The sequence below is a fragment of the Ruminococcus sp. AF17-1AC genome, assembly GCF_003461385.1.
In the GTDB taxonomy this organism is placed as follows: domain Bacteria; phylum Bacillota; class Clostridia; order Oscillospirales; family Ruminococcaceae; genus Hominimerdicola; species Hominimerdicola aceti.
Genome location: NZ_QTWZ01000003.1, coordinates 115,344 through 173,014, shown reverse-complemented (window position 1 = coordinate 173,014; position 57,671 = coordinate 115,344). Strand labels below are relative to the sequence as shown.

Here is a 57,671-nt window from a genome sequence, read left to right as displayed (position 1 = left end):
TATCCCTGTTGCCACTGTCGCAGTTGACGGCGCTAAGAACGCTGCTATACTTGCTATTCAGATGCTGGCTCTTTCTGACGAGGGTCTGGCTGAGAAGCTTGAAAAGGCTAAGCAGGATATGATAGACGGCGTTGTGGCTAAGGACAAGGCTTTACAGGACAAGCTTGCTGCGCTTTGATTTTTGATACAGACATATAGCTCGGCTGTATGTTATATTTGATATATCGGGGAAGTTCTGCTGTCGGCGGGCGAACGATGTTCCCCCTACATATTAAAACGGCAGTGGATATGTTTCGGTGTATCATATAAATAATGTAAATAATTTTATGGAGGAATAAATCTATGGAAAACATTGTAAAGACAGAACAGCTCTATGAGGGCAAGGCTAAGAAAGTATTCGCTACTAACGACCCTGATCTTGTTATCGTTGATTACAAGGACGACGCTACTGCTTTCAACGGCGAGAAGAAAGGCACTATCGTTGGCAAGGGTGCTATCAATAACAAAATGACAAACTATATGTTCAAGCTTCTTGAAAAAGAGGGTATCCCTACTCATCTTGTTGAGGAGATCTCTGACAGAGAGACTATTGTTAAGAAGGTCGAGATCGTTCCGCTGGAAGTTATCGTAAGAAACGTTGCAGCAGGAAGCTTCTCAAAGAAGCTCGGTATCGAAGAGGGCACAAAGCTCAAGCAGCCTACACTTGAGTTCAGCTACAAGTGCGACGAGCTTGGCGACCCATTCATCAACAAGTATTATGCTCTTGGTCTTGGTCTTGCTACTGAGGAAGAGATCGAGGATATCACAAAGTATGCTTTCAAGGTAAATGAGTTCATGCTTGGCTTCTTCAAGAACATCGGCATTGACCTTATCGACTTCAAGATCGAGTTCGGCAGATTCCACGGAAAGATACTTCTTGCTGACGAGATCTCACCTGATACTTGCCGTTTCTGGGATTCTAAGACACACGAGAAGCTCGACAAGGACAGATTCAGAAGAGACATGGGCGGCGTTGAAGAGGCTTACCATGAGATGATAAAGAGAGTAATGGGAGAATAATATCTATGGGCGGTTTTTTCGGAGCTGTTTCAGCTAATGACTGTATTCAGGACGTTTTCTTCGGGACCGACTATCATTCACACTTAGGCACAAGGCGGGGCGGAATGACTTCATTCTCCCCTGAGCTTGGCTTTCAGAGAAATATTCACAGCATTGAAAACTCACCATTTCGTACTAAATTTGAAAAAGACGTTGACAAAATGAGAGGAAACATCTGTATCGGCTGCATAAGCGACACAGATCCTCAGCCGATAATGGTACGCTCGAAGTTAGGACTTTACGCAGTGTGCTCTATCGGTGTAATACAAAATGCCGCTAAACTGGCTGACGAACTGCTTGAAAAGGGCTGCGCAAACTTTGAGACAATGAGCAGCGGCGCTATCAATTCCGCAGGGCTTATCGGTGCGCTGATTGCACAGAAGGACAGCTTTGTTGACGGCATAAGATACGCACAGGACAAGATAGAAGGCACGATGTCACTTGCAATAATGACAGACAAGTCGATGATCGTTGCCAGAGATAAGGACGGACGGCTTCCTATTATAATAGGACAGCGTTCTGACGGATATTGCTTTTCTTTTGAATCATTTGCATATCAGAAGCTTGGATACTCCACCTGTCACGAGTTAAAGGCGGGAGAGATAACTGAGATAACCAAGGACGGCTACAATATTCTCAGCGAGGGTACAGACAAGAAAAAGATCTGCACTTTCCTTTGGACTTATTACGGCTACCCTACCGCTTGCTATGAGGGCGTGAACGTTGAACTTATGCGAACACGCAACGGCGAGATAATGGCGGAGAACGATATGAAAAACGGCAGGCTTCCTGACGTTGATTTCGTTTGCGGAATACCTGATTCGGGCGTTCCTCACGCTATAGGATATGCAAACAAAAGCGGCATACCTTTTGCAAGACCGTTCATCAAGTACACTCCTACATGGCCAAGAAGCTTTATGCCAACAAGCCAGTCTATGAGAAACAGAGTTGCAAAGATGAAGCTTATACCTGTTCACGAACTTATCGAGGGCAAGAAGCTTCTGTTCGTTGACGACAGTATCGTAAGAGGAACTCAAATGAGGGAAACTGTTGAGTTTCTTTATGAGAACGGTGCAAAGGAAGTCCACATGAGATCAGCCTGTCCTCCTATCATGTATGGCTGCAAGTATCTTAACTTTTCACGCAGCACCTCGGAGCTTGAGCTTATCGCCAGACAGATCATTGATGAGAACGAGGGTATCGAGGGAGTTAAATACATTGAAGAATACAGCGATTCAAGCACGGAGAGAGGAAAATTTCTCAGGGACGAGATATGCAGGAGACTTAAGCTTACCTCTGTTGAATTCCAGTCGCTTGAAGGCACTGTAAAGGCTGTGGGACTGCCAAGCTGTGAGCTTTGCACCTACTGCTGGAACGGAAGGGAATGATTTAATTGGTAACAGGTATCCATGAAGAATGCGGCGTTTTCGGCATTTATACTAACAAGACAAGCGATGTTGCGGCTCAGACTTATGTATCTCTTTACGCATTACAGCACAGAGGTCAGGAAAGCTGCGGTATCGTTGTAAACGACGACGGCGTGTTCAGCTATCACAAGGACGTGGGTCTTGTCAATCAGGTTTTTGACAAGGAAACTCTCGAACGGCTCGGCAAGGGCAACATTGCTATAGGTCATGTGAGATATTCGACTACAGGCAACTGCAATGCTTCAAACGCTCAGCCGCTTGTTGTTCGTCACATAAAGGGTCCTATGGCTATCGCTCACAACGGAAATCTTACTAACGCAAGAGAACTTAGAGAGCAATATGAAAACAAGGGCATGATATTCCACAGCACAAATGATACTGAGGTCATATCATACGCTATAACCGAGGAACGTCTTAGAGCACCGTCTATACAGGCAGCTCTTGAAAAGGCTATGTACAGGATAAAGGGTGCGTATTCGCTGCTCGTTATGTCGCCGACAAAGCTTATTGCGGCGAGAGATCCTGACGGCTTCAGACCCCTTTGCCTCGGAAAGATAGACGACGGCTATGTGGTAGCGTCGGAGACCTGTGCTTTTGACAGCATCGGCGCTGAATACATAAGAGATCTTAAACCAGGTGAAATGATAGTTATTGACAAAAACGGTGTGAACTCTATCACGACTCACTGTGGTAAAAAGGGTACTATATGCGTATTTGAATATGTATATTTTGCCAGACCTGACTCTGTTATCGAGGGGTCGAGCGTTCACATGGCAAGGCTCAGGGCAGGAAAATATCTTTGGAGAGAACACCCTGTTGACGCTGATATCGTCATAGGCGTGCCTGACTCGGGACTTGACGCTGCGCTGGGATTTTCTCAGGAAAGCGGTATACCATACGGCATTGGATTTATCAAGAACAGATACATAGGCAGGACTTTCATTCAGCCTAGCCAGACAGAGAGGACGAACTCCGTCAAGATAAAGCTCAACGCTATTTCAAGCACTGTTAAGGGCAAGAGAGTCGTTATGATAGACGACAGTATCGTCAGAGGAACGACGTCGGGACGTATCGTCAAGCTGCTGAGGGACGCAGGTGCAAAGGAAGTTCACGTTCGTATCTCCTCCCCTGCATTCATTGCACCATGCTATTTCGGAACGGATATAGACAGCAAGGAAAATCTTATCGCCTGCAAGATGACCAATGAAGAAATATGCGAATATATCGGTGCAGACAGCTTGGGCTATCTCAGTGTTGAAAGCGTTAAAAAGCTTGCGGGAAATTCAAAGTGTGATTTCTGCGTAGGCTGCTTTACAGAGAAATACCCTATCGAAGTTCCTAAGGATATGCCTAAGGACAAATTTGAATCGAAGATATCGGAAAAGAAGTAAATAACTGAAAGGATATTTTATCATGAATACAAACAGTTTTTCAAACAGCTACAAGGAAGCAGGCGTTGACGTAACGGCAGGCTACAAGGCAGTGGAGCTTATGAAGCAGCACGTTGCAAGGACCATGACAAGCGGTGTTCTCAGCGGCATCGGCGGCTTCGGCGGTCTGTTTGAGCTTGACATGACAGGTATCACAAAGCCTGTTCTCGTTTCAGGCACAGACGGCGTTGGCACAAAGCTCAAGATAGCTTTTCTTATGGACAAGCATGACACGGTTGGTATCGACTGCGTGGCAATGTGCGTAAACGACATTATCTGCTGCGGTGCAAAGCCACAGTTCTTCCTTGACTACATCGCTGTTGGCAAGAACTATCCTGAGAAGATAGCTCAGATAGTTTCTGGTGTTGCAGAGGGCTGTGTACAGTCAGGCTGTGCGCTTATCGGTGGTGAAACGGCTGAGATGCCCGGTTTCTACCCTGTTGACGAATATGACCTTGCAGGCTTCTCTGTTGGCGTTGTTGACAAGGACAAGATACTTGACCCAAGCACTCAGAATGCCGGAGATGTTATGATAGCTATAAAGTCAAGCGGTGTTCACTCAAACGGCTTCTCACTGGTAAGAAAGGTATTCAGCGTTGACGAAAAGACTCTTTCTGTTCACTATGACGAGCTTGGCAAGACACTTGGCGAGACACTTCTCACACCTACAAAGATATATGTAAAGGCTGTTATGAGCCTGCTTGATTCTGTTAAGGTAAAGGCTATATCTCACATCACAGGCGGCGGATTCTATGAGAACATACCACGTTCACTTCCAAGCGGTCTTTCTGTTAAGATAGCAAGAAGTGACGTTCAGGTGCTTCCTATTTTCGACGTTATCGCAAAGACAGGAAACATTCCTGAGAGAGATATGTTCAACACATTCAACATGGGCGTTGGTATGACTGTTGTTGTTGACAAGGCTGACGCTGACAAGGCTATCGAAGCTATCAAGGCAGCAGGCGAAGAAGCTTACGTTCTGGGCGAGCTTGTTGACTCTGACATGGGCGTTATCATCTGCTAAGGGTAAAGAGATATGAAGAAGATATGCGTTCTTGTTTCGGGTGGCGGAACAAACCTACAGGCGCTTATTGACGCTGAAAAAAGCGGCATTATAAAAAACGGCAGGATAACCTGCGTTATATCCTCGAAGGAGGGTGCTTACGCTCTGGAGAGGGCGAAAAATGCAGGTATCGGCACTGTCGTTATTCCGAGGAAGGAATATGCTGACAGCAAGAGTTACAGCGAAGCTATTCTGGCGGAGCTTAACAGACAAGGTGCTGACCTTGTGGTGCTGGCAGGATTTATGATAATTCTTGACGAATGCGTTACAAAGGCTTATCCTTACAGGATAATAAACGTTCACCCTGCACTGATACCGTCATTCTGCGGCGAGGGCTTTTACGGACTTAAAGTTCATGAAAAGGCTCTTGAATACGGTGTAAAGGTATCGGGTGCGACTATACATTTTGTAAACGAAAAGGCTGACGCCGGAGCTATTATTTTGCAGGGCACTGTGGACGTAGCCAATGACGAGACGCCTGAAAGCTTACAGAAGAAGATAATGGAAAACGTTGAATGGAAGCTTTTGCCGAAGGCGGTTTCGCTGTTCTGCGAGGACAGGATAAGCATTAAGGACGGCAAGGCTTACGTTGACCTTAAAGACTGAGAAAAATTATGGAGGACAAGATATGAAGACCCTTAATATTTATGACGAGCTTAAAAGCAACTCATATCCGGGCAGAGGAATAGTTATAGGCAAGTCTGCTGACGGAAAGAGTGCGGTAACGGCTTATTTTATCATGGGCAGAAGTGTTAATTCAAGAAACAGAGTTTTCACTGAAACTGAGGACGGAATAAAGACAGAAGCTGCTGACCCTAGCAAGCTTTCTGACCCACACCTTATTATATACTCCCCTGTTCGTGTGCTTGGAAACAAGACTATCGTTACAAACGGCGATCAGACGGACACTATTTACGAGCTTATGGACAAGCAGCAGACTTTTGAGCAGTCACTGAGGACGAGAGAGTATGAGGACGACGCTCCAAACTACACTCCTCGTATTTCAGGTATCATGCACGTTGAGAACGGCGCATATAATTATGCTATGAGCATACTCAAGTCCGCTGACGGCAACCCTGACTGCTGCGAGAGATTTACTTACACATACACCAACCCTCTTGACGGCGTGGGTCATTTTATCCACACTTACATGGGTGACGGCAATCCTCTGCCAAGCTTTGAGGGCGAGCCTAAGAAGGTGGAGATACCTAACGATATCGAGGAGTTCACCGGCAAGCTTTGGGAAGCACTCAACAAGGACAACAAGGTATCGCTGTTTGTAAGATACATTGATATCGCAAGCGGAAAGGCTGTTTCTAAGATTGTTAATAAGTACAGCAAGTAAGCAAAGGATCATAGACAGGGAGTTTGAAAAATGGAGTTAGTTGCTCTAAGATGTCCCAAATGCAACGGTGAGCTTGAGGTCCACGAGGGACAAAAGCGGACGTTTTGCAAATACTGCGGCTCACAGATACTTCTTGATGACGGCAACAGGATAATCAACGTTATCGACGAGGCAAGGCTCAGAGAAATAAAGCTCAACAAAGAGGTCTCAGACTTTGACAGAAAGCTCCAAAACGAAGAGGACAGGGACAGATACAAGTCTGCATCACAAAGACAGGGTTGGATAATTCTTTCCATTGTTTTGCACGTTGTTTTTACACTGCTGTTCAGCGGTGCTGTTATGTATCAGTCGGTATTCGCCATAATTGCGGCAATATGCATTTGGATAGGCTTTCCGATACTTTTGGCGGTGGTCAAGCCGAGAAACGCAGGAGGGCTGAGCAGAATAAAGACTGCGGTACTGTTTTACATAACGTTCACGGTGATTTTCTTCGCTGTGGGTAAAATTTACTTGAAGTATTTGAAATAGTCGGGGGGGAAGTAATTTGGAGCTTATCGCACTTAAATGCAAACACTGCGGCGGCGAGATAACCATTGAGGAGGATAAAAAGATCGTCTACTGCCCTTACTGCGGCACTCAGAACTACATTGATGACGGCACGAGAACTGTCAAGATAGTTGACGAGGCAAAGCTTGAAGAGGTAAGGCTGAGGCAGGAGGAGTTCCTTAAAAGAAAAGCCTCGGAGGAGGCACTCAACAGCGTAAGGGACAGAAAGCTAAAGCAGCGGAGGATATGGCGTATATTTATGTCGGTCGCCCACGCTGAACTTGTGATACCTGTTTTTATGCTTATGAAAAATCAAGACGAAACGCCAAGCATAAACCTTATTCTCTTTACACTGGGATATATGCTCATTGTACCGATAATACTGGGCGTTACAAGACCTACTATTCCGTCAAAAAAGTGGGACGTAAAAGAGAAAGGCAAAGGCAGGCTGATACTGCTTTTCTATATGTCATTTATTGCGGTGCTTATTGTGGCGGTAATGGCAGGAGTGGCATTATTTGCAATGGACTGACGTAAAGGGACTATTCATAAAAAATAACGGAGGTAAAAATTATGGCAAATGAAATGCTTTTGAAATACGGCTGCAACCCTAATCAAAAGCCGTCAAGAGTGTTCATGGAGGAGGGCAAGGATCTTCCTATCGAGGTGCTCAACGGCAAGCCGGGTTACATCAATCTGCTTGACGCATTCAACGGCTGGCAGTTGGTAAGAGAGCTTAAAAAGGCAACAGGTATGTGTGCGGCAACTTCTTTCAAGCACGTTTCACCTGCGGGCGCTGCTATCGGCAAGCCTTTGAGCGAGGTCGAAAAGAAAATATATTTTGTTGACGATCTGGGCGAGCTTACTCCACTTGCAAGCGCTTATGCGAGAGCAAGAGGTGCTGACAGAATGTCATCATACGGCGATTTTATCGCACTTTCTGACGAGTGTGACGCTTGCACTGCAAAGATGATCCAGAGAGAGGTTTCTGACGGTATCATTGCACCCGGCTACACTGACGAGGCTCTTGAGATACTCAAGTCAAAGAGAAAGGGTACATACAACATCATCAAGATAGATGAGAACTATGTTCCTGCACCTATTGAGAGAAAGCAGGTTTTCGGCGTAACTTTTGAACAGGGTCGAAACGAGCTGAAAATAGACAACGATATGCTCACAAATATCGTGACAGACAATAAGGAGATACCTGAGGACAAGAAAACTGATCTTGTTATCTCACTTATCACACTTAAATACACACAGTCTAACAGCGTTTGCTATGTAAAGGACGGTCAGGCTATCGGTATCGGTGCAGGTCAGCAGTCAAGAATACACTGCACAAGACTTGCAGGAAACAAGGCTGACATATGGTGGCTCAGACAGCACCCAAAGGTTCTGGGACTTCAGTTTGTGGACAACATCAGACGTCCTGACAGAGATAACGCTATCGACGTTTACATTTCTGACGAGCATGATGATGTACTGGCTGAGGGCGTATGGCAGAACACATTCAAGGTAAAGCCTGAGGTGCTCACTGAGGCTGAGAAGAAGGAGTGGCTTGCAAAGAACACAGACGTTTGCCTTGGTTCTGACGCTTTCTTCCCATTCGGCGACAACATCGAGAGAGCTAAAAAGAGCGGCGTGGCTTACATTGCCGAGCCGGGCGGATCTATCAGGGACGATCATGTTATCATGACTTGCAACAAGTACAACATGGCAATGGCATTCACCGGAATAAGATTATTCCATCACTAATTTTTGTGCATTAATGCAAAACAATAAAGGTCAAGAAGAAAAGGAGAAATTTATTATGAAAAAGTTACTTGCATCACTCATGGCACTGTCAATGGTATTTGCAGTTACAGGCTGCTCAGAGTCAAGCGATTCAAGCAGTGAGTCAAAGGTTGAGGCTAAAACAACTACTACAACTACAGCCGCACCTGCTGTCGAGTCTAAGGCTGACACAACAACTACAACTGCTGCACCTGAGGAGTCAGCTGCTGACACAACAACTTCTGCTGACGACACAACAAGCACTGGCGACGAGGCTAAAGGCACATATGAGAATGACGTTTACACAAGCGATCTGTATACTTTCAAGATCGACTCAAAGAAGTGGGCAATGCAGGAGTCTGCTGGTGTTGACGTAATGTTCACATACGCTGACGCAGGCGATGATGCTGAGCTTGAGTCTGCTTCTATCAACGTTATCTCAATGTCAAACGATCTGCTCAATGGTCTTACAGCAAGTGATTATGCTGACCAGATCAAGCAAACATATAATTCCATGGACGGCTACACTGTTACAAACGACAAGGAAGATAAGTTTGCAGGCAAGGACGCTTACATTGTTGACGTAACAGGCGAGATCGGCTCACAGAAGGTACTGCTCAATCAGATAATCACTTCTGACAACGGCAACCTTGTTGTTATCACATATGGTGCAAGCGAGAACGCTTACAGCAAGCTTTCTGACGAGTTCAAGACAGTTCTTGACAGCTTTGAGCTTAAGTAATAATATACGAAGTAAATAAATGACGATACCGCACAGCATAGGTGTGCGGTATTGTTATAATTGGAAAAACACACTGAGGAGGTCTGAAAATGGACATATTAGTTGTTGGCGGAGGCGGACGTGAACACGCTATCGTTATGAAGCTTGCGGAGTCCCCTAAGGTAGGAAAGCTTTACTGCACACCCGGAAACGGTGGCATTTCACGCTATGCAGAATGTTTTGATGTTGCGGCAACGGATATCGAGGGCGTTGTGGCTCTGGCAAAGAAGCTTAAAGTAGACATGGTGGCTGTTGCACCTGACGATCCGCTTGTACTTGGAATGGTAGACGCTTTGCAGGCTGAGGGCTTCAAGACCTTTGGTCCTAAGAAAAATGCGGCTATAATCGAGGGTTCAAAGGTCTTTTCTAAGGATCTTATGAAGAAATACAATATTCCTACAGCCAAATACGAGGTGTTCACAAACAGTGAGGACGCTATAAAATATGTCAAGGAACAGAACACATACCCTGCTGTCATAAAGGCTGACGGACTTGCACTTGGCAAGGGCGTTATTCTGGCGGAGAGTGAGAAAGAGGCTGTGGAGGCTATACACTCAATGATAGATGACAAGCAGTTCGGTGAGAGCAGCTCCACTATCGTTGTGGAGGAATATCTCACAGGTCCTGAGGTTTCTGTGCTTTCATTCACTGACGGCAAGACTGTTGTTCCTATGATCTCTTCAATGGATCACAAGAGAGCGTTGAACGGCGACAAGGGTCTGAACACAGGCGGAATGGGTACTGTTGCACCTAACCCTTACTACACTGAGGACATTGCCAAAGAGTGCATGGAGAAGATCTTCCTGCCGACTATCAATGCAATGAACGCTGAGGGCAGGACTTTTGAGGGCTGTTTGTATTTCGGACTTATGCTCACCCCTAATGGTCCAAAGGTAATTGAATACAACTGCCGTTTTGGCGACCCTGAAACGCAGGTCGTTCTTCCTATGCTGGAGGGTGATCTTTGCGAGATATTCGAGGCTATTTATGAACACAGGCTGGCTGATGTCAAGATCGGCTGGAAGTCAGGTTACTGCACTTGTGTTGTTATGGCGAGCGGAGGATATCCTGTTAAGTACAAAAAGGGTATCGAGATGTTCGGTATGGACGACAAGGGTCAGGTAGACGGAGCGTTTATTTATCACGCAGGCACTAAGTATGAGGACGGCAAATTCTACACAAACGGCGGTCGTGTTCTGGGTGTTACCTGCAATGCTTACACGCTTCAGGGCGCACTTGACAAGTCTTACGAGGCTGTTTCCAAGATAAAGTTCGAGGGAGAGCATTTCAGAAAAGACATTGGTCAGAAAGCACTGAAAGCACTTCCTAAAGATTCTCTTGATCTTGAATACAAGCAGGACATGGAGGACTACATCGAAGAAAACGGCGTTTATCTAAGACAGTAGGATATATAAAACGGGCGGAGAGATTCCGTCCGTTTTTTTGTACAGATAATACGTTTATAAATACAAAGACCCCCTCGGACATTTCTGTCCAAGGGGGTCTTTGCTATGTGTGGGAAGTAAAAATTACTCGTCTGCTTTTTCAATAGCCGCAGTTTCGTAAATATACTTAACTGAGCTTTCAACGCCATCGGCTGCGCCTGAGAATGTTGTTGAATCCTCGGCTGCTGTCTTGAGAGCGTCAAGTCTGTCGATAAGTCCCTTGAGGTCGTTGTTGTAGATGTCAAGGAGCTTGCCGATGCCCTCGTCTTTATACTTAGCCATGCCGTCTTTAAGGGTCTTTGCACCGCTTTCAAGCTTCTTAACACCTGATGAAAGCTGTGAGCTGCCGTCTTTGAGCTGACCGATACCGCTGAACAGCTCTGCACTGCCGCTTGAAAGTGTTGTTGTACCCTGTGCAAGCTCTACAAGTGATGTATAGAGTGTTGCGGTACCGTCTTTTAGCTGCTTGCTGCCGTTGTCAAGCTGACCAAGACCACTGTCAAGAGTTTTTGCACCGTTTGAAAGCTTTGATACGCCTGAGTTCAGGCTGTCAACACCCTTATCAAGCTTGCTTGCGCCTGCCTGTGCTGAGCTTACTCCTGCGGAGAGGTTCTTTGTGCCTGCGGAGAGTGTAGCTGCACCATTGTTAAGCTCCTTGCTGGACTTAGCAAGTGTGCCGATACCTGTTTTAAGTGCAGAAGCGCCCTCGTTTACTGTTTTAAGTCCTGTATTCAAATTATCAACGCCTGCGACAAGACCTTTCTTCTTATCGTTAAGACCATTGTATATCTGAGTTACACCGTCAACAAGCTGTTTGCCCTCGGTAGCCATTGTGCCGACACCTGTTGAAACATCGCCAAGGCCGCTCTGTGCGCCCTGCTGATACTGGATAGAGCCATTTACGGCTGCTATCATATTGCTTATGCTCGTATACTCTGCTGAGCCTTCTTCGTAATTGCCTAGAAGCTGCTCCAATCCTGCGAGTACCTGCTGGTCGTATGCGATAGACTGTGTAAGTGCGTTATCTACCTTTGTTATGCCATTTGAAAGAAGTTCAACGCTTGCAGGGAGTGTCTGCACCTTTTCATAGAGTGTGGAAACGCCTGCATTAAGTGTTGCAACGCCTTTTTTCAGTGCAGTTGAACCGTCATAGGTCTGCTTTGTGCCTGCGGCAAGATTTTTAGAGCCTGCCTGGAGGTCGCCTACGCCTGTAACAAGCTTATTTGTGCCTGCGGCAAGGCTTGCAGCACCGTTATTTACCTGCTGTGCGCCTGAGGATACCTGTGAAAGTCCGCTTGAAAGTGATGATGAGCCGTTCTTCAAGGTTGACATACCGCTGTTTACCTGATCGAAACCACCGAGGAGGGCTGTTGAACCACTATGAGCTGTGGAGATACCTCTCATAAGCTCACCTGTTGAAGAATCAAGGGTCTTTGCTCCGTCACGAAGCTTTGTTGCACCGCTGTTAAGTGTCTTTGCACCATCGTCAAGTGACTTAGAGCCTGAATAAAGCTTGTCGATACCTGTGATAAGTGTTCCTGAGGAATCGGACAGCTTCTTGATGCCTGCGTAAAGCTCTGCTGTGCCGTCTACAAGCTCGTCTGTAGCATCAGAAAGCTCATCAAGCTTATCCTGAAGATCGTCAGCATCACCGATATCGCTAAGGTCAAGCTTTGAGAAGATGTCAGATGTTGCGACTGTGAGAGAGGTCGTTGACTCGAAGTCCTTTACGTCTGCTGTGAACTCAACGTACTCCGGTATCTCAATATCTTCGTTATCCTGAAGATCAAGGCTCTTTGTAAGGCCAGGCATTGCAACGCCTATAAGTATCTGTCTGCTTCCGTCTGAAATGAGCTTGCCATTTGTTACTTCAACGTTTGAATAAACGTTAGTATCAAGGATAGCTGTTGTTGCCATAAGGTATGGAACATAGATATCTGTTTTCTTGCCGTTTATCTTGACAGTTTTCTTATCGTTGTTCGTATAGTCATATCTTACTGTAAGCTTACCGCTCTTGCCTGCGAGGTCCTCAGGCTTTATCTCCTTGCCGTCAAGGGTATATGTTACCTTTACATCAACTGGGAGTGCCTTATCGGTATAGCCCTTATAGTAGATATCTCCGCCCTCGGTATCCCATGTGAGCTTATCACCATTGGCTGTGAAGCCCTCGTCTGTTTTAACATTCTCGATATTTGTCAGGTCGGAAACGTCCTCCAGCTTCTTTACGCCCTGTGGGTTTTTCAGCCAGTTGGAAACGACTGTTTTTGTCTTGTTGCCGGAAGCGTCAGTGATAACATAAACTGTTTCTTCCTTAGCCTGCTTTTCTGTATCGCTGTCAGACTTATCAGCTTTCTTTGTATCTTTTGTATCTTTTTTATCTGATTCGCTCTTTGTTGTTGAGGCAGTGCTGTCGGCAGCGGAAGAGCTGTCTGACTGAGCTGCTGCATAAAGACCTGTGCAGCCTGCGGAAAGAAGTACGGCAAGTATGCCTGCAAGAACTCTTGAATACTTTTTCATAACTATATCTCCTTTACGAATTAGTTTATTTCAGGAAGCTTATAAAGCTTATTTTCTTTTTTCTTCATGCCCATTGTTGTATTGATTATTACCTTATCGAACAGCATAAGCATTGAAGGAAGTATACAGATAACAGTTATCATACTGATTATTGCACCTCTTGACATGAGCGTACAAAGCTGTGAGATCATATCTACGCTTGAATATACGCCAACACCGAATGTTGAAGCGAAGAAGCCAAGTGCGCTGACCATGATAGACTTCATTGAAGTGGTGAGTGCGATAGTGACAGCTTCATGCTTATCTTTGCCTGCGTTACGCTCGGTCTTATATCTTGTTGTCATAAGGATAGCGTAGTCAACTGTTGCACCAAGCTGGATAGTACCGATTACTACCGACGCTATGAACGGTATGGTGGTATTCGTAAAGCACGGAACACCCATGTTTACTGTGATAGCAAATTCGATAACGGCTACCAGAATGATAGGCAGTGAAACTGAACGCAGTGCAATAAGAATGATGATAAAGATAGCGGCGATAGAAACTATATTTACTACCTTGAAGTCATGATCTGTTATGTCGATAAGGTCTTTTGTTGCCGCCGCCTCACCGATAAGCATTCCGTCCTTATCGTAGGATTTAAGTATCTTGCTAAGCTCATCTATCTGGGCATTCTCTTCATCAGAAGCTACCTTATATTCAGAGCCGACCAGCATGAGCTGCCATTTGTCGCTCTTGAGTATTTTTGTTACTGACTCAGGAACTATCTCACGAGGGATAGACGGACCGATAAGAGTATCCAGTGACATTGAGAAGCTTACACCATCAACCTTGCCCATTTCGTCGAGCATAGAGTTTACTTCCTTTGGCTTCATATCAGCGTCAACCAGGAGCATATGGGTCGTTGCCATGTTGTATTCCTCATCTAGCTTTGTGTTTGCGATAACACTGTTGAGATCCTTTGGAAGAGTATCTGTCAGGTTATAGTAGACATTGGTGTTTATCTGACCATACACGGCAGGGATAAGTACAACTATAAAGAGTACGATAAATGCTGCATGGTGCTTGATAATGAACTTTGAAGGCTTTTCAAGGCTTGGAACAAGGTCTTTGTGCATTGTTTTTTCAAGTGCCTTGTCGAATACAAGTATCATCGAAGGCAGAACAGTTATGCAGCAGATAACGCCGATAACAACGCCCTTTGCCATTACGATACCCATGTCCATGCCAAGCTCGTAGCTCATGAAGCAAAGTGCAAGGAAGCCTGCAACTGTTGTTATAGAGCTTGAAACAACCGAGGTGATAGTTTTGCCGATGGCGACTGCCATAGCCTCTTTGTTGTCACCGGGGTGCTTTTCTTTCTCCTCTTTGTAGCTGTGCCACAGGAAGATCGAGTAGTCTATCGTTACCGCAAGCTGTAGTACAGCCGCCAGAGCCTCGGTGATGAACGATATTTCGCCTTGTATGAAGTTCGTTCCCATGTTATAGATTATCGCCATGCCCACGCTGAGCATAAAGAACAGTGGGATAAGGAACGAATCCATTGTAAGTGCAAGTATGATACTTGTAAGGATAACTGCGATAACGACGTACATCGGAGCTTCCTGCATTGTCAGATCCTTGATATCCTCAACTACTGAGGACATACCGCTTACGAAACACTGCTCGCCTGCGATGCTTCTTATCTCCTTGACAGCTTCAAGTGAGCCGTCAGCGGAGGTCGCTTCGTCAAAAAAGACAGCCATCATTGTGGAGTTATCTGTATTGAAGAAATCGTAAATATCATCAGGAAGAACTTCCTTTGGAAGTGAAACGTCTGCCAAGGTGTCATACCAGAGAACATCGCAAACGTGGTCTACCTTTTCGATCTTCTCCTTGACCTTTTCAACGTCCTTATCGTCCATGCCGTCAAGCATTACCAGCGAAAAGCCACCCTTGCCGAACTCGTCAAGCATTATATCCTGACCTTTCATGGTTTCAATGTCTGACGGGAGGTATGAAAGAATATCATAGTTTATTCTTGTGCTGACAAATCCGAATATTGACGGTATCAGCAGCAGAACGCTGACTATGAGTATCGGTACTCGGAGCTTTACAACTCCTCTGCCAAATTTCTGCATCAAATGTCATTCCCTTCACATAGTTTTTGACCTTTCGGTCTTTTAACAATTCATAGTATACATCAAAAATGACCAACAGTCAATAGCAAAATGACCATTAGTCATTCTTTTTGTAGAGTTGCACAAAATGACCAACGGTCATAACTGACTATTGGTCATTTTGCTCAGTTGACTTTGAGACGGTTTTGTATTATAATAGATTTAGGGTCAACCACAGTAAACCTGTGTATATGTGGCATACAAATTGTATATTATAATAAGGAAGGACGTGTTAAAATGGGCAAGCTTGATACCAATAAAAAGGTAAAGGAGGACTCTCTGCTTAACACGGCTTTTAGTCTTTTTACCACCAAGGGAGTGAGCAAGACCTCTATTTCAGACATTGTGAACAACGCTGGTGTGGCGAAAGGGACGTTTTATCTTTATTTCAAGGACAAATATGACATAAGAAACAAGCTTGTTTCTCACAAGTCGTCACAGCTTTTCAGAAACGCTATCGAGGCATTAAATGCGAGCGGCAAGAAGCTCACCTTTAACGAACGAATTATTTTTATTGTTGACAACATCATCAACCAGCTAAACGAGAACAAGTCGCTTTTGACTTTTATTGCAAAGAATCTTAGCTGGGGCGTTTTCAAGCACGCTCTTACGTCGCCTATAAAGGACGATGACATCGACTTCCGCAACATTTATGACGCTATGCTTGCTGACGCTCCATATAATATTGTTCAGCCTGAGGTCATGATATTCATGATAGTTGAGCTTGTAAGCTCAACCTGCTACTCGTCCATACTTTACAACGAGCCTGTGGACATTGGCGAGCTTAAGCCTTATCTTTACATATGTATAAACAACATTATCGACACTCATGCAGGCACTGTAAAAGCATAATAAAAGACACGTTTACAAGATCGTAAGCGTGTCTTTTTTGTGTACAAAAAAACGGACGGAAGATATCCGTCCGTTTGGTGCTTTTATTACTTTGCCTTAACAGCATCTCTTGCCTTTGCAACGATATTGTCTGCGCAGAGGCCATATTCTTTAAGAAGATCAACTGCCGGGCCTGAATGACCGAACTCGTCATTAACGCCGATCTTAACAAGCTTTGCAGGGTGTCTTGCTGCAAGAACGTCAGCAACGGCTGAGCCAAGTCCGCCGATAACGCTATGCTCTTCTACTGTGAGAAGAAGTCCTGTGTTCTTTGCGGCTTCAACGATGATATCCTCGTCGATTGGCTTGATAGTGTGGATATTGATAACTGTTGCTTCGATACCCTCGGCTGCCAGTGTTTTTGCAGCCTCGATAGCTTCATAAACCATAAGGCCTGTTGCAACGATAGCTATATCCTTGCCGTCACGGAGCTTAACGCCCTTGCCAAGCTCAAACTTATATGTTTCAGGGTCGTTGAAAACAGGTGTGGCAAGTCTGCCGAAACGGAGATAAACCGGACCTTCATGGAGGATAGCGGCTTCAACGGCAGCCTTTGCTTCAACGTCGTCGGCAGGGTTTATTACCACCATGCCAGGGATAGTTCTCATAAGAGCGATATCCTCGTTGCACTGATGTGTTGCACCGTCTTCGCCTACAGAGATACCTGCGTGTGTTGCACCTATCTTCACGTTGAGGTGAGGATAACCGATAGAGTTTCTTACCTGCTCAAATGCTCTGCCTGCGGCGAACATTGCAAATGTAGAAGCAAATGGTATCTTGCCTGTTGCAGCCATACCTGCTGCAACGCCCATCATATTTGATTCAGCGATACCGCAGTCAAAAAATCTGTCAGGGAATTTCTTCTTGAATATACCTGTTTTTGTTGCAGCAGCAAGGTCTGCGTCAAAAACATAGAGGTTCTCGTACTTATCGCCAAGCTCTGCAAGAGCCTCGCCGTAGCTTTCTCTTGTAGCTTTCTTCTTCAATTCTGCCATTGCTTAACCCTCCAGACTTTTAAGCTGTTCGTTTATTTCTGCCACAGCCTGCTCATACTGCTCCTTGTTAGGTGCTGAACCATGCCATGAAACGTTGTTTTCCATAAATGAAACGCCCTTGCCCTTGATACTCTTCATTACGATAACGCAAGGCTGACCGCATACTGTTTCTGCCTCGTTGAATGCTTTTTCAAGTGAGTCAAAATCGTGGGCGTCGGCTGTGATAACGTGCCAGCCAAATGCTGCAAACTTGTCAACGATAGGATATGGCGACATTACGTCCTCTATCTTTCCGTCGATCTGAAGACCGTTATTATCCACAACAGCAACGAGGTTATCAAGCTTATAATGAGCGGCAAACATTGCAGCCTCCCATACCTGACCCTCTTCGATCTCACCATCGCCAAGGATAGTATACACCTTATAGGTATCGCTTGTGAGCTTTCCTGACAGCGCCATACCGCAGGCTACAGAAATGCCCTGTCCAAGGGATCCAGAGGACATATCTACGCCAGGGATAGAGATACAAGGGTGACCCTGAAGCATTGCACCGATATGTCTGAGGGACTTCAGCTCCTCCTTTGGAAAAAAGCCTTTTTCTGCAAGAGTTGCATAGAGTGCAGGTGCTGTGTGACCCTTTGAAAGCACGAGTCTATCTCTCTCAGGCTCTTCCGGCTTATCAGGATATACGTTCATCTTGGCAAAATAAAGATAAGTGAGCAGATCTGCTATAGAAAGCGATCCGCCCGGATGACCCGACTTTGCGTTGAATACTCCCTCGAGTATTCCAAGACGAACCTTGCAGGCTGTGATCTCAAGCTGTTTCTTTAATGTTTCGTCCATACTTTTGACCTCCAAAAAAATATTATTTCTTCAGTTTTTCAAAAATTTCATCTATGACTGCGGCAATAAAATCCTCCTCGCAGGACTGCTCAAAGACCTTATCCGCAACCTTTTTGACCTCCTCTGCCGCATTTGACGGGCAATATGCCACGTCAGCCGCTTGAAGAAGTTCAATATCATTATTATAGTCGCCTGCTGCCACGAAAGTAAAATCCTCCATGCCACAAGCTTTTCTTAGCTCCTCAAGAGCCGTACCTTTTGATATATTCTGTGGAAGTATCTCGTAATACTCGATACTTGAACGCACAAAATCTACACCTTTGTAGCCTTTTTTTGCCACATAGTTTATAAGCTCGTCCATACGCTCAGGCTCAACTGCAAAAAGCACCTTATACCAGTTCTTGTCAGGTATCTCGTCAACGGCACACTGAACGGGAATGAGCTTACAGATCTCGTTATGGCGCTTTTCCATAGGGGTCATGCTTGGCACATAGACCTCGTTGACAGTAAGCACTTCACAGCCAACATAAGGATTATCGGCAAGTATCTCCTTGACGATATCCGCCGCAAAGCTTGGCAGAAAGACGTTATATATCTGCTCTTTTGTGTGGATATCGTAGACCATTCCGCCGTTTGACATTATGATAGGACAATTCACATTCACCATGTCAAAATACTGTCTAGCCGCCTGAATGGCTCTGCCTGTAGCGATAGAGAATCTGCCACCAGCCTCTTCAAAACGCTTGACAGCGGCGAGAGTTTTCGGGGTAGGTATCTTGCTTGCGGGAAGAAAAGTTCCGTCCATATCCGTTATAAGCAGGACTTTTGATATATCTTCAAACATAAAATCACTTCCGTGGGTCAATTCCCTGCTCTGAGTTTTTTCAGCACCGCCTGAAAATAATCGGGCAATTCGCTGTCAAACTCCATATATTCCTTGGTCGCAGGGTGTATAAAACCAATTTTCTTTGCGTGGAGGCACTGCCCCTCGATTCCCTTTACAGCTTTGCCGTAAACATCGTCGCCGTAGACAGGGTGACCGATATAGGCGGAATGTACTCTTATCTGGTGGGTTCGGCCTGTTTCAAGGCGGAATTTCACCAGCGAATACTGACCTAACTCCTCCAGCACCTCATAATTGGTAACTGCGTGCTTGGAGTTTTGCTCTGTCACGCACATTTTCTTTCTGTCATATTTGCTTCTGCCGATAGGTGCGTCAACCGTACCGGTAGGAGTCTTTAGGCGGCCGCCTGTGAGTACAGCTTCATACTCTCTTGTAAAGCTATGCTCTTTTATCTGAGCCGCAAGAAAGTTATGTGCGCTGTCGGTCTTGGCAACGATCAGCAGACCGCTTGTATTTTTGTCTATCCTATGGACTATCCCGGGGCGAATGACGCCGTTTATTGAAGAGAGCCTGCCCTGACAATGATAAAGCAATGCGTTCACCAAAGTGCCATCGGGATTGCCTGCGGCAGGATGCACCACCATGCCTTTAGGTTTATTCACCACAAGCAGCTCGCTGTCCTCATAGACTATTTCCACGGGGATATCCTGTGGCTTGACGTCAAGCTCCACAGGGTCGGGAATAATTATCTCAACGCTGTCACCGTTATGCAGCTTATAATTTTTCGATACTTTTTTTCCGCCAACTGTGACGCCACCGTCCTCGATAAGCTTCTGCACAGCGGAACGTGTAAGACCTGTATCCTGCGCTGACAAAAATCTGTCGATACGCTCGCCTGTTTGCTCGGCAGTGGCAATGAAATCAAGCTTTGTCATTTTCGTCTTTGACCTTTATATCGTCACGGATCGGCTTTTTCTTTTCGTCCAAAAAGCAGAAGCAGATAACGAACAAAATTCCGCCGATAACGATACAGATATCCGCAAAGTTGAAGATAGGGAAATTGATAGGCTCGAACTTGATGTAGTCCACCACTTCTTTTACCCTTATTCTGTCAATAAGGTTGCCGATACCGCCTGCAAGCACCATAGCCAACGACACAAGCTCCAGCTTTGAGCCTTTGCGTATCTTATACATATAGATCACCGCCACGATCAGTACGACAACAGGCAGACCGATAAGAAACCAAGTCTTCCCTGACATCATGCTCCATGCTGCTCCTGAGTTCCTTATATGTGTCAGGCTGAACACCTTAAAGCTGCCAAACTTTATGACCTCCACAGGCTGACCATTCAACGGCAGGTTATTTGTCACAGCAAGCTTTATGAGCTGGTCGGCGGCAACGAGAACTGCCATGATAACAAGCGAAATTACAAACATCTATTCCCTACTCCATTTATGAACAGTAAGGCTCTGCGGAAAACAGAGCCTTTGAATTAATTATTTTTACCAAATTTAAGCTCAGCAGGAGCTGTCTTTGGTATAACAGGGTCGAAAGAACCAGTGTTAAGTATCTTCTCAACGTGCTCGCTATCAGTAACAGGTGCAGATTCAGCCTCAACAGTTTCCTCCGGCTCGGCTGTTTCCTCTGCCTGCTCCTCTGCAGCTTCCTGTGTTTCCTCGACTGTTTCTTCTTCCTCATACTCCTCTGCTGTATCCTCGGCAGGCTCGGACGCAGGAATTTCCATAATAAGTCTTATCTGCTTATTATAAAGCTGAGTAAGGTCAGCCTTGAACTGAGTTACCTCAGCCTTGAGGTTCTCAAACTTAGCAAGCTCCTCGTCATAAGCGGCTCTTACTTCATTTATCTTCTTTTCTGTTATCTCGGTATTAGTTCTGATAAGCTCAGCGCACTTTTCCTTATGCTCCTTAACTATTCTCTCACACTCAGAGGCACTCTGCTCTGCGAGTCTTACTTGCTCTGTTTTGGCAGACTCGATCATATCGTGAGCCTGAGTTTTGGCCTCAGTAAGTATCTTATTCGACTCTTTCTGAGCCACGACAAGAGCCTGCTGGATAGCTTCCTCGTCCTCTCTGTACTCGTTTATCTTCTCAACGAGCTTGATTATCTTTGCTTCGGTATCCTGATTTGCCTTTACGACTTCGGCATAATCCTCGGCTACCTGCTCAAGAAATTCTTTTACGTCTTCTTTTGAATAGCCGTTTTTCTCGGTATCAAAAGTTTTTCCTTTAATATTATTTGGATTTAACATACTAGGACCTCCGTGATCTTTACACAAATTTATTTAAAGTTATATGTATTCTGTCTTTTTTAGTTGTGCCGTCAACTGAAAGGAGCTTGAATTTTCCGCATCCTCTCACTGAAAATGTACAGCCCTCTTCAAGAAGTATTTTCGGTGAATTTTTCGGCATATGGTCTATTTCGATGCCCACGTTTTTTATAAGCTGTGCTGACTTTTCTCGTGATATCCTTGCGGCAAGACTTAAGATACAATCTGCACGCATGGAAGCCACAGTACCGCTTATTTCCTGAATTTTCTGCTCAATATGTATACTGCCGTCATAGCCTTCCTGGAGCTTTACTCCTGCTCTGCCGACTTTCGTCAGAGCACTTGTCACCTCGCCTGCAACAGATGAACGCAGGAACACCGCTGACTTTCCATCTCCCACAAGAATGTCGCCAACGCTGTCTCTTGTTATTCTTAATCCCATAAGCGAGCCTAGGATATCTCTGTGAGTTATTTTATCCTCTTTGCGATACAGCAGGGTAATTGCGGTGATAGGAAAATCCTCACTTTCCGCCTCGCCATACTCAGGATAGACGCACAGCATACGCCTTGCGGCGTTTTCATATCCGCCCCAAAGCCTATAATTCTCATATTTCACAGACGCCATGAGTTTTTCACACAGCAGACACTGCCTCTCATCGAGAAACGCAGAAAACTTTGTTATATACTTTTCATCAGCCGCCATTATCCAATCGGACACTCTGTCTAACAGACGGATATCGTCCTCAGACAGGTCGGGCAAAAACTGATATTTAGCACGAGCCATTTTTAGAAGCTGTAGCCGTTATTTTCAAGCTCGCTCATAAGGTCAACTCCTGAGAAGCCAACGTTTCTAGGCATGATTGCGAAAGTTTTCTGAGCCATCATCTTGATGTCTGCACCATTTGCATACGCAACGCCTGAGATAAAGTCAAGTATTCTCTTTGCGTCCTCGCTCTTGACAGTTTCCAGGTTGAGAAGAACTGTCTTTCCCTCATTTATATCGCCGCCGATAGACTTGACCTCTGAAAAATCGTTTGGTCTTGCAAGAACTATCTGCAAAGTCGTAGTTTGCTCCATTCTTACCGGACGTGCGTTATTGCCATATGCACCTGTGTTCTTTGGTGCTTCGTTGTATTCTGTTTTATTCTCATACATCGGCTGCTGATACATTGCGTCCTCCTGCTCAAGTTCATCTTCGCCTACAAAGAGATTTTTTAATTTCTGCATTGCACCCATTTTCAATCCTCCAAATATTTTCTAGCTCCGAAAAGCTTTGTTCCGATCCTCACCAAATTCGAGCCATGCTTTATGGCAAGCTCATAGTCCCCAGACATTCCCATTGAGAGAATATCCATAGACACGTTCGGTATATCCTTTTCCTTTACACTAAGAAAGATACCGTGCATTTTTTCAAAAACGTCCTCCCCTGAGCCAACAGGAGGGATAGCCATAAGACCCTTAACAGAAACGTTAGGCAGCTGCGCGGTCTGTCTTACAAGCTCCTCCGCCATTTCAGCGGAAACACCGCTTTTAGTAGCCTCGTCGCCTATATTTATTTCCACAAGGACGTTCATAGTTTTATTATTCTTCACTGCAAGCCTGCTTATCTCATGAGCAAGCTTCAGGTTATCGACAGACTGTATCAGAGTAACGTCATTGATTATATATTTCACCTTATTGGTCTGCAAATGTCCGATAAACTGCACTTCTGCACTTTTATCGTAAGCTTCCTTCTTGGAAAGAAACTCCTGCACCCTGTTTTCGCCCAGCAGCTTAAAGCCCTGAGCCACGGCGAAATTCACCTTTTCAGGCGGCACTGTCTTTGTGACAGCCATTATCCTGACTTCTTCGTCAGGCTTACGCCATTTTGCTTTGGCGTTCTCTACATTATAACATATTTCCTTACAGTTTTCAAGAACCTCCGGAAAATAATTATCCTGAGGTGACAGCGTTGCTGTCTGATCTACTTTGCTGCACATCTTCATCTGATACCACCTCTAACAAAATTTGATCGTAAAGCAGCAGATAATCCTCGTTTGAGGTATTTTCAGAGAGCACATAATCATCGCCCTCGTAAATAACATTGATCTTCTTAAAGGTAACGTCCTTGCCGAGTATCACATAAACGCCCTTCTGATCGCCCTGAAAACGTATCGCACTTCTTGGAACTTTAAGGCCCTGATACTCGTCGAAGATAAGCTCCGCAGACTGCACTCTTGACTCAACAAGGGCTTCGTCAAGTCTGTCGCATGAAAGCACAACGACCACCTTGTTCTCATCGTCCTCACAAGGCTTAACAGACTCCACCTTAACGTCATAGATGTTTTTTGTGGTACTGAGCGTCATTCTGAGCCATGCGCCCTCTGTTATCCTTTTATCGTTTTCCATGATCCCTGCTATCCTGCATGAATAGTCGGAAAACATTTTGCCAATGGCGTTCGGTGCGTCCTTACTAGGCTGGTCGATGACCTTTTGGATATCCTTGTCAGTGAGCTGGGAAGCGTTCTCCATAGTAAGCTCGCTCTCATAGCCGTCTGCATAGGAAACAAAATAGCCTGTTTCGTCAGCAGTGATCGTTTTTCCTGAGCCTGAGGTCTGTTTCTCCAGCTCCTTGACTTTTGCCTGAAGCTGGCTTATCCTTTCGTCATAGCTCTGCTCGGTCTTTGTGACGATATTATAAATATTCATCACAAGGGACATATCCTCTCTTGTTTTTGCAAACTCAGAGAAATTATCCTGAGAAGAATATGAGAGAAGCTCCTTATATTCCTTATCTATCTTGCTTTTGAGCGTTTCAGGCTGAACATAATTCGTTGTACCCGGATTTTGTGCTCTTTCAAGGGCGGCTATCTCGCTTTCAAGTATCTTTATCTTGTTTTTCGCTGTAACAGCGTCCTCAGAAGAATAAACTGACGCTATGGTATTGCCAACAGATATTTTACTGCCGTCGGAATAGGTATAATCCAAAACTCCGCCGCCGTCATAGGTGACAACCTTTTCATCTCTGATTACAACGCCCTTAAAAGCAATATCCTCATTGATAGTAACAAGCACAGCTTCCTCGGTGTCATGACGCTCTGTAAGTGCACTGTATATCTGACTGCCGATAGTTGTGATTATCAGCACAGAAAGCAGACCGGTAAGTATTTTAACGGTCAGAGAATTCATTTTTTACTGCCCGCCCTCTTAAATATCTGAATTGCCTGCGGCGTCAAGAACGTTGATATATCTTGACGGAACGATAGTTGAGATAGCATGCTTATAAACTATGTTCTGCTTGCCCTCGCAATCGAGAACTACAACATAGCTGTCAAAGCCCTTTACAACGCCTTTGAACTGGTAGCCGTTCATAAGGATAAAAGTAGACGCTATCTTGTCTTTTCTGATCTGGTTGAGTATAACGTCCTGAAGATTAAGATTCTTATTCATAAATAACACTCCTAAAAATTTTTACAGCATTGTATTGCTTTTTTTACTATAAAATCTTTCAAATTATATTATATCACATAATTTCCGATTTGGCTATAATAATTTTGATATTTTCTATATTTTTTTGAAAACTATCAAATTTATCTGTTTCAACCCACTTAATTCCGTCAACTCGTCTAAACCAAGTAAGCTGTCTTTTGGCATAATGACGGCTTTCCTGTTTGATTTTGTCGAGACATTCACAAAGCTCAGCTTTGCCTTCAAAATACGGCACGAGCTCCTTATAGCCTATCGCCTGATAAGCCGTAGCAGGGGTAAAGCTGTCATAAAAAACTCTGCACTCCTCTATAAGCCCGTTTTCCACCATTACATCAACACGGCGGTTTATACGGTCATAGAGATACTGTCTGTCGGAAGCTGTAAGACCGATAATGCAGGCGTTATATGGCGACTTCTCACGGCGGCTGTTCACCTTATGCTGTGAAAGCGGTATACCTGTAGTTTCAAAGACTTCAAGTCCTCGTATGACCCTTGGCAGGTTGTTTTCATGGACTTTTTCCGCAGTTTCGGGATCGACCTCTCTGAGCCTTTTCCACAAAACGTGACCGCCCAGCGTCTTGGCTTCCTCCTCAAGACGTTTTCTGACTGAGCCGTCCGTTTCGGTATCGTCAAAGATTACGTTGTTCACAAGTGAGCTTATATAAAGACCTGTTCCCCCGCAGAGAATAGGAACTTTGCCACGGCTGTGTATCTCTCTGATACGCTCACCTGCGAGCTTCACATAATCTGCCACGGAAAAAGCCTGCTCAGGCTCGAGAAAATCTACAAGATAATGTGGCACGCCCTGCATTTCCTCTTTGGTAGGCTTTGCAGTGGCGATGCTCAGACCCTTATATATCTGCATAGAGTCTGCGGAAACTATCTCACCGTCATATATCTTTGCAAGCTCCACTGCGCAGGCGGTCTTTCCGCTGGCGGTAGGCCCTGCAATGACAAGGAGAGGTATTTTATTTTCCATAGCTTTCGCCTCCTGCATTTTTTATAGAACTCGTCTGAACTGCTTTTCGATATCTCTTTTGGTGAGGGTTATCATAACAGGTCTGCCATGAGGGCAATATCTGATATTTTCCTGACCATAAACGGCGTTTACGAGCGCCTGCAATTCTATTCCGCTGTTGGTATCGTTCGCCTTTATTGCCGCTTTGCAGGCGATAGAATGGTAGAGGTCGTCAAAAAGCTCTATTTGCGGATTGAGTTTATTCTCGATAAAATTCTTTGCAAGTTCGCTGATTATATCCGCAGGGTTATCGTCACCAAGAATGATAGGCACGCCCTTTACTGCAACAGTTGGCGCAACGTCAGGCTCTATCTCAAAGCCAAGCTGTGACACCTTATCGAGGTTTGCGGTGAGAGCGTCATACTCGTCATAGGAAAGCAACACCATGATAGGCTCTAGAAACATTTGCGTTTCAAGCTGTTCGGCATCGCTTTTTATCCTCTCGAAAATATATCTCTCATGGGCGGCATGCTTATCCATAAGTATCATTTCGTCGCCCACCTGTGCCACAACATAGGTCTTGAAAAGCTCGCCCACCACAACCGGCTTCGGCTTTTCAGGCTCTTTCTCCTCCACGATAACGGAAACAGGCTTTTTCTTTGTGAAGCTTTGAGCGTCGATAAACTTGAAAGCTTCTCCGCTCTGCTCCTCCGGCTCTTCGGGGAGAGGCATCTCGCTTATCGCCTTGTTTATCTCCTCCACTGTCACCTTATGGGGCTTCGGCTCAGGGCCTGAAAGCTCTGTAACGGCTGTTTCTTTCTTTGCAGGCTGTTCAAGGCTTGCAAGGAACATATCGTCACTGCCGCTGAGCTTTTCTTTTTCTTCCTCAGTTATGCTCCTGCACTCCACAGTTTTAAGCGTTGGTGCAGGCTTTTGATAGCTGTACGAATTTTCGTACTGTTTCTCTGCCTGCGGCTTTAGGGCAGGTATATCAGCCTTTGAGGCAGCAGGCTTTTGACTATTATCCTCCATGGCGAATTTAAGCTGGACGCTGTTATCTTTTTTAGGTATATCAAAAAGCTCTCTGTCGGTGAAATTACGCTTGTTGTCAAGGTGCATCTCATTAGGTCTGTCATTCTTCATAAGGGAATTTTTCACTGCAAAGAACACAGCCTCGTGCATAAGCTTTTCGTCTGAAAAACGCACTTCTATTTTAGTAGGGTGGACGTTCACATCTATGGTATTCGGTGGGATATCAATATAAAGCACGCAAGCCGGGAATTTTCCCGTCATAAGAAGATTTCTGTAGGCTTCTTCAAGTGCCGCCGCACAAGCCCTTGATTTCACATATCTTTTGTTCACAAAGAAATTCTGAAAACGTCTGTTAGGCTTTGCAGACAGAGGCTTCACAGTGAAGCCTGTTATGTGCATACCCTGCCATGTATAGTCAACTTCAAGCATGGAGTTTGCAAAATCTCTGCCATAAACTGAATAAACCGCGGAATATATCTTGCCGTCCCCTGCTGTCAATATCTCAACTTTATTATCCCTGATGAACTTGAATGATATCTCAGGGTGTGAAAGGGTAAGCTTTGTAACAAGGTCTGCGGCAAAATTGCCCTCTGAAACGTCCTTTTTCAGAAACTTCAGTCTTGCAGGAACATTATAGAAAATATCCCTCACAACGAAAGTTGTGCCGTCAGGACAGCCGCACTCTTCGCAGGTCTTTTCCACTGCGCCCTCGATAACATAATGCGTTCCATAATCCTCCTCAGGACGTTTCGTAAGCACGTCTACCTTGGATACGGCACAAATAGAAGCAAGTGCTTCACCTCTGAAGCCGAGGGTCATAATACTGTCAAGGTCATTTTTTGCTGATATCTTACTTGTTGCATGACGAAGAAAGGCTATAGGCAGATCATCTTTTGAGATACCCTTGCCGTTATCCGTCACTCTTATATAGGTGCGGCCACCGTTTTTTATCTCAACTGTTATGACGTTCGCACCTGCGTCTATTGCGTTTTCAAGAAGCTCTTTTATTATTGAAGCAGGTCTGTCTATTACCTCGCCTGCCGCAATAAGCTCGGAAACTTCCTTGCTCAGAACTTTTATTTCTGACATTTTTCTATCCTTTTCTATGGCTCTTTCCAAAAGCCGCCTGTATGAAAATTCTCCTTGCCTGTTGGCTTTGCTGTCAAGTGGAACATGACACAGCCGTCAGGACAGACGATAGTTTTTGTATATTTGCTGTCGCCGCCTATCTTAGTGAGATCTCCTCCGCTGCGGACAGCTTCCATAATGGGATAAAGCATCATCATTGTTTTACTGCAAATGCCATAGCCGTTCTTATTCACAGGACAGCCATAGGCGCAGAAATATTTATCCCCTATCTCCTCGCCGTTTCGGCAATATCTTTCCGTATGGTCGCCACGGAGAAATCCCGTGACCTCTATTTCAAACTCGTACTCCTCGTCATACCACTTTTTCATGACGCTCACCTAAACATATTTCAGCAAGTCTTTCACAAAATCTCTAAGCTCGTTGTCGGTCATTTCGTCTATGTTAGTCTTTCTCAGCCTGTCGGTAACGATGCTGTCGCTTATTTTGTCAAAGGATATCTGGTCGCTTTCTATCTGCTGAGCGGCAATTCTTGCCTTTTTGTTTTCCGCTTCAAGCTGTTCGAGAAGCTCTTTGGCTCTGTTTATTATCTTGTTTGGCAGACCCGCAAGCTTTGCCACCTCTATGCCGTAGCTTTCGTCAACTCCGCCCGGAACTATCTTTCTAAGGAACTTGATACTATCCCCCTGACGCTTTACTGCAACAGAGAAATTTCTCACGCCGTCAAGCTCTTTTTCAAGGCTGATAAGCTCGTGATAGTGGGTAGCAAACAGGGTCTTACAGCCCATTGATCTGTTGGTGGAGATGTACTCTGACACTGCCCTTGCAATGGAGATTCCGTCAAATGTGGAAGTACCTCTGCCCACCTCGTCGAGGATAACAAGGCTGTTCTTGGTGGCGTGCTTTACGATATCTGCAACCTCGCTCATTTCCACCATGAAGGTAGACTGACCTGCGGTAAGGTCATCAGAAGCGCCTATTCTTGTGAAAATCTGGTCGACCACAGATATTTTTGCATAGTCCGCAGGCACAAAACAGCCTATCTGAGCCATAAGGGTGATAAGAGCAACCTGACGCATATATGTGGATTTACCTGACATATTTGGACCTGTGATGACAGCCATTCTGTTGCTTGTAAGATCAAGATATGTGTCATTAGGCACGAAAACCTCATCTTTCTGCATAAGCTCAACAACGGGGTGTCTGCCGTTTTTGATATCTATAATGCCGTCAATGGCTATCTCAGGCTTTGTATAGTTATTGTTCACCGCCGCAGTTGCAAACGAGCAAAGCACGTCTATCTGCGCCACTGCTGTGGCAGTTTCCTGCACAAGTCTGAGCTGTGTGGCTGCAAAATCTCTTATCTCCGCAAATATTTCCTGCTCAAGAGTTGCTATCTTATCGCTTGCACCGAGGATAGTGTTCTCTGCGACTTTAAGCTCGTCCGTGATAAAACGCTCGCAGTTGGCAAGGGTCTGTTTTCTTATATAGTTGTCAGGCACAAGGTCATAGTAAGACTTTGTTACCTCGATATAATATCCGAAAACTCGGTTATAGCCTATTTTCAGATTTTTGATACCCGTTTTTTCTCTTTCACGCTCTGCGATATCATCAATTATACCCTTGCCTCCTGAGATTATATTTCTCAGTCCGTCAAGCTGTTCGTTGAAGCCGTCTTTGATAACGTTGCCGTCCTTGACATTAACAGGCGGTTCGTCAACAATGGCGTTCTCAACAAGGTTTGAGATAGCTTCAAGGGTGGATATTTTATTGTTGCAGTTTGCAAGAAGCTTTGAATCAAAACCTTTGAGAAGCTCCTTTATCTCAGGGAGTTTAAGTGCTGTCAGCGATAGTGATTTAAGATCTCTAGGGGTAGCGGTCTTATACATGACCCTTGTCATAAGTCTTTCAAGGTCATAGACTCCTCCCAGTATCTCTTTTAGCTCGCCAAGTTCAACAGGCTTCATTGTGAGCTGTTCAACAGCGTCAAGTCTGTCGATTATCTTTGCAGGATTGACAAGGGGCTGTTCAAGGAAGGACTTGAGCATACGCTTGCCCATTGAAGTTTTGGTATGGTCAAGCACCCACAGGAGAGAGCCTTTTTTCTCTTTATTTCTGAGAGTTTCTGTAAGCTCCAGATTTCTTCTTGCAGTGAAGCCGATAGTCATGATAGGGTCGGCGTCATGCTTTATTATCTCGGAAAATCTGCCCACCAATGCTTTCTGTGTATCGTGTATGTATGCAAAAAGTCCGCACACCGCAAATGCTGCAACTGTGTCAGGCTTAACGCCAATAGATTCAAGGCTGTTTGTGGAAAACTGTTTCAGCACCTCTTCTGTATGTATCTCAGGGGAAAAATCGTTCTCCTCCAAAAGCTGAACGCTGGTCTTGAGCTTTTCTCTTATGAAGCTTGAAAGCTCTTTATTTGACAGAAAAGCGTCATTTATAAGTATCTCCGCAGGGGAAAATCTCGACAGCTCATTTATAGCCGAGCTTGTCATTTCCTTGCCCTCAAACTCAAACAGATGCACCTCGCCTGTGGAAATATCCGCAAGACACAATGCGCTTTCCTTGGCTCTCATATAAAATGCACAGATATAGTTGTTGGACGTTTCATCAAGCATACTGCTTTCGATAAGCGTACCAGGGGTGACTACTCTTATTACCTCTCTCGGCACTATGCCCTTGCACATGGCAGGATCCATGGTCTGCTCGCAGATAGCCACGTTGTAGCCTTTTTCAATAAGCTTTTTCAGATAAACGTCGCAGGCGTGGTGAGGCACACCGCACATAGGCGCTCTTTCTTCAAGTCCGCAGTCACGGCCTGTCAAAGTAAGTTCAAGCTCTCTTGACGCAATGATAGCGTCATCAAAGAACATTTCATAAAAATCTCCCAGTCTGTAGAACAGTATATGGTTTTTATATTTGTTCTTTACTTCAAAATACTGCTTCATCATTGGTGACAGCTTTGAAAAATCTATATCTTTGGTTTCCACTCAAACTCACTCCGTTTCATATATTTATCCACGCACATATCCCTATAGAAATTATCCGCCCCAGTCTGAAGTGGTCTTCAGATTCGGGCAGACGGGGGATAAGCTCCCCCTGACTGTTATTCGTTTTTTGATACTGTCTTAGTGACAGCCGCCGCATGATGCGCAGCTTCCTGAACAGCTATGAGGAGCTTCCTCTGGGCAAGTCATTGGATCTTCGCCGTTTGCAGCCATTGAGATGATATAGTTTACAGAGCCGAGGAGCTTATCCATAACTTCTTTAGCTTCGTTAAATGCGATCATCTTAGGCATAGCCATGATCTCGTCATAAAGCTCTCTGATCTGAGTGTCAAGTGCTGTCATCTTCTCGCCGTCCTTATCAGGCTTCTGCATCTCAACGCTGAGCTGTGAACGGAGCTGATTGAACTCGCCTATTTTGTTCTGTATCTCAACATCTGTATCATTGATAGAACAAGCCTCCATATAAGCCTTGTATCTCTCGTCTTCCTGAATAGCCTGTCCAAGCTTTCTTGTCATTTCAATTACATCCATGGTAATTCTCCTTTAAATATTATTCAGCTTTCGCTGTTATTTATCTTCAACAAGCTCGCCTCTCAAAGCCCAGTTCATTGCCTTTGTTATGCGAACCTGAATGAATTTACCGATATATTTTTTATCTGCTTTCACCTCGACGATCATATCCTCGTCGCTCTTGCCTGTGAGATAATCAGCGCCGGTTCTGCCCTCGCCTGTTGGCAGCACGGTTACAGTTCTTCCCACAAATCTTGAAAGCCACGCTGTTGACACCTCTCTCTGCTCCAAAAGCAGTTCTCTCAGCCACAGACCCTTCTGCTTATCTGAGATGTGATCCTCCATTTCGGCAGCCTTTGTGCCGCTTCGTCTTGAATACACAAAAGAATAGATATTATCGTACTTTACCTTTTTGATAAGCTCCTTAGTTTCGCAGAACTCCTCGTATGTTTCACTTGGGAAGCCAACGATAAGGTCTGTTGTGAATGAAAACTCAGGGTCTTTGCTTCTGGCATAGTCGATTATTTTCAGATAATCCGCCGTGGTATAGCGGCGATTCATAAGCTTTAGTATCCTGTCTGAGCCTGCCTGCACAGGAAGATGCAAATGCTTGCACACCTTTTTGCACTCAAGTATAGCGTCAATAAGCTCATGGCTTGCGTCCTTTGGGTGGCTTGACATAAATCTTATGCGGAAGTCCCCCTCTATCTTGTCAAGCTCTCTCAAAAGCTCAGGAAAACCATAACTGTATGAATTAACGTTCTGACCAAGCAATGTTATTTCCTTATAGCCGTTTTTCACAAGTGCTTTTACCTCTGCGATAACGGACTCAGGCTTTCTGCTGCGTTCTCTGCCTCTGACATAAGGCACTATGCAATAGGTGCAGAAATTGTTGCAGCCATACATGATAGGCACGAACGCTCTTATCTTATCGTCACGAAGCTGCAAAAAGTCCTCGTTTATGTCAACATGATTTTCTGACAGATTAAAAATCCTGTCATGCTTTGATATTATCTCCCATAGCATATTGTACATATCGTTGTATGCAAAAGTTCCGAAAACAAGATCCACCTGACGATAGGTCTTTTTTATCTTCTCGGCAACGTGCTTCTGCTGAGCCATACAGCCGCAGATACCTATAATAAGCTCGGGATTGTTTTCTTTGAGATGTTTAAGGTCGCCAAGCTTGCCGAACACCTTGTCCTCGGCATTTTCTCTTACCGCACAGGTATTATACAGTATAAGCTGAGCCTCGTTCACATCGGACGTGAACTCATAGCCCACCTTTGAGAGCATACCTTTTATCTTCTCGCCGTCGCTGACGTTCTGCTGACATCCGTATGAATGGATAAGGGCAAGTGGCTTGTGACCGCAAGTTCTTTCGTATTCACCAGACCATTGGAGCAGCTTCTGCGGAGCGGTTTCCTCATTTATTATTTCCGAAAAATTCTCAGTCATTGATATCCTCATTTCATTTCGTACATTCCCTTTAATTATAAATCTTTTCAGGCTTCTTGTCAAGCGTTTTGGGAGCGAGGCTATTTCAACTTCCGTGTTGATGTTAACAAACATTTCACAATCAACAAGATTTTACTTCTACAAAACATCCCCCTTGAATTTATACATAAATAATGCTATACTTGATACATTATAAAGTATATAGGATGTGATGAAATGCTTGGCGTGTGTATGGCATTGATCGATGATGAGGAAGATAAAAGTGATTTTGAAAATATAGTAAATAAATATGAACGAAAATTATATCGTGAAGCCTTTAAAATTCTTAATTCACACGAATTGGCAGAAGAAGCCGTTTGGGAGACTTTTTACAGGATAGCAGAAAATTTTAAGAAAGTTCACAATTTGCCTGTGTACAAAATGGACGCTTATTTGATTATAACTATTAGAAGGGCATCATATCAGATCTACAACAGGGAGAAAAAATATTTTGAAAATGACTCATTTGAGGATTCTGAATATGTGCCGGATATAGCTAAGCTTAATGAGTATGATATTTCTGATCTGACTAACGCTATTGGTCAGCTTGAAGACAAGTATAAAGCTGTTATCACTTATTTTTATTATTACGGTCACAACGCAAATGAAACCGCTGATTTAATGGGGATATCCAGAAATACAGTATATAAGTATCTGAGAAAAGCTGAATCTATTTTATTGGAGAAGCTGAGAGGTGCAAACTATGAACGAAAATGAAAATTTCTGCAAAGCGATCGAACAAGCTGTTGTGCTGCCATGTGCAAAAGAAATGCAGCTGATATCTGATGAAAAATGTGATTTTTCATCAGCATATAGAAGAAGGATCCGCAGATTGACCAAAGATCAAGATAAAACACCCCATTCATTGATAAAGACGACCTTGCAAAGGATGATATTCATAATTGCCGCAATGCTTATGATCGGATCGATAACAGTAGCTGCTGTTCCACCGTTAAGAGAATGGTTTGTTGGTTTGTTTGCAAGCAGCAATGATAATAATACTGATGTCTGGAATGTACATGGGGATGTTCCTGCCGATGATCTTACAGATGTTTGTGTGTGTTGTGAACCAACATATATCCCGAATGGATTTGCTGAACAGGACCGAACTCAAGAAGAAACTATGCTTATCATTGATTATTCTTCTAATAATGAATTTATCGAGTACACTCAAAGCAGTATATTAACGAATAATCAGATAGATACGCAAAACAGGACAACTGAAAAGGTATCGATAAATGACAATGACGCTCTGCTGTCTTACGATGCCGATACATCAACTATTGTATGGACTGATGGCAGATATTCTTATACAATAACCGGAGATTTGTGTAAAAGTGACATAATTAAGATGGCTGATTCGGTAAACTCTACAAAATAAAATATTTTTCTGAAAAAGTGTGTACAAATTCACTCAAGCTTGTATCTTACTATATGAGGGGACAAAATCTTGAGGAAAGGAGTGCACATTTTTTATGCAATAATAATAAAAACAAGTACGTGCAATTGTGAAAACATACAAACTTATGTATTTCAATCAGCCATTTTCACTGCTTTTTCGGTTTGTATAATTGAAAGCTGCTGAGTTCAATGAAGATGTGAATATTCATTATGCACAATTACCCATTGCAATAATTGTGTGATATGATGAAATTTAATTTTATTTGCAACAAAATTACCCAAAAAACACTCTTATATTATGAAAGGACGTTTAATATGAAAAAGATCGTTAAGAGAATCGCAGCTATGGGTGCTGCTGTTATGATGATGAGTTCTATGGCTATTGGGGCTAGTGCGGCAAACTCCTACGATCTGCACTATACTAAAGGAGCTCCGTCATCAGATAACGTTTGTGAGAAATGGATGTATGGTATAAAGGCACAGAATAATGGCTATTTAAAATCCACCTGCAAATCCATAAATACAAGTGGCAAGTTTAGTGTCTTAGCAATGGATACAGATCTTCAAGCCATACTATTAATTGTGGTTCTTTCGATATCTGGAACAAAGGAACAACAAATTGGAAAAATTCTAATTATAAGAAGGGTTATTCTTATGATGTTGTTGCTGAATTTGGAGTGTCTGGCGGTTACACAAATATTTCAAAGTATGTTTCAAGTGCTTCTGCGTCAGGAAGTTTTAACTAAAGAATAGTATTTTGAGCCGCTGCGGATTATCTTGCTGGTAATGACGAGCGGCTCTTACTTTAGAGGATAAATTATGATGAAAAAGATTTGTATTTTGGTTGTTACGGTGTGCATGGTACTTTCAGCGTGTTCAAACAAAACTAATAATGTAAAATTCAGTGAATTTAATTCTGAATATGTGCCTGTAAATGAAATAACAGATACATATTCAAAAGCCCTCAAATTGGAGTATGCTCATTTCACTATTCGTGACAGTGTAAGAATAGCTGATGTGAGTTCAGTTAGCAGAACGTTATATAAGCCGTCGGACGGTTTTCTGTTCAATAAAGAGCAGAGATTTATAGACTATTTAAACGGCAGTCCTGTTGATCTTAGCAAAATAAGTGTTAGCAGTGACGATATGGGTGGATATCATCAGCTTAACGCCGAAGGAGGTTATCCCTACTTTATTGATTATGATGGTGGCTCGATAGTATGGATCAAAGACGAAGATGCTGAGGCTTTTTTTCTAACTAATGAAAACATTACAGTAAAACGATATTATTGTTGCAACACCTTTGATGATGAGAAATATAAGCTTAAAGACTGTGAAATGTCCATAAGTGAGGCAATAGAAAAAAGTGCTGAATTTTCAGAGGGACTGAGAAAAATTGGCTACCCACAAATGTCGCCTTTTGAGATCAGAGTTGAGAAAATAAACGATACTTATGCGTTCAGAATAGATATGGTGCAACAGGATAACGGAGTACCGTTGAGAGCAGCTAACAGTGGCTTTGAGGGCAGGGAATCCTCTGTCAATGATGTTTTCACAGGTCGATTGAGCAAAATAAATTCAAATCCAGCGGGATACACAGTGCTTATAACTTCTTCGTCCGATATAGGTTGTTTTAGAAATAATGAAAATGTATTTTGTGAATATGAAAAAGAGAATATCGACAAGGTGATAACACCATATTCTGCACTTAGATATATTGATGACAATTTAAGTGATAATTCCAGTTACGAGGTGGATTACATAGTTCTTGAAAATAAGATATACTGGGTGGACTCTGAAACGGGCGTATATTCAAGTACTCCAATGTGGACAGTTTCACTCTATAGCCCTATTGAGGAAAAATTATACTATGCTTTGGTAGATTGTGAAACGGGTGATTTTTCATTTTATTCACAAAGCAGTGGTGATATAAATTTGTAATTTTACAATATAGATCGGAGTTGATAAAGTATGGATAACAGCATAAAAATATAAGGCGATACCGCATAACTCTGTCAAGCGGTCTTTGTGCGGTATTGCCTTGTATTATAAGAAATCAAAGGAGCAACAAAATGAAGCTACATTTAAAAATAACAAGTACGATTTTATGCCTGTCGCTGTTATTCTTGTCATCTTGTGCAGAGACACCTGAAAGTGTTAAGAAAGGATCAAAAAATGAAAACACTGCGACTCAGGGATATGCTCTCACTTCGCTGGATGAAATGAGTAAAAAGAAATCGGAGTATATAGATGAACTTAAAAAGCTTGAATGTGACAATATGAATTTCAGTGATATCCTTGATATAGATATTCCGCAGAAGATAAAAACAGGAGATTTTATATGTCCTACAGGTTTTGAGGATAATTACAAGGAAATATTCACACATTATGATGAAGATTTCGATGAAGCAAATATTACGAATGACGATACTACTTACCCAACAGGTCCGAGCTATGAGGATAAAGAAAAGGGTCTGCAATTGTCGATCGGATGTACCGGATTTTTTTCGTATCAAAAGGTTTTTGATGTGCAAAAATATTACAATGAATCCGAATTCGTCAAGACGTTTCCATACTCCGAAGCTGTGGAAAGCTCAGAAAAATATAAGCTTGTTGGCAGTGAAGGAGAGCTATCTGTGCCTGAGGCTGTAAAGTTAGCACAGGATTTTGCTGATGATTTTACAAATTTCTGCAATTATCCCAATGATCTGTCAGTATCTAGAATAAGCTTGTATGAATGTTCGGACGGCTATTTTTATATGGCAAATTATACTCAGTCCGTATCTGACGTAAATATTTTGGAATATGCAGGCTATGATAGCATTGACGAAAATATGATCGTGTCCTGCGCTTTCGCATATATCTGCGGAAGCGAGGTCAATAATTTTGTCACGAACTCATACTTTGAAGAATATAAAATCGACGGTGAATTGACGAGTACATCCGATCCTGTTTCTGCCGCTAAATGTTTAAGTGATACTTTAGCAACAAATATGAAGTTGAACGTCAAGCGTATAGCTATTGAATACTGTATGATTAAAAAAGGTAATATTGAGAAAAGCACAGGAGATGAAGAAACAGACCGTGAAAAAGCTCCCTGGGCAACTTACTGCTCGTATGACATATATGAAGCTGTTCCATGCTGGGTGTTTTACTTTGACGAAACTCCGAACAAGGAAATTTATGCAACCATAAATTGTAACGATATGAATGTTTCTTTTGTTAATAATCAAAAAGGAAACGTATAACACAATAAAATGTGACCTGAGCAAAAGCGAAAATTACCATTGACTTACTGATGTTATCACATATGAGGAAGGAAGTTGCTTATGAAAAATCTAAAATTACTTGCCGCAGCGGTGGCTGTCGTTCTTGCAGGCTGTGCGCAGACACCTGACAGCGTAAGATCCTCTGCCGAGAAAGACAGTAAAGAGAGAAATGAGATCACAGCTATACAGTACATATCTTCCAACAAACTCAGTGATGACATAGACAATGCTCTTGATAAAAGCTATACTCAATTTGATCTGAGAGAAAATATCAGTGTAAAATTGCCCGAAGATTACTGTGAAGTCGATTTTACTCAGATATCGGATTATGAGGAAAATTACGAAAAGATAATGACCCGGATTTTTGGCAAGGATGTTCTCGACCGTGAGAATACAGTTCATGATGAAACCGGCGACGGCATGGTAAGTTACAGCTTTAGCGACGATGACGAGAAAATGTATGGCTGCGTTGGAAATAACGGCTTTATCTGTTTTGCCAAGCCCTCAGCTTTTGATAATCTCTTTAACGGCGGAAACAGAGTCAAGATCTATCATATTGACAGAGATGACGATCTTTCAGACAGCTATGAACTGGACGGAACTTCAGTCACGATCAAGCAGGCAGCTGATTTTGCTCAGGAATGGCTCGATAAGAACTATGCCGATCTTGAACCTGACTTGGAGATAGCCGTTAAAACTATAATTGTAAGACAAAGCGATCAGGGCATTTACTCTTTTGATATCCATGCGTCTAAAAAATACAACGGAGTATTGCTTGACGATCTTGTGCAAATGACAGATACGTCTGATGAAAGTATGTCGAAAATGAAATATATCACGCAGGGCATATATATGCAGATGTTTAAAAGCGACGAGATAGGCAGCCTTACTAACGGCAACGGTATCTTGATACCAAAAAAAGAAAGATCTGTTGATAAGATAATTTCCCTGTCAAGTGCAATGGGGTATATTGAAAATACTTTTACAGATTTTAATGAGAAAATGGAGATAAGTGCCATTGACCTTAAATACACACTCACCCCTCTTAACGATAATAAAAACGGTCAAAGCTGCTACGATGCAGGCATAAAATTTGACAGCCATTTGGTCTGGGAGTTTGTTATGGATGTTCCCGAAAATGAAATACCAGTAGGTGATGAATATTCATCGGCAGGCAATATTCAGCGATTTATTTATCTTGACGCTGAAAGCGGCGATCTTGATTATGAGTTTGATATAAATATGCTTATGCAGTGAGGTAGATCATGAAACAAAAGAAGTTTATGACGTTTTCGTGTATCGTGTTTTCTGCTGTTATTTTTCTGACTTCCTGTGGGGAAAATAAACCACAGTCGGATCTCTCTGCTGTTGACAGCGTGTCAAATATGCCGGAGAGCACCGTGTCAAAGCCAAGTTCGGAATTTGAGAACATAACTGTGGAAACAGAAAAATATGAGAATGAACAGCTTACATTCACATATGAGGGCAAAAGCTATACATTGCCGCTTTCAAGAGATAACTTTAAAGACGATATAGTTTATTATCCTGGATCAAAGCTCCACTCAGAACAGATCATAAACAATAAGCTTGGTGAAAAGGTCACTGCTGTTCTTACCGTTGATGATGGAATAACTAAGATCAAGCTGTGTGATGTTATAGGTCAAAACGGCAAAGTTTTTTCAAACAGCGGCGGCATTTGTACTATGACAAGAACGGGCGGATCTGCCTGTGAATTTACAGATCCACAAAGAACATTAAAAGCCGACCTGAACGATCTTATAGTATATCAGGAAATAAACTATCCCGATGAAGTCGATGATGTTGTATATGTGGGGTATCTTTTCAAGGACAATAATTTTATCCTTAATCAACTGTATGTTGCCGAATATGACGAAAATGGAGAGAAAAACTATGAAGAACAGCTAAACCGTGACCTCCCCAGCTTTTTCGGCACAGTACAGACCATAGGCGACAACATGGCCGAAATTAAGCTCACAGACAAAAAGACAGTATGCACAGTGCCTACATATTATTGCGACGGTGAGCTTAGCGAGGGGCTTGAAGTCATGGTGATACTCGACAGCTCCACAGATCTTTTCGGGAGCGGAAAGTCGGAGAGTTTTGATTACGCCGTTATCTGCACCGACCCTGCGGAGTATGACCCCTCAGGGCATGAGTTTGGAACGCTCGCCTACGCCAAAGCTGACAGCAATAATCTTGGTAGGTTTATCTACACCGAGATCGGAGATATAGAGAAATGAAACTAAAACTTCTAAACGCAATAAAATGTGACCTGAACAAAAGCATAATAAACATAGGCTTTGCAGGTGCGGTGCTGCTGACGACAGTGCTTGCTTTCACCTCCTCAGCCTATACAGACCTTGCCACCGATAAATCATATTCGGTGTTCGAGTCACTTTTCACCCTCGATAAAAATATCCTCCGCACCGACCCAATGCTGTCCTCAGTGCTGGTTTTCAGAAACGGACTTTCGGGATATATCACAATGTTTTTGCCTATTGTCGTGGCATTCCCTTTCATGGTGTCTTTCTGTGCAGAGCGAAATAACGGACTGATGCGTTTCACCATATCTCGCACAGGCAAGCTAAGATATTATCTTTCAAAATTCATATCCGCACTTATCTCAGGCGGATTTGCCGTTATGCTAGGTATAGCTGTTTACGGCATAGCCTGTGCAGTGCTTTTTCAACCACTTTCGAAGTTTGACGTATCAGCCGACCAGCTTCAATACATAATGCAAGACAGCACAGGTAGAACCATAATCAAAATGCTTGCGGTAGCTTTCGCATATGGTGCAGTTTCCACACTGCCTGCGTTTTTCCTAAGCTCATTCTGCAAAAATCCGTATATCATAACCTGCCTGCCTTTTATGCTCAACTATGTCCTCACAACAATGCTCAATAGGATAATAGACGCAAATCTTTTCAACGATAACTTTGATTTTGATAGAGCAAACGCCTTTTATCCAAGCTCTGTGACGAATTTTCTGTATATACAAAGCTTTGACAGAAGTGCAAAGTGGATAACTGCGGTGAACTGTTCGGGGGCGATCGTTGCCCTGCTGGGATTTATTATCGTGATGAATTTGCGCAAGGACAAGGGGGTGTAGGTCAGCTATGATGAAAAATTTCAGCCTTAAACAAAGCTTTTTCTGTGCAAGGGCGGAGTTCATAAAGTGGGTATGCGACGCACGAATGATAATCCTGGGAGTGCTTCTTATCTTCATTTACAGCTTTGCTATCGAGCCTCTTAAATCAAACGCAGAGCTTATGGGCGAGCCGCTGAATATCCTTGAGCCTTTTATCGCCATAGCTAATTCAGGTGCGATACTTCTTATCATACCGCTGGTTTTCCTCACACTTATAGCAGATTTTCCGAAGATAGACACCAACACAGTTTTCTACATAATGCGTGTGGGCAGGCTGAACTGGCTGTTCGGACAGCTTTTGAAGCTCATTTTTATGGCTTTATCTTATCTTGCAGTGATATTCTTGGGCGCAGTGCTTCCAATGCTTTCAGACGGTTTTTGGTACAACGGCTGGAGCAACGTGGCGACAAAGTTCGCTTCACGCTTTCCTGAACATTCGGGCAATTTCGGTGTGCAGCTTCTCCCTGAAAATCTCTACAATCAGCTCACAGTATTTTCAGCCGCAGTGCAAAGCTACCTGCTCGTGTTCGCATACCTTATGATAATTGGGCTTATCCTGCTGAGCTTTTCACTTGTGAAACACAAAACTGTGGGCTTTGTCCTTTGCGGAGCAGTGATATCTTTAGGCACAGCGTTCTGCTCCATAAAGACCACGCTTATGTGGACAATGCCAATGGCGAACAGCATAATATGGCTGCACTACACAAAATATTTCCGTGAGCCTGTTATGTCAATGAGTTTTTCGGTCAGCTATCTTGCCATATTTATAGCGGTACTGCTGGCGTTCTGCTTTATCGCCATAAGAAAATTTAATTACGACAATGTTGCTGAGATAGCAAGTTAGGGATTAGGGGGACAAAATGGATATCATCAATGTAAATGACGTATGCCTTACGCTTGGCAAAACGGAGATACTAAAGCACATAAATGTGTCCTTTGAGGAGGGCAAGATACACGGACTTATCGGGCGAAACGGCAGTGGAAAGACAATGCTTATGAAGTGCATATGCGGCTTTATCAAGCCCACGAGCGGTGAGATTATCGTTGACGGCAAGCAGGTGGGCAAGGACGTTGACTTCCCGAAAGATATGGGTATCATTATTGAAACACCTGGGTTTATACCTTACTATTCGGGCTACAAGAACTTAAAGCTTCTTGCGGGGCTTAACAACAAGATAGGTAAAGATGAGATAAGAAACAGCATGAGGCAAGTGGGGCTTGACCCTGATTTAAAACGCCACGTCCGCAAATACAGTCTAGGTATGCGGCAGCGTTTGGGACTTGCACAAGCTATCATGGAAAACCCGAAGATACTTATTCTCGACGAGCCTTTCAATGGTCTTGACAAGGACGGAGTAAAAGAAATGCGTGAGTACCTGCTTTCATACAAAGAGCAGGGCAAGACTATTCTTATATGCTCACACTCTGCGGAGGACATTTCCGTGCTGTGCGATACTGTGCATGAAATGGATAAGGGTGTTATTGAGGGGGTAAGGTGACATAGACTGAGTAAGTATGGATTCGTACAAACAGATATCAGGAGCCGATATTGATAGGTTAAAATTAGGACTGTTCTGAATAGAATAAGCTTCCACAGATTTTTTCTGTAGCAGCTTATTTTTTTGTTTATGCTATTCATTCTTGCGAAGATATCCGTCATCATCATATTTCTTAGCTATATGCTGTGCAGTTTGCCAATCGCCCCATTTGTCTACAGCCTTATCCCAAATTGTCATATATTACAACATGTTTTCTGAAAAAGTTTACATTTATAAACATGGAAGTTGAAATAGCCGGGAGCTAAGAGCCAAACAGGTCGCTTTGCAAAACAAAAAGGGGCAGAAAACTCCGCCCCCATAGATCACATATTATCCCTGAGCTTCGCCCTGACCCTCTGTATCATTTTCTTCCTTGCAGTGGGGTTCTTCAAGTCCTCTTGGGAAAAATTCTACTGTCGGGAATGCTATCTTTTCAAACATTTCGCATGGGCTGTCACTGTTTGTGGAACACTCCTTGCCAGGTACGCAGTAATCATATACAGGCACCATTATAGGCACAGGTCTTGACAACTGAATGATAGCGAAAAGTCCGATAGTGATAAGAACGTTCTTTTCCTCGCTTGGTGCAGGCTCTGCGACAAGCTTTGCGTCAAGACACATTGGCGCTGCTACGCTCACAGAAGCGCAAGGCATTGCCGCTGTGCAGCAACAGCATGAGCAGCCGCTTGTAGGCGAGGTGGTGACGACCTGATCGGCTTCGCAGGTAGAAAATCTCTGTGTGCCACCGTCGCTGCCGAAAAGAATAACTTTTTTTGTGAATGATGAGGTGCCGTAAACTACTGTTGGAGCTGCGCCTGCCGCTTCATATGCTTCTATCTGCGCCCTGAATGTGTAAGTAACGTCAACTGCGTAAAAGCCGTGGTTGAATGCCACCGGAGATATTGCAAAGCTTACGTCTGTCACGTCGATACAAGTGCTTTTGATATAAGCCGCAGCGTTTATCACGGTCTGGTCTGCCTCGCTGAATGTAAACGCAAGATCCTCCAGACAATCCTGTGACGAGCATGAATCAAACACACGCATTGCCTCGATACACATTGCTTCCTTGAAAGGTTTGCCGTTAAAATCGCTCATAGTAAGTCCTCCTATAAATCAAATCATGGAAGTTTTTTTTACTTCGCTATATTCTATTCGGCAAAAGGCTTTTGTGTGCTTAAATTTCTGAAAATCCTCTCATAAAGCAAAAAAAGCCCTGCGCATGAACGCAGAGCCTTTGGATACACATAATCAGGTGTTCTTGTCTACCTGATGAAATTTCTTCAGATTGCCTATCTTTTCGTTTCTCTCGTCAAGGACCTTTTCCACGTCAGACCACTCAAGTCCCTGATTTGCCGCAAGCACCATAACGTGATAGAGAAGGTCGTTTATCTCGTTTTTCAGCTCGTCATTGTCGCTGTTTTTAGCAGCGATAACTGTTTCTGTAGCCTCTTCTCCCACCTTTTTGCAGATCTTGTCTACGCCCTTGTCAAAAAGATAAGCTGTGTAGCTGTTCTCCTGAGCCTTGCCTGCTTCATAGTCAGCTTTACGCTGTTTTATTACCTCGAAAATTTCCTGATAAACTGTCATTTTATTCTTCCTCCGTATTATATATCTCATTGAAAAAGCAGCTATATGAGCCTGTATGGCAGGCTGCGCCTGTCTGCTTTACGTTAAGGAGCAGGGTATCGTTATCGCAGTCCGCATAGATAGATACCACCTTTTGCAGATGACCGCTTGTTGCACCCTTGTTCCAATATTCCTGTCTTGATCTGCTCCAATACCATGTATAGCCTGTTTCAAGTGTTTTTTTCAGGCTCTCCTTATTCATATAAGCAAGCATGAGCACAGTCTTTGTGTCAACGTCAAAGGCGATAGCAGGTGTAAGCTCGCTTTTTACAAAGTATTTGTCCAGATCGTTTATATCAACTTTTATTGGGTTCATTATTTGTCCTTTCTGTTGCCGTCTTGGTCGAAATTATCTTTGAGTGCTCGTTCTGTTGGTACTATCGTCCAGCACAAAACTACCACCTGTATCACTTCAGCTATGCACATTATCACAGTCGCCTTGCCGCTGCTCATAAAGAAATATGGAACACAGACCAATGCCGAAATTATCGTCATGACCGCTCCGACCTTTACCCACAGACGTCCGCAATAATTGTGGGCAAAATCCCACGTTTTCTGATTTTTCATTGACATAGCAGTGCGATAGCCCACCAAGCCGTTGATATCTTTCGGTGTATGCTTATACATCAGATAGCCGCACAATACCATAAGCACTGGTATAAACAAAGTAAATACGATATTGAAAACAATCATTATGCTCACCTCACGATAATTCCCTTACTCCTGCAATCGTCCTTTACCTGTCCAACTGTCAGCTCTTTGAAATGGAAAAGGCTTGCGGCAAGAGCCGCCGAGCAGTCTGTTTCAAGGAAAGCGTCAGCAAAGTCTGAAAGCTTTCCTGCTCCGCCGCTTGCGATAACAGGTATCTTTACAGCACTGCACACAGCTTTCAGCATAGGCAGATCAAAGCCGCCCCTTACACCGTCTGTGTCGATAGAATTAAGGCATATCTCACCTGCACCGAGCTGTTCGCACTTTTTAACCCAGTCGATAAGATCCATTCGCATATCCACTCTGCCTCCGTTGATGTAGACCGTCCACTTGTTATCGCCGACCTTCTTTGCGTCAACGCCAACGCAGATGCACTGACAGCCGAAAATATCTGCGCCGTCTTTTATAAGCTGAGGATTCTGCACTGCCTGAGAGTTCACAGAAACCTTGTCTGCGCCTGCACGGAGAGTATCTCTTATATCGTCAACAGTTTTGATACCGCCTCCAACAGTGAGCGGTACAAATACCTTTTTTGCTGTTTCACGAACAACGTCAAGCATAACTCCTCTGCCTTCGTGGGAGGCTGTTATGTCATAGAAAACTATCTCGTCTGCACCCTGAAGATTGTATTCATATGCGCATTCAACAGGGTCACCGACTTCTTTTATGCCCTCGAAATTTACGCCCTTTACTACCTTTCCGTCACGCACATCAAGGCATGGTATAATTCTTTTTGCAAGCATATTATTTTACCTCCTGTGACATTTTCGCAAAGTTTTCAAGTATTTTTAGACCGGTCTTTCCACTCTTTTCAGGGTGGAACTGACAGCCGAAGATATATCTTCCGTCCGATACCACCGCAGGGACTTTTGAGCCGTATTCGCAGTAGGCATACAGATTTTTATTATCGCAGAAAGCCTTGTATGAGTGTACGAAATAAACATACTCGTCATCACCCAGACCGTCAAAAAGAGGACAATCGTGGTTATACACAAGCTTGTTCCAGCCCATGTGCGGGATAACGAGGTCAGGCTCGTTTATCTTGTCAACATAGCCGCCGATAAGGCCAAGACCCTTGCACTCCTCAAACTCATAGCTTTTCTCGAAAAGAAGCTGCATTCCAAGGCATATGCCAAGGAAAGGCTTTATTTTAGCCTGCTCCTTGATAGTGTCGATAAGACCGCTAAGGCCGAGCATATTCATTGCCCATGGGAACGCTCCCACGCCGGGGAGGATAATTGCGTCGGCTTTTTCGATATCTTCTTTTTTGTCTGTGAGCTTGTTCTCAAAACCAAGATAGTCCAGAGCGTTTTTTACAGAGAATATATTGCCTGCACCGTAGTCGATTATTGCTATCATTTAAAGCACTCCTTTGGTGGATAAAACTCCTGTTCCTGTTATTTTTACAGCGTCCTTCAAAGCGTGAGCCACTGCTTTGTACATTGCTTCTGCAATATGGTGGTCGTTCTTGCCGTACTCCTCACGGATATGCAGTGTTATGCCTGAGTTGAATGCAAAGGCTCTGAAAAATTCTTCCGTCAGGCAGGTGTCATACTGACCTATCCTGTCGTCATGGAACTCAGCATTGAACGCAAGAAAAGGTCTGCCACTTATATCCAGTGAGCAGAACGCCAATGCCTCGTCCATTGGCACAAAAGCCGAGCCATATCTTGCAATGCCTGCTTTGTCGCCCAATGCTTCCGCAAAGGCTTTGCCCAAGCATATGCCAACGTCCTCAACTGTGTGGTGTCCGTCAACATAAAGGTCGCCTGTGCACTCAACGTCCATGTCTATTCCGCTGTGAACGCCAAGGGCTGTAAGCATATGGTCAAAAAAGCCTATGCCTGTGTTTACACTTACCTTGCCCTCACCGTCAAGCTTCACGAACACCTCTATATCAGTTTCCTTAGTTTTTCTTTTTATTTCCGCTGTACGCATTTTCATCACCTTTACCGCTTAAAATCTTACCTTTATTGCATTTGCGTGAGCCGTCAGACCCTCTTTTTCTGCAATAAGGACGATATCGTCCTTTGCTTCTCTGAGAGCGTCCTCAGTATAGTATGTAAAGCTTGAACGCTTCTCAAAACTGTTTACTGACAGCGGCGAGAAGAATCTAGCTGTGCCGCTTGTTGGAAGAACGTGGTTAGGGCCTGCATAGTAGTCGCCAAGAGGCTCGGAAGCATACTGACCAAGGAATATTGAACCTGCATTATCAAGTCTGCCAAGATACTCCATAGGGTTTTCAAAAAGCACTTCAAGGTGCTCAGGAGCAAATCTGTTTGCAAGGTCGCAAGCTTCGTCCTTTGTATTGCAGATAAGGATAGCGCCGTAATTTTCAAGAGAGCTTTCGATTATCTCTTTTCTTGAAAGGCTCTGCACCTGTCTGTTTATCTCTTCGATAGTTCTGTCTGCAATGCTCTCGCTTGTTGTAACAAGGATAGCAGAAGCAAGCTTGTCATGCTCAGCCTGTGACATAAGGTCAGCGGCAATGAACTTAGGGTTAGCCTTTTCGTCAGCCATAACAAGTATCTCGCTCGGACCTGCCACCATGTCGATATCAACAACACCATAAAGAAGCTTCTTTGCTGTTGCAACATAGATATTTCCGGGGCCTACTATCTTATCGACCTTTGGTATCTCCTCAGTGCCGTAAGCAAGGGCTGCGATAGCCTGTGCGCCTCCGCTCATGAACACTCTGTCAACTCCGCAAAGAGCAGCTGCCACAAGGATATCCTTATTTGGTGTGCCGTCTTTAAGAGGTGGGGTCACCATGATTATCTCCTTAACGCCTGCTATCTTTGCAGGAACTGCATTCATAAGCACGCTTGATGGATAAGCTGCTGTGCCGCCCGGAACATAAAGACCAACTCTGTTAAGTCCTCTTACCTTCTGACCGAGAATACAGCCGTTATCCTTAGCGTTTATAAAGCTCTGTGACTTCTGTCTCTGGTGGAAATCTGTGATGTTCGCAACTGCGTTGAGCATTGCGTCAACAAAGTCCTGATCTGCCTCTGTGAGAGCGTCATTTATAACATCTCTTGGAACTTCATAATACTCTGGGAGCTTGCCGTCAAACTTTTCTGTATAAGCCTTTACAGCGTTGTCGCCACCCTCTCTGACAGTTTCGATTATTTCATTAACAACGGCTGTGACCTTCTTATTTGTTTCGCCGCTTCTCTTTTCAAGCTGCTTGAAAAACTCTACCTCGTCTTTGCCGTTGACAAAAATCTTCTTTATTTCAGCCATTTCAATACTGTCCTTTCCGTTTATATAAACTACTTGTCGATATTTTCTTCAACAAGCTTTACAAAATTCTCGATCTCCTGCTGGCGCATTTTCATGCTTACCATATTTACGATAAGCCTTGCAGAGATAGGGCAAACGTCCTCGATGACTTCAAGACCGTTTTCTTTAAGTGTCGTGCCTGTTTCAACGATATCAACGATACCGTCTGCAAGCTCAAGGAGCGGTGCAAGCTCAACTGAGCCTTCTATCTTGATGATGTCAACGTCCATTCCCTTTGCTTCAAAAAATCTTCTTGTGATGTTAGGGTATTTTGTTGCAACTGTCTTGACATCAAATCCGCCGTAGAACTTTGAGCCTTTCTTTGTGGCAAGTGCAAATTTACATCTGCCGAAGCCGATATCAACAAGCTCAAAGAACTTGCCCTGCATTTCCATGATAGTGTCCTTGCCAACAACGCCCATATCGCACACGCCATGCTCAACGTATGTGATAACGTCGTTTGCCTTTGCAAGCACAACTTCAAGGTTTCCGTCAGGTACAGGAAGAATAAGCTTTCTTCCCTTTTCTCTTATTGCGGTACAGTCATAGCCTATCTTCTCTAAAAGACCGACTGTATCCTTTTCAAGTCTGCCCTTTGTAAGAGCTATCCTAAGGGGTCTGTTCATTTTAACTTATCCTCCAAACTTATATATCAAGCTCTGTTATCTCGCTGCCAACGACCACAAGCTTCTTTATTCCCTTTGATTTTGCGTAAGCCTTTGTTTCATCGAGGGTGTTGAAAAGCGAGTTTTCAACTGCCAGACCCTCTCTTACGAGCGTCTGAGCATATTTCATTGCTTCAACCACATAGCCCTTTTCGCCAAACACAACTGCGTCAGGAGTTCTGAGCTTTGGTGCTCCGCCTAGCTTTTCGATATGTCTTGCAACAGAGTCAACGCTTATGCCGAAGCCCACCGCCGGGCAATCGTTGCCGAACTCTGCAAGAAGTCTGTCATATCTTCCGCCTTTAAGCACCGACTGACCGACCTCTGAAAGATAGCCCTTGAACACAATGCCTGTGTAGTAATCCGCATGGCTCACGATGCCAAGGTCAACAGATATCTTGCCCTCATAACCAAGGCTTGAAAGTCTGGTGTAGACCTCTTTAAGGTTATAAAGTATGCCTGTTATCTTATCGTCAGTATAAATATCGGCAGCCTTGTCGAACACCTCAACACCTCCGAAAAGTCTTGGGAGCTGTCTGAGCGCGTTAGTCACCTGATTGTCGCCCACTTCGTCAAGAATATCGTTAAGTGCAGGATAGTTCTTTGCAGAGATAAGAAGTCTAATCTCCTCTCTTACTGCGTCGTCAACGTCAAGCTGAGCCACAAGCTCCTTGAAATATCCGATATGACCTATCTCAAGTCTGAAATTCTCCTTATCAAAGCTTGAAAGGGCTTCAACAGCAGTGCATAGCACCTCGTAATCTGCTCTCTTGGAATTTTCTCCGCCAATAAGCTCGATGCCTGCTTGAACTACCTCGTCTGAACGTCCTTTGAGCAGGGAGTTATTTTCAAAAATGCTCTGATTGTAGTATAGTCTAAGGGGAAGCTTTGCCCCCTTTAGTCTTGTGGAAGCAAGTCTTGCTATGGGTATCGTGGAATCAGGACGCATAACGATAAGTCTGCCCTTTGAGTCTGTGAGCTTATAAAGGCTCTCCTGCTGGAAGTTTCTCGAGCTTCCCATAAACAGATCGTAAAACTCTATTCCCGGTGTTACCACCTCGCTGTAGCCAAAGCCCTCAAACAGCTTTGACAGCCTGTCCTCCACCATTCTTCGTGCCAGACAGCCCTCAAACAGCAGATCTCTCGTACCCTCAGGGGTTATAAGATCATATCTTTTCATACACTTTTCCTTCCTGTATATAAATTATAGATTGTACTTCTTATGTTGACGCTTGAATAAATATCCGCATAAACACACATTTAAGTGAATTGTAGGGGGACGGCGTCCTCGACATCCCTCTTTCTATGCTGTTATGTAACGCCCTTGCTTACTTTATCGTAGTAAAGTGATAGCATAGTATCAACACAAATAATTTTATCACACCTGCCCTTGTTTGTCAATAGTGTTACAAGGGCAAAGTATGAAATTGTGCATAGTAACTATCAGAACAACGATATCTGGTTAGATTTAGGCATATCGCCGAAAGCTCCATTTTTCTCCAGAGTTTCGATAACAGATTTGGACACTCCGCTCTGCTGTTGGAACTCCTCGATAGAGATAAACTCGCCGTTCTGCGCCTTTTCGTAAATGCTTATCGCCGCAGACTCGCCCACTCCGTTAAGTGAACAGAACGGAAGCCTTATCTTGTCGTCCTCTATCTGATAGATAGTTGCGTGGGATTTTTTGATGTTTACAGGCAAAAAGTCATATCCACGGCTGAGCATTTCATTCACAAGCATGAGAATTTCAAGCACACCGCTGTCCTTGCCTGACACCTCGTCTTTTGGTTTATTCTTTATTTCTTCTATCTTGCTTCTGACGATATATTTTCCCTTGAGAGCGATCTCTGCATCAAAATCCTCTCCCTTAACCGTAAAATAAGTTGCATAGAATGCAAGCGGCTCATGGACCTTGAACCAACAAAGTCTTATAGCTGCCGTAACATAAGCCGCTGCATGGGCTTTCGGGAACATGTATTTTATCTTCAAACAACTGTCGATATACCACTCCGGAACGTCATGCTGACGCATATTCTCTTTCATTTCCTCTGTGAGCAGTTTCGGAGCTTTTCCCTTACGGGTTATCTCCATTATCTTAAATGACAGCTTTGGCTCAACGCCATGATAAAGCAGATATGTCATTATACTGTCACGAGTACCGATAACATTTGAAATATCGCAAGTGCCGTTTTTGATAAGCTCCTGTGCGTTGCCGAGCCATACGTCAGTGCCGTGTGAAAGTCCTGATATCTGCAAAAGGTCAGAGAAGTTTTTCGGCTGACAGTCAAGAAGCATTTGTCTTACGAACGGCGTACCCATTTCAGGTATACCGAGCGTTCCCGTCTGACACATTATATCCTCCTCCGTCACTCCAAGTGACTCAGGGGAAGTGAACAGCGAATAGACCGCAGGGTCAGACATGGGGCAATCGAGGATATCTCGTCCTGTGAACATTTCCAGATACTTATACATTGTCGGGTTATCGTGACCAAGCTCGTCAAGCTTCAGGATCGTATCGTGGAGAGAATGGAAGTCGAAGTGGGTAGTTACCATGTCAGAGTCCACTTTTTCCGCAGGGTGCTGAACAGGTGTGAAGTCATAGACCTCATAGTCGCTAGGGATAACGACCATTCCACCCGGGTGCTGAGAGGTCGTTCTCTTTATGCCGCAACAGCCAAGCTTAAGACGCTCTATCTCTGCCTTTGGCACTGTTTTTCCACGCTCGTCAAGATATTTCATAACGTATCCGAAAGCTGTCTTTTCCTGGATCATGCCAATAGTACCGGCTTTGAACACATGGTCCTCACCGAAAAGGACTTCCGTATATTTATGCGCCTTTGCCTGATAGTCACCTGAGAAGTTAAGGTCGATATCAGGGGCTTTATCGCCGTCAAAGCCAAGGAACGTTTCAAATGGGATATCGTGTCCGTCACGGTGCATATTCTCTCCGCACACAGGACAGTTTTTCGGTGGCAGGTCAAAGCCTGAGCCTACCGAGCCGTCAGTAATGAACTCGCTGTGGTGGCAGTTAAGGCAGACATAGTGTGGCACAAGAGGATTTACCTCAGAGATACCTGACATGGAGGCAACGAAGGACGAACCTACCGAGCCTCTTGAACCTACCTGATAGCCATTCTCGTTGGAGTTGGCAACAAGTTTCTGAGATATCATGTAAAGCACAGCAAATCCGTGCTTGATAATGGAGTCAAGCTCTCTTTTAAGTCTTTTGAAAACAAGGTCTGGGATGTGTCCCTCAAAATATTTTGATACGTCAACGTCCTCGCCCTCAGGAACTTCTATAGTTTCAGGGTCGCAGTCGCCGTAAATGGAACAGCATTTTTTCCAGCATATATACTGAAGCTGATAAACCGAGCCTTCGATAAAAGGCGTATAAGTACCGTTCGGGAACGCTTTCAGGTCAGGGTCTACCATATCAGCCACGTTGTTTGTATTCGTTACAACGACCTCAAACGCCTTTTCCTCGCCAAGATAACTCAGCTCGTCAAGCATTTGGTTTGTGGTCTTGAGATACAAAGGAGGCTGAGTATCGGCGTCAGAGAAGCCCATTGAAGCCTGTATCACCGACCTGAACTGTGCGTCGGTCTTGTCCATAAAATGCACGTCGCCTGTTGCGCAGACGGGTATGCCCAAGTCCTCCCCAAGTTTTACAATAAAGCGGTTTATATCTTTTATATCCTCCGCTGTGTGTATCCTGTCATAAGGAGGCTTTTCGGTGGTGAGCATAAATTTGTTGTTTCCGTCAGGCTGGATCTCCAGATAGTCATAAAAGCTTGCTATCTGCTTTATCTCCTCATAGTTTCTGCCCTCGAGATAAGCCTGAATGACCTCGCCACGCTCGCAGGCACTACCTAGGATAAGACCCTCACGGTGTCTTACAAGCTCAGATTTTGGTATTCTCGGACGTCTTTTGAAATATTTAAGATTGGAGTCTGATATAAGCCTATACAGATTTTTCAGACCCGTGTTATTTCTTACGATAATAATTTGGTGATAAGTCGGCTTTGCAAGCACCTGATTTTCATTTGCAAGCAAACTGTTGAGCATATCCACTGTTATAAGAATCAGAGGATACTGCTCCATGAGCATTTTCGACAGTCTTATGAATATCCCTGCAAGCACCTCTGCGTCATCACAGCCACGGTGGTGCTGAAAATCCCCAAGTCCGAAATGCTCCGCCACATAGTTGAGTTTATGCTTTTCAAGCTCCGGAAGCATTATCTGCGACATTGGCACAGTGTCTATAGAAGAATATTTTATCTCGATGCCCTGTCTTTTTGCGCAGGCGGATATAAAGCCCGTATCAAACTGAGAATTGTGTGCCACAAGAACAGGGTCGTCACCGATAAACTCCTTGAATTTAAGGAGAGCTTCCCTTTCGCTTGCACCGTCCTTTACCATATCGTCAGTGATGTGGGTGAGGTTTGAGATAAACTCAGGGATAGGTCTTTCAGGGTTTACGAAAATATCGAGCTTGTCCACAACTTCAAGTTCTCTCAGCTTGACAGCGCCTATCTCGATGATCCTATCTTCATTAGGATTTGTACCCGTAGTTTCAAGGTCAAAGCAGATTATCTCGTCTGTAAGCTCACGCTTGTCCGTTCCACGGAATATCTTTTCGTCATTGTTGACCTCGTATGACTCTATGCCATAAAGCACCTTGAAGTCACCGCCGCCCTTACGTATGCCGATACAGGTATTTCCGGCGTCAGGATAGCCCTGAACGACACCGTGGTCTGTTATGGCAAGTGCTTTGTGTCCCCATGAATAGGCTCTTTCCACAAGCTTGCCCGCAGGAGTGAGAGCGTCCATCATAGACATATTGGTATGGCAATGAAGCTCCACACGCTTATGCTCGCAGGTATCTTTTTCCTTTTCACGCTTTACCACCATAATGCTATCAGGCTTGATGTTTATAGAGTGGTCAAAATCGTCCTCCTCTATCTCACCTGCCACAAGTATGGTCTTGCCTGCCTTAAGGTGTTCCAGCATTGCCTCAAGCACTGCCCTTTTCAAGCCTTTCATGTTTCTGAAATTTTTGTTTGAGCCTATGAACTTTATAGAGTTTGAGGAAGTATAGTCGGTAAAATTCAGGTGTGCTATAAGCATACCCGACTTTGTTTCCTTTGTTTCCACAGGTCCGAAAATATCGCCCCAGACCACCACACGTCCACGGTAATCCGCAGGGATATCTTTCATCTGCATCACCTGCTCGTTTCCTGATATTGGCGCGCCCATAAGCACAAGAGCGTCATCGCACAGAAGCGAGAACCTTGTGAAGTCCACATTTGCAGTTCTAAAATCCACAGAAGCACCGCTTGCAGTATTAGTGGTAACAGCCGCCTTTTTCTCAGGCTGTGCAGGGTCTATTTTCGGCACAGGGAGGGAGTTCAAAAACTCCTCCTGCTCACGCTGATGCTCTTCCATATCAGTTTCAAGCACACCTGTGAGCTTTATATCAGCCCTTACGGAAAAAAGCTCCATGGTGAGCGCAGGAAAAGCCGTTTCTATGCCCGCCTTTTTCAGCAACGCTTCGCCTCCGTGTTTTATATCCACGGTGAAAATGCCGTTTTCATAAACAGCCTCAGCGTTGTCAAAAAAGCCGTTCACAAGAGGAAATCTGCTTTTAAGAAACTTGCAAAGCTCAGGAAAATACTCCGCACAAAGCATATCAGGGGTATATTTGAGCTGCAAAATAAACTTTCCCGCTCCGAGAGCCGCCCTCATTTTCATTTCAAATTCCACTGTGCTGTCAAAAGGCACCAGCTTGTCAAAAGCCGCCTGACAGGTAAAAGTGCCGTTTTCTTCGTTATAGCCCAGCCTTAATATCCTGCCCTTTTCTATCACAGAGGGTATAAGCTCCTTATAGTTCTCAAAGAAGCTTTCAATGGTGTATGTATTCATTTATGGTATATCCTTTTAAAGTTTTTCTATTTCCGCCAGAAGCGCAGGCAAAGCCTCCTCCTCTGATACCTTTCTGAGCTTTTCACCGTGGCTGAATATCACCGCACAGCCATCACCGCCTGCAATGCCTATATCAGCATTGCCCGACTCGCCTATGCCGTTCACAACACAGCCCATAACGGCTATCTTGATATCCTTGTCTATATCCTTGGTGGCTTCCTCAACCTTTTTTGCAAGACCTATAAGGTCTATCCTAGTTCTTCCGCAGGTAGGGCAGGAAACTATCCTTACTCCGCCACTTTTGCCGATAGCCTTTAAAATATCCTTTGCGGCGTATATCTCTTTTACAGGCTCGTCGGTAAGTGAAACTCTTATAGTTTCGCCAATGCCGTCGCACAGAAGCGAACCTATACCGATAGATGATTTTATAAGACCCATTCTCTCGGTGCCAGCCTCAGTTACTCCAAGGTGCAGAGGATAGTTACAGGTCTGTGCACACAGTCTGTATGCCTTTATCATGGTCGGCACGTCTGATGACTTTATAGAAATAACTATATCCTCAAAGTCGCACTGCTCCAATATCCTCACATGACCCATTGCGCTTTCCACTAGGGCCTCCGCAGTTGGTGCACCGTATTTTGCAAGCAACTCCTTTTCCAGAGAGCCGCCGTTCACGCCTATCCTGATAGGGATATTTCTTTCACGACAAGCTTTAACCACCGCTTTCACCCTATCCATAGAGCCGATATTGCCGGGGTTAATCCTTATCTTGTCGATACCAGCTTCCGCCGCCGCAATGGCAAGGCGATAGTCAAAGTGGATATCCGCCACAAGAGGGATAGAGATCTTCTCTTTGATAGCAGGGATAAGCTTAACGGCTTCCATGTTCGGTATAGCCGCTCTTACTATTTCACAGCAAGCATTTTCAAGCTCCACAGCCTGCTTAACAGAGCCTTCTATGTCCGTAGACGGCACATTGAGCATTGATTGAATATATATCTTTTTGCCGTCAAGGACAAGTCCGCCCACCTTGACAGGTCTTACATTTCTTTTATTTTCACCTGACATAAACAGTTCCTCCTTTAAACAAGCTTGATAATATCGCTCACTGTCACCACTACCATAAGAAGCAACAGAGCCGCCATACCGATAGCGTGTACCATTCCCTCATGCTCAGGCTTGACAGGCTTACGGCGTACCGCTTCGATAATAAGAAACAAAAGTCTTCCGCCGTCAAGTGCAGGCAATGGCAAGAGATTGAAAATGCCGATATTTATGGTCATGAACGCACCCAGCGACAACATTGTGTCAATAAGTGACGACCAATCTATTTTACCTGACTGGCTGTCCCTTTCGCTGTCGATAACATTGTCGATAGTATCAACGATACCCACAGGACCGCTGAGGTCTTTTATGGAATACTTTCCTCTTATAAGGTCGGCAAAGGAGATATAGATAAGTCTGCCGTCAGTACAGCCCTGCTTAAAAGACTGAGTTATCACAGAGCCGACGGTCACAGCTTTTGGTGCGACCTTGAAATCAATGTGCATGGTATTATCGTCCGTTGCAAAGGTGACATCTTTAAGCTCCACCTTTTTTCCGTCACGCTTCACCACCATATCGAACTTGCCGTCCTCATCGTTGCCAAACTGATAGGACATATCCATAGTAGTGAAGATCCTCATGCCGTTGACCTCGATTATCTCGTCACCCACCTGCAAGCCGGTCGATTGGGACATAGCGTTATCCTCAAACCACGATATAGTGGTGGTTGCGATGCCGTCAGACCTTGCAGTGCTGATACAAAGGATTATATATCCAAGCACGAGATTCATTATAACGCCTGCCACCACGATAAGCATTCTTTTTGGCAGGCTTTTATTACAAAACGCACCGCCGTCCTCGCTTCCGTTATCCTCGCCCTCCATGGCACAATAGCCGCCTATGGGAAACACACGCCAAGCATAAAGGGTATCGCCCTTTTTCTTTTTGATAATGGCAGGACCCATGCCAATAGCGAACTCGTTGACCTTTACTCCGCTGGCTTTCGCCGCAATAAAGTGACCAAGCTCGTGTATTATTATGATAGCTTCAAAGATCAATATTGCAAATAATATACTCATTTTTTTACCTCGCATGAACACTCTGTGCGTTTGATTTACTAATGCTGTTGTAATTTATTTTCTGTAGGGGAGCGGCGCAATTTCTGCTTTGCATAAATCCGACGTCCCGACCCCTCCGACATTTCGTCTACAATCTCATTTGTGTTATCCACATAATGTTTTCTACATAAGCTCTGGATAATTCAAACCTCGCTCCTCCGAGCGGGCTGTCGAGGGCGCCAGCCCCTACAAATATTCGGGATAGTTTATCTTGCCGCAAAATCGCTTTGCTCGATGCTTTATTTTACTTTTTTCTGGTGATTTGCTTGGTCGGCTTTGCCATTCCTCACTCCTCACTCCTCACTCCTCACTTAAAAGCCGCTCCTCACTAAGCTCCGATAAGCTTCTTCGCTCTCTCCCTAGCCTTTCTATCCGCTTCCAGCACATCTTCCACGCACTTTATCTCTTCCCGTGGTGTATTCTCGCAGACATTCATTACTATTCTGCCGATGTCAAGAAAATTTATCCTGCCGTCAAGAAAAGCCGCAACGGCTTCCTCATTCGCTCCATTCACTGCCGCAGGAAGATTTCCACCGATAGTGACAGCCTTTATACAAGCCCTCAGACAATCGAACGTATCATAGTCAGGCTTCTCGAAAGTGAGCTTTCCATAGTCTGTAAGGGACAGCTTTTTCACATCGCATTCCACTCTCTCAGGATAAAGCAGAGCATACTGTATTGGTATTTTCATATCAGGCACGCCAAGCTGTGCGATAACAGAATTATCCTCATACTCCACCGCTGAATGTACAACGCTCTGTCTATGGACAACTATCTCGATCTGCTCAGGTCTGAGCTTGAAAAGCCACATTGCTTCGATAAATTCAAGACCCTTGTTCATAAGCGTAGCAGAGTCAATGGTTATCTTTCTGCCCATTGACCAGTTAGGGTGATTAAGAGCCTGCTCGACTGT

At 44.1% G+C, this 57,671-nt stretch carries 56 protein-coding genes (2 of these 56 cut by a window edge); 23 read left to right on the top strand and 33 right to left on the bottom strand.

The window, feature by feature from the left end:
* The 12 genes from purE to purD all read left to right on the top strand — a co-directional run.
* On the top strand, positions 1-178 hold the final stretch of the coding sequence (gene purE / locus DWW81_RS03625; protein ID WP_117896652.1) for a 5-(carboxyamino)imidazole ribonucleotide mutase. The gene continues 320 nt to the left of window position 1, outside the view; the window shows 178 of its 498 coding nt (coding positions 321-498); its start codon lies off the left edge, out of view; the stop codon is at positions 176-178.
* A gap of 164 nt (positions 179-342) precedes the next feature.
* Entirely contained in the window at positions 343-1,059 is a 717-nt protein-coding gene (gene purC / locus DWW81_RS03620) for a phosphoribosylaminoimidazolesuccinocarboxamide synthase (RefSeq protein WP_022287346.1), read from the top strand.
* Between the two features lie 5 nt (positions 1,060-1,064).
* Positions 1,065-2,486 carry an amidophosphoribosyltransferase gene (locus DWW81_RS03615; protein WP_117876442.1) on the top strand — a complete coding sequence of 474 codons (1,422 nt, stop codon included), beginning with the start codon at positions 1,065-1,067 and terminating at the stop codon, positions 2,484-2,486.
* A 5-nt stretch (positions 2,487-2,491) separates the two neighbouring features.
* Positions 2,492-3,916 (top strand): amidophosphoribosyltransferase, encoded by a 1,425-nt coding sequence (purF, locus tag DWW81_RS03610; protein ID WP_022287348.1) that lies wholly within the window; start codon positions 2,492-2,494, stop codon positions 3,914-3,916.
* Positions 3,917-3,938: 22 nt separating this feature from the next.
* Positions 3,939-4,979, top strand: coding sequence for a phosphoribosylformylglycinamidine cyclo-ligase (purM, locus tag DWW81_RS03605; RefSeq protein WP_117876441.1), 1,041 nt, complete (start codon positions 3,939-3,941; stop codon positions 4,977-4,979).
* Positions 4,980-4,991: 12 nt separating this feature from the next.
* Positions 4,992-5,624: a phosphoribosylglycinamide formyltransferase gene (gene purN, locus DWW81_RS03600; RefSeq protein WP_117876440.1), complete on the top strand. Its 633-nt coding sequence runs from the start codon at positions 4,992-4,994 to the stop codon at positions 5,622-5,624.
* A gap of 22 nt (positions 5,625-5,646) precedes the next feature.
* On the top strand, positions 5,647-6,363 hold the full coding sequence (locus DWW81_RS03595; RefSeq protein WP_117896653.1) for an IMP cyclohydrolase: 717 nt from the start codon (positions 5,647-5,649) through the stop codon (positions 6,361-6,363).
* A 30-nt stretch (positions 6,364-6,393) separates the two neighbouring features.
* On the top strand, positions 6,394-6,891 hold the full coding sequence (locus tag DWW81_RS03590; RefSeq protein ID WP_117896654.1) for a hypothetical protein: 498 nt from the start codon (positions 6,394-6,396) through the stop codon (positions 6,889-6,891).
* A 16-nt stretch (positions 6,892-6,907) separates the two neighbouring features.
* Complete coding sequence (locus DWW81_RS03585) at positions 6,908-7,441, top strand: hypothetical protein (RefSeq protein ID WP_117876437.1); 534 nt, start codon at positions 6,908-6,910, stop codon at positions 7,439-7,441.
* A 41-nt stretch (positions 7,442-7,482) separates the two neighbouring features.
* The gene (locus DWW81_RS03580; protein ID WP_117896655.1) at positions 7,483-8,664 is read left to right on the top strand and encodes a phosphoribosylaminoimidazolecarboxamide formyltransferase; all 1,182 of its coding nucleotides are present in this window, start codon (positions 7,483-7,485) and stop codon (positions 8,662-8,664) included.
* Between the two features lie 55 nt (positions 8,665-8,719).
* The gene (locus DWW81_RS03575; protein ID WP_181982655.1) at positions 8,720-9,424 is read left to right on the top strand and encodes a PsbP-related protein; all 705 of its coding nucleotides are present in this window, start codon (positions 8,720-8,722) and stop codon (positions 9,422-9,424) included.
* 89 nt (positions 9,425-9,513) lie between these two features.
* Entirely contained in the window at positions 9,514-10,869 is a 1,356-nt protein-coding gene (purD, locus tag DWW81_RS03570; RefSeq protein WP_117896657.1) for a phosphoribosylamine--glycine ligase, read from the top strand.
* A gap of 123 nt (positions 10,870-10,992) precedes the next feature.
* Here purD and DWW81_RS03565 read toward each other — a convergent pair whose 3' ends face one another.
* Positions 10,993-13,425, bottom strand: coding sequence for a hypothetical protein (locus tag DWW81_RS03565; RefSeq protein ID WP_117896658.1), 2,433 nt, complete (start codon positions 13,423-13,425; stop codon positions 10,993-10,995).
* 20 nt (positions 13,426-13,445) lie between these two features.
* Positions 13,446-15,545, bottom strand: coding sequence for an MMPL family transporter (locus DWW81_RS03560; protein ID WP_117876433.1), 2,100 nt, complete (start codon positions 15,543-15,545; stop codon positions 13,446-13,448).
* A gap of 276 nt (positions 15,546-15,821) precedes the next feature.
* On the opposite strand from DWW81_RS03560, the gene DWW81_RS03555 reads away from it, so the two are divergent.
* Positions 15,822-16,436, top strand: a complete 615-nt coding sequence (locus tag DWW81_RS03555) for a TetR/AcrR family transcriptional regulator (RefSeq protein ID WP_117856574.1) — start codon at positions 15,822-15,824, stop codon at positions 16,434-16,436.
* Positions 16,437-16,522: 86 nt separating this feature from the next.
* On the opposite strand, the gene DWW81_RS03550 is transcribed toward DWW81_RS03555, so the two are convergent.
* From DWW81_RS03550 to miaB, 17 genes are all read right to left on the bottom strand, one after another.
* On the bottom strand, positions 16,523-17,470 hold the full coding sequence (locus DWW81_RS03550) for a transketolase family protein (protein ID WP_117896659.1): 948 nt from the start codon (positions 17,468-17,470) through the stop codon (positions 16,523-16,525).
* Positions 17,471-17,473: 3 nt separating this feature from the next.
* The gene (locus DWW81_RS03545) at positions 17,474-18,313 is read right to left on the bottom strand and encodes a transketolase (protein ID WP_022287361.1); all 840 of its coding nucleotides are present in this window, start codon (positions 18,311-18,313) and stop codon (positions 17,474-17,476) included.
* Positions 18,314-18,335: 22 nt separating this feature from the next.
* Positions 18,336-19,157 carry a Cof-type HAD-IIB family hydrolase gene (locus tag DWW81_RS03540; protein WP_041337186.1) on the bottom strand — a complete coding sequence of 274 codons (822 nt, stop codon included), beginning with the start codon at positions 19,155-19,157 and terminating at the stop codon, positions 18,336-18,338.
* Between the two features lie 17 nt (positions 19,158-19,174).
* Complete coding sequence (locus DWW81_RS03535) at positions 19,175-20,092, bottom strand: RluA family pseudouridine synthase (protein WP_117896660.1); 918 nt, start codon at positions 20,090-20,092, stop codon at positions 19,175-19,177.
* Positions 20,079-20,594, bottom strand: coding sequence for a signal peptidase II (lspA, locus tag DWW81_RS03530; protein WP_046440859.1), 516 nt, complete (start codon positions 20,592-20,594; stop codon positions 20,079-20,081). Before lspA ends, DWW81_RS03535 begins: the two co-directional genes overlap by 14 nt.
* Positions 20,595-20,650: 56 nt before the next feature.
* On the bottom strand, positions 20,651-21,427 hold the full coding sequence (locus DWW81_RS03525) for a DivIVA domain-containing protein (RefSeq protein WP_117896661.1): 777 nt from the start codon (positions 21,425-21,427) through the stop codon (positions 20,651-20,653).
* Between the two features lie 19 nt (positions 21,428-21,446).
* Positions 21,447-22,229: a YlmH/Sll1252 family protein gene (locus DWW81_RS03520; protein ID WP_117896662.1), complete on the bottom strand. Its 783-nt coding sequence runs from the start codon at positions 22,227-22,229 to the stop codon at positions 21,447-21,449.
* Positions 22,230-22,231: 2 nt separating this feature from the next.
* Positions 22,232-22,681: a cell division protein SepF gene (locus DWW81_RS13515; RefSeq protein WP_242989556.1), complete on the bottom strand. Its 450-nt coding sequence runs from the start codon at positions 22,679-22,681 to the stop codon at positions 22,232-22,234.
* 2 nt (positions 22,682-22,683) lie between these two features.
* A complete protein-coding gene (locus DWW81_RS03510) occupies positions 22,684-23,430 on the bottom strand; it encodes a YggS family pyridoxal phosphate-dependent enzyme (protein WP_022287368.1) in 747 nt (248 codons plus the stop codon).
* Positions 23,378-24,613: an HlyD family efflux transporter periplasmic adaptor subunit gene (locus tag DWW81_RS03505; RefSeq protein ID WP_117896663.1), complete on the bottom strand. Its 1,236-nt coding sequence runs from the start codon at positions 24,611-24,613 to the stop codon at positions 23,378-23,380. The genes DWW81_RS03510 and DWW81_RS03505 overlap by 53 nt, the downstream gene beginning before the upstream one ends.
* Before the next feature lie 18 nt (positions 24,614-24,631).
* Entirely contained in the window at positions 24,632-24,874 is a 243-nt protein-coding gene (hfq, locus tag DWW81_RS03500; protein WP_022287370.1) for an RNA chaperone Hfq, read from the bottom strand.
* 73 nt (positions 24,875-24,947) lie between these two features.
* Positions 24,948-25,892 (bottom strand): tRNA (adenosine(37)-N6)-dimethylallyltransferase MiaA, encoded by a 945-nt coding sequence (miaA, locus tag DWW81_RS03495; protein ID WP_117896664.1) that lies wholly within the window; start codon positions 25,890-25,892, stop codon positions 24,948-24,950.
* Positions 25,893-25,913: 21 nt separating this feature from the next.
* Positions 25,914-27,992 carry a DNA mismatch repair endonuclease MutL gene (gene mutL, locus DWW81_RS03490; protein ID WP_117896757.1) on the bottom strand — a complete coding sequence of 693 codons (2,079 nt, stop codon included), beginning with the start codon at positions 27,990-27,992 and terminating at the stop codon, positions 25,914-25,916.
* A gap of 14 nt (positions 27,993-28,006) precedes the next feature.
* On the bottom strand, positions 28,007-28,360 hold the full coding sequence (locus tag DWW81_RS03485; protein WP_117896665.1) for a TIGR04076 family protein: 354 nt from the start codon (positions 28,358-28,360) through the stop codon (positions 28,007-28,009).
* Positions 28,361-28,369: 9 nt separating this feature from the next.
* The gene (gene mutS / locus DWW81_RS03480; RefSeq protein ID WP_117896666.1) at positions 28,370-30,985 is read right to left on the bottom strand and encodes a DNA mismatch repair protein MutS; all 2,616 of its coding nucleotides are present in this window, start codon (positions 30,983-30,985) and stop codon (positions 28,370-28,372) included.
* Positions 30,986-31,123: 138 nt separating this feature from the next.
* Entirely contained in the window at positions 31,124-31,534 is a 411-nt protein-coding gene (locus DWW81_RS03475; protein ID WP_022287374.1) for a YlbF family regulator, read from the bottom strand.
* Positions 31,535-31,570: 36 nt separating this feature from the next.
* Complete coding sequence (gene miaB, locus DWW81_RS03470) at positions 31,571-32,971, bottom strand: tRNA (N6-isopentenyl adenosine(37)-C2)-methylthiotransferase MiaB (protein ID WP_022287375.1); 1,401 nt, start codon at positions 32,969-32,971, stop codon at positions 31,571-31,573.
* 231 nt (positions 32,972-33,202) lie between these two features.
* Between miaB and DWW81_RS03465 the strand changes: the two genes are divergently transcribed.
* From DWW81_RS03465 to DWW81_RS03420, 10 genes are all read left to right on the top strand, one after another.
* Entirely contained in the window at positions 33,203-33,727 is a 525-nt protein-coding gene (locus DWW81_RS03465; RefSeq protein WP_181982654.1) for a sigma-70 family RNA polymerase sigma factor, read from the top strand.
* Positions 33,714-34,391: a DUF4367 domain-containing protein gene (locus DWW81_RS03460; protein ID WP_117896668.1), complete on the top strand. Its 678-nt coding sequence runs from the start codon at positions 33,714-33,716 to the stop codon at positions 34,389-34,391. The genes DWW81_RS03465 and DWW81_RS03460 overlap by 14 nt, the downstream gene beginning before the upstream one ends.
* 335 nt (positions 34,392-34,726) lie before the next feature.
* Positions 34,727-35,164 carry a hypothetical protein gene (locus DWW81_RS03455; RefSeq protein WP_117896669.1) on the top strand — a complete coding sequence of 146 codons (438 nt, stop codon included), beginning with the start codon at positions 34,727-34,729 and terminating at the stop codon, positions 35,162-35,164.
* A gap of 66 nt (positions 35,165-35,230) precedes the next feature.
* Entirely contained in the window at positions 35,231-36,352 is a 1,122-nt protein-coding gene (locus DWW81_RS03450; protein ID WP_117896670.1) for a hypothetical protein, read from the top strand.
* A gap of 281 nt (positions 36,353-36,633) precedes the next feature.
* A complete protein-coding gene (locus tag DWW81_RS03445; RefSeq protein WP_147338956.1) occupies positions 36,634-37,659 on the top strand; it encodes a hypothetical protein in 1,026 nt (341 codons plus the stop codon).
* Positions 37,660-37,740: 81 nt separating this feature from the next.
* The gene (locus DWW81_RS03440) at positions 37,741-38,937 is read left to right on the top strand and encodes a hypothetical protein (protein ID WP_117896672.1); all 1,197 of its coding nucleotides are present in this window, start codon (positions 37,741-37,743) and stop codon (positions 38,935-38,937) included.
* Between the two features lie 8 nt (positions 38,938-38,945).
* Positions 38,946-39,941, top strand: a complete 996-nt coding sequence (locus tag DWW81_RS03435; RefSeq protein ID WP_117896673.1) for a hypothetical protein — start codon at positions 38,946-38,948, stop codon at positions 39,939-39,941.
* A complete protein-coding gene (locus DWW81_RS03430; RefSeq protein WP_117896674.1) occupies positions 39,938-40,810 on the top strand; it encodes a hypothetical protein in 873 nt (290 codons plus the stop codon). Before DWW81_RS03435 ends, DWW81_RS03430 begins: the two co-directional genes overlap by 4 nt.
* Positions 40,811-40,817: 7 nt before the next feature.
* Complete coding sequence (locus DWW81_RS03425; RefSeq protein WP_038672009.1) at positions 40,818-41,693, top strand: hypothetical protein; 876 nt, start codon at positions 40,818-40,820, stop codon at positions 41,691-41,693.
* 16 nt (positions 41,694-41,709) lie between these two features.
* Positions 41,710-42,348 (top strand): ATP-binding cassette domain-containing protein, encoded by a 639-nt coding sequence (locus DWW81_RS03420; RefSeq protein ID WP_117896675.1) that lies wholly within the window; start codon positions 41,710-41,712, stop codon positions 42,346-42,348.
* Positions 42,349-42,717: 369 nt separating this feature from the next.
* On the opposite strand, the gene DWW81_RS03415 is transcribed toward DWW81_RS03420, so the two are convergent.
* The 14 genes from DWW81_RS03415 to DWW81_RS03350 form a co-directional block, all read right to left on the bottom strand.
* A complete protein-coding gene (locus DWW81_RS03415; protein ID WP_117856585.1) occupies positions 42,718-43,482 on the bottom strand; it encodes a hypothetical protein in 765 nt (254 codons plus the stop codon).
* A 153-nt stretch (positions 43,483-43,635) separates the two neighbouring features.
* Entirely contained in the window at positions 43,636-43,974 is a 339-nt protein-coding gene (hisE, locus tag DWW81_RS03410) for a phosphoribosyl-ATP diphosphatase (RefSeq protein WP_117896676.1), read from the bottom strand.
* Between the two features lies 1 nt (position 43,975).
* Entirely contained in the window at positions 43,976-44,329 is a 354-nt protein-coding gene (gene hisI / locus DWW81_RS03405) for a phosphoribosyl-AMP cyclohydrolase (RefSeq protein WP_117863226.1), read from the bottom strand.
* Positions 44,329-44,706: an SdpI family protein gene (locus DWW81_RS03400; protein WP_117896677.1), complete on the bottom strand. Its 378-nt coding sequence runs from the start codon at positions 44,704-44,706 to the stop codon at positions 44,329-44,331. The genes hisI and DWW81_RS03400 overlap by 1 nt, the downstream gene beginning before the upstream one ends.
* 5 nt (positions 44,707-44,711) lie before the next feature.
* Entirely contained in the window at positions 44,712-45,467 is a 756-nt protein-coding gene (hisF, locus tag DWW81_RS03395) for an imidazole glycerol phosphate synthase subunit HisF (protein WP_117856588.1), read from the bottom strand.
* A 1-nt stretch (position 45,468) separates the two neighbouring features.
* Positions 45,469-46,083, bottom strand: coding sequence for an imidazole glycerol phosphate synthase subunit HisH (gene hisH / locus DWW81_RS03390; protein WP_041337171.1), 615 nt, complete (start codon positions 46,081-46,083; stop codon positions 45,469-45,471).
* Positions 46,084-46,662, bottom strand: a complete 579-nt coding sequence (gene hisB / locus DWW81_RS03385; protein ID WP_022287382.1) for an imidazoleglycerol-phosphate dehydratase HisB — start codon at positions 46,660-46,662, stop codon at positions 46,084-46,086.
* An 18-nt stretch (positions 46,663-46,680) separates the two neighbouring features.
* Positions 46,681-47,970, bottom strand: a complete 1,290-nt coding sequence (gene hisD, locus DWW81_RS03380; protein ID WP_022287383.1) for a histidinol dehydrogenase — start codon at positions 47,968-47,970, stop codon at positions 46,681-46,683.
* Positions 47,971-47,999: 29 nt separating this feature from the next.
* Positions 48,000-48,635, bottom strand: a complete 636-nt coding sequence (gene hisG / locus DWW81_RS03375; RefSeq protein WP_022287384.1) for an ATP phosphoribosyltransferase — start codon at positions 48,633-48,635, stop codon at positions 48,000-48,002.
* 19 nt (positions 48,636-48,654) lie between these two features.
* Positions 48,655-49,854 carry an ATP phosphoribosyltransferase regulatory subunit gene (gene hisZ / locus DWW81_RS03370; protein ID WP_117896678.1) on the bottom strand — a complete coding sequence of 400 codons (1,200 nt, stop codon included), beginning with the start codon at positions 49,852-49,854 and terminating at the stop codon, positions 48,655-48,657.
* 263 nt (positions 49,855-50,117) lie between these two features.
* Positions 50,118-54,596, bottom strand: a complete 4,479-nt coding sequence (locus DWW81_RS03365; RefSeq protein ID WP_117896679.1) for a PolC-type DNA polymerase III — start codon at positions 54,594-54,596, stop codon at positions 50,118-50,120.
* 15 nt (positions 54,597-54,611) lie between these two features.
* Positions 54,612-55,664 carry a flavodoxin-dependent (E)-4-hydroxy-3-methylbut-2-enyl-diphosphate synthase gene (gene ispG, locus DWW81_RS03360; protein ID WP_117896680.1) on the bottom strand — a complete coding sequence of 351 codons (1,053 nt, stop codon included), beginning with the start codon at positions 55,662-55,664 and terminating at the stop codon, positions 54,612-54,614.
* 14 nt (positions 55,665-55,678) lie between these two features.
* Positions 55,679-56,719 carry a M50 family metallopeptidase gene (locus DWW81_RS03355; protein WP_117896681.1) on the bottom strand — a complete coding sequence of 347 codons (1,041 nt, stop codon included), beginning with the start codon at positions 56,717-56,719 and terminating at the stop codon, positions 55,679-55,681.
* 367 nt (positions 56,720-57,086) lie between these two features.
* On the bottom strand, positions 57,087-57,671 hold the 3' portion of the coding sequence (locus tag DWW81_RS03350) for a 1-deoxy-D-xylulose-5-phosphate reductoisomerase (RefSeq protein WP_117896682.1). The gene runs 561 nt beyond the window's last position; the window shows 585 of its 1,146 coding nt (coding positions 562-1,146); its start codon lies beyond the right edge, outside the window; it ends in the stop codon at positions 57,087-57,089.

What these genes read in the sequence shown, in the direction of transcription:
- DWW81_RS03595 (WP_117896653.1), top strand. Translation starts at nt 5,647, where the DNA reads ATGAAGACCCTTAATATTTATGACGAGCTTAAAAGCAACTCATATCCG.
- DWW81_RS03400 (WP_117896677.1), bottom strand. Translation starts at nt 44,706, where the DNA reads ATGATTGTTTTCAATATCGTATTTACTTTGTTTATACCAGTGCTTATG.
- DWW81_RS03415 (WP_117856585.1), bottom strand. Translation starts at nt 43,482, where the DNA reads ATGAGCGATTTTAACGGCAAACCTTTCAAGGAAGCAATGTGTATCGAG.
- DWW81_RS03485 (WP_117896665.1), bottom strand. Translation starts at nt 28,360, where the DNA reads ATGAAAAAGTGGTATGACGAGGAGTACGAGTTTGAAATAGAGGTCACG.
- hisG (WP_022287384.1), bottom strand. Translation starts at nt 48,635, where the DNA reads ATGAACAGACCCCTTAGGATAGCTCTTACAAAGGGCAGACTTGAAAAG.
- DWW81_RS03525 (WP_117896661.1), bottom strand. Translation starts at nt 21,427, where the DNA reads ATGTTAAATCCAAATAATATTAAAGGAAAAACTTTTGATACCGAGAAA.
- DWW81_RS03505 (WP_117896663.1), bottom strand. Translation starts at nt 24,613, where the DNA reads ATGAATTCTCTGACCGTTAAAATACTTACCGGTCTGCTTTCTGTGCTG.
- hisZ (WP_117896678.1), bottom strand. Translation starts at nt 49,854, where the DNA reads ATGAAAAGATATGATCTTATAACCCCTGAGGGTACGAGAGATCTGCTG.
- DWW81_RS03580 (WP_117896655.1), top strand. Translation starts at nt 7,483, where the DNA reads ATGGCAAATGAAATGCTTTTGAAATACGGCTGCAACCCTAATCAAAAG.
- DWW81_RS03465 (WP_181982654.1), top strand. Translation starts at nt 33,203, where the DNA reads ATGGCATTGATCGATGATGAGGAAGATAAAAGTGATTTTGAAAATATA.
- purN (WP_117876440.1), top strand. Translation starts at nt 4,992, where the DNA reads ATGAAGAAGATATGCGTTCTTGTTTCGGGTGGCGGAACAAACCTACAG.
- DWW81_RS03510 (WP_022287368.1), bottom strand. Translation starts at nt 23,430, where the DNA reads ATGAAGATGTGCAGCAAAGTAGATCAGACAGCAACGCTGTCACCTCAG.
- DWW81_RS03460 (WP_117896668.1), top strand. Translation starts at nt 33,714, where the DNA reads ATGAACGAAAATGAAAATTTCTGCAAAGCGATCGAACAAGCTGTTGTG.
- hisI (WP_117863226.1), bottom strand. Translation starts at nt 44,329, where the DNA reads ATGAACCCAATAAAAGTTGATATAAACGATCTGGACAAATACTTTGTA.
- hisF (WP_117856588.1), bottom strand. Translation starts at nt 45,467, where the DNA reads ATGCTTGCAAAAAGAATTATACCATGCCTTGATGTGCGTGACGGAAAG.
- DWW81_RS03590 (WP_117896654.1), top strand. Translation starts at nt 6,394, where the DNA reads ATGGAGTTAGTTGCTCTAAGATGTCCCAAATGCAACGGTGAGCTTGAG.
- DWW81_RS03430 (WP_117896674.1), top strand. Translation starts at nt 39,938, where the DNA reads ATGAAACTAAAACTTCTAAACGCAATAAAATGTGACCTGAACAAAAGC.
- hisB (WP_022287382.1), bottom strand. Translation starts at nt 46,662, where the DNA reads ATGCGTACAGCGGAAATAAAAAGAAAAACTAAGGAAACTGATATAGAG.
- purC (WP_022287346.1), top strand. Translation starts at nt 343, where the DNA reads ATGGAAAACATTGTAAAGACAGAACAGCTCTATGAGGGCAAGGCTAAG.
- DWW81_RS03535 (WP_117896660.1), bottom strand. Translation starts at nt 20,092, where the DNA reads ATGACAAAGCTTGATTTCATTGCCACTGCCGAGCAAACAGGCGAGCGT.
- DWW81_RS03355 (WP_117896681.1), bottom strand. Translation starts at nt 56,719, where the DNA reads ATGAGTATATTATTTGCAATATTGATCTTTGAAGCTATCATAATAATA.
- DWW81_RS03455 (WP_117896669.1), top strand. Translation starts at nt 34,727, where the DNA reads ATGAAAAAGATCGTTAAGAGAATCGCAGCTATGGGTGCTGCTGTTATG.
- DWW81_RS03545 (WP_022287361.1), bottom strand. Translation starts at nt 18,313, where the DNA reads ATGGACGAAACATTAAAGAAACAGCTTGAGATCACAGCCTGCAAGGTT.
- DWW81_RS13515 (WP_242989556.1), bottom strand. Translation starts at nt 22,681, where the DNA reads ATGGGTGCAATGCAGAAATTAAAAAATCTCTTTGTAGGCGAAGATGAA.
- DWW81_RS03555 (WP_117856574.1), top strand. Translation starts at nt 15,822, where the DNA reads ATGGGCAAGCTTGATACCAATAAAAAGGTAAAGGAGGACTCTCTGCTT.
- hfq (WP_022287370.1), bottom strand. Translation starts at nt 24,874, where the DNA reads ATGAATAAGAATCTTAATCTTCAGGACGTTATACTCAACCAGATCAGA.
- DWW81_RS03450 (WP_117896670.1), top strand. Translation starts at nt 35,231, where the DNA reads ATGATGAAAAAGATTTGTATTTTGGTTGTTACGGTGTGCATGGTACTT.
- DWW81_RS03420 (WP_117896675.1), top strand. Translation starts at nt 41,710, where the DNA reads ATGGATATCATCAATGTAAATGACGTATGCCTTACGCTTGGCAAAACG.
- DWW81_RS03435 (WP_117896673.1), top strand. Translation starts at nt 38,946, where the DNA reads ATGAAACAAAAGAAGTTTATGACGTTTTCGTGTATCGTGTTTTCTGCT.
- ispG (WP_117896680.1), bottom strand. Translation starts at nt 55,664, where the DNA reads ATGTCAGGTGAAAATAAAAGAAATGTAAGACCTGTCAAGGTGGGCGGA.
- purD (WP_117896657.1), top strand. Translation starts at nt 9,514, where the DNA reads ATGGACATATTAGTTGTTGGCGGAGGCGGACGTGAACACGCTATCGTT.
- miaB (WP_022287375.1), bottom strand. Translation starts at nt 32,971, where the DNA reads ATGACTGAGAATTTTTCGGAAATAATAAATGAGGAAACCGCTCCGCAG.
- lspA (WP_046440859.1), bottom strand. Translation starts at nt 20,594, where the DNA reads ATGTTTGTAATTTCGCTTGTTATCATGGCAGTTCTCGTTGCCGCCGAC.
- mutL (WP_117896757.1), bottom strand. Translation starts at nt 27,992, where the DNA reads ATGTCAGAAATAAAAGTTCTGAGCAAGGAAGTTTCCGAGCTTATTGCG.
- DWW81_RS03425 (WP_038672009.1), top strand. Translation starts at nt 40,818, where the DNA reads ATGATGAAAAATTTCAGCCTTAAACAAAGCTTTTTCTGTGCAAGGGCG.
- miaA (WP_117896664.1), bottom strand. Translation starts at nt 25,892, where the DNA reads ATGGAAAATAAAATACCTCTCCTTGTCATTGCAGGGCCTACCGCCAGC.
- hisE (WP_117896676.1), bottom strand. Translation starts at nt 43,974, where the DNA reads ATGACAGTTTATCAGGAAATTTTCGAGGTAATAAAACAGCGTAAAGCT.
- DWW81_RS03575 (WP_181982655.1), top strand. Translation starts at nt 8,720, where the DNA reads ATGAAAAAGTTACTTGCATCACTCATGGCACTGTCAATGGTATTTGCA.
- purM (WP_117876441.1), top strand. Translation starts at nt 3,939, where the DNA reads ATGAATACAAACAGTTTTTCAAACAGCTACAAGGAAGCAGGCGTTGAC.
- DWW81_RS03565 (WP_117896658.1), bottom strand. Translation starts at nt 13,425, where the DNA reads ATGAAAAAGTATTCAAGAGTTCTTGCAGGCATACTTGCCGTACTTCTT.
- DWW81_RS03550 (WP_117896659.1), bottom strand. Translation starts at nt 17,470, where the DNA reads ATGGCAGAATTGAAGAAGAAAGCTACAAGAGAAAGCTACGGCGAGGCT.
- DWW81_RS03540 (WP_041337186.1), bottom strand. Translation starts at nt 19,157, where the DNA reads ATGTTTGAAGATATATCAAAAGTCCTGCTTATAACGGATATGGACGGA.
- DWW81_RS03615 (WP_117876442.1), top strand. Translation starts at nt 1,065, where the DNA reads ATGGGCGGTTTTTTCGGAGCTGTTTCAGCTAATGACTGTATTCAGGAC.
- DWW81_RS03440 (WP_117896672.1), top strand. Translation starts at nt 37,741, where the DNA reads ATGAAAAATCTAAAATTACTTGCCGCAGCGGTGGCTGTCGTTCTTGCA.
- DWW81_RS03520 (WP_117896662.1), bottom strand. Translation starts at nt 22,229, where the DNA reads ATGGCTCGTGCTAAATATCAGTTTTTGCCCGACCTGTCTGAGGACGAT.
- DWW81_RS03560 (WP_117876433.1), bottom strand. Translation starts at nt 15,545, where the DNA reads ATGCAGAAATTTGGCAGAGGAGTTGTAAAGCTCCGAGTACCGATACTC.
- hisH (WP_041337171.1), bottom strand. Translation starts at nt 46,083, where the DNA reads ATGATAGCAATAATCGACTACGGTGCAGGCAATATATTCTCTGTAAAA.
- DWW81_RS03365 (WP_117896679.1), bottom strand. Translation starts at nt 54,596, where the DNA reads ATGAATACATACACCATTGAAAGCTTCTTTGAGAACTATAAGGAGCTT.
- hisD (WP_022287383.1), bottom strand. Translation starts at nt 47,970, where the DNA reads ATGGCTGAAATAAAGAAGATTTTTGTCAACGGCAAAGACGAGGTAGAG.
- DWW81_RS03445 (WP_147338956.1), top strand. Translation starts at nt 36,634, where the DNA reads ATGAGTAAAAAGAAATCGGAGTATATAGATGAACTTAAAAAGCTTGAA.
- DWW81_RS03475 (WP_022287374.1), bottom strand. Translation starts at nt 31,534, where the DNA reads ATGGATGTAATTGAAATGACAAGAAAGCTTGGACAGGCTATTCAGGAA.